The sequence below is a fragment of the Lysobacter sp. CA196 genome, from assembly GCF_052078695.1.
In the GTDB taxonomy this organism is placed as follows: Bacteria; Pseudomonadota; Gammaproteobacteria; order Xanthomonadales; family Xanthomonadaceae; genus Lysobacter.
The window spans coordinates 287884-331351 of sequence record NZ_JBQJIN010000003.1 but is presented as its reverse complement, the minus strand read 5'-3'; the positions used below and the strand labels follow the sequence as shown (position 1 = coordinate 331351).

The 43468-nt window shown below is 66.8% G+C and carries 30 protein-coding genes (1 of these 30 cut by a window edge); 16 read left to right on the top strand and 14 right to left on the bottom strand.

The genetic code is table 11. The annotated features are described in order from the left end of the window. From ACTOWK_RS05160 to ACTOWK_RS05120, 9 genes are all read left to right on the top strand, one after another. On the top strand, positions 1-311 hold a 311-nt coding region (locus ACTOWK_RS05160; RefSeq protein WP_441329116.1), incomplete at its 5' end, for an IS30 family transposase. A gap of 576 nt (positions 312-887) precedes the next feature. Continuing rightward, positions 888-3266, top strand: coding sequence for an NAD-dependent DNA ligase LigA (gene ligA / locus ACTOWK_RS05155; RefSeq protein ID WP_441329115.1), 2379 nt, complete (start codon positions 888-890; stop codon positions 3264-3266). Then, the gene (gene epmA / locus ACTOWK_RS05150; RefSeq protein ID WP_441329114.1) at positions 3263-4252 is read left to right on the top strand and encodes an EF-P lysine aminoacylase EpmA; all 990 of its coding nucleotides are present in this window, start codon (positions 3263-3265) and stop codon (positions 4250-4252) included. Before ligA ends, epmA begins: the two co-directional genes overlap by 4 nt. A 116-nt stretch (positions 4253-4368) precedes the next feature. Next, entirely contained in the window at positions 4369-5085 is a 717-nt protein-coding gene (locus ACTOWK_RS05145; protein ID WP_441329113.1) for a DUF3011 domain-containing protein, read from the top strand. A 180-nt stretch (positions 5086-5265) separates the two neighbouring features. Continuing rightward, positions 5266-6051, top strand: a complete 786-nt coding sequence (locus ACTOWK_RS05140) for a DUF3011 domain-containing protein (RefSeq protein WP_441329112.1) — start codon at positions 5266-5268, stop codon at positions 6049-6051. A 107-nt stretch (positions 6052-6158) separates the two neighbouring features. Beyond that, positions 6159-7217 carry an S-methyl-5-thioribose-1-phosphate isomerase gene (mtnA, locus tag ACTOWK_RS05135; RefSeq protein ID WP_441329111.1) on the top strand — a complete coding sequence of 353 codons (1059 nt, stop codon included), beginning with the start codon at positions 6159-6161 and terminating at the stop codon, positions 7215-7217. Between the two features lie 517 nt (positions 7218-7734). Further along, positions 7735-10389, top strand: coding sequence for a DNA gyrase subunit A (gyrA, locus tag ACTOWK_RS05130; protein ID WP_441329110.1), 2655 nt, complete (start codon positions 7735-7737; stop codon positions 10387-10389). 287 nt (positions 10390-10676) lie between these two features. Continuing rightward, positions 10677-11270 carry a YceI family protein gene (locus tag ACTOWK_RS05125; protein WP_441329109.1) on the top strand — a complete coding sequence of 198 codons (594 nt, stop codon included), beginning with the start codon at positions 10677-10679 and terminating at the stop codon, positions 11268-11270. 463 nt (positions 11271-11733) lie between these two features. Further along, complete coding sequence (locus ACTOWK_RS05120; protein WP_441329108.1) at positions 11734-12093, top strand: DUF1428 domain-containing protein; 360 nt, start codon at positions 11734-11736, stop codon at positions 12091-12093. A 118-nt stretch (positions 12094-12211) separates the two neighbouring features. Here the strand turns inward: ACTOWK_RS05120 and ACTOWK_RS05115 are convergent, their stop codons facing one another. Further along, positions 12212-14128, bottom strand: coding sequence for a M4 family metallopeptidase (locus ACTOWK_RS05115; RefSeq protein WP_441329107.1), 1917 nt, complete (start codon positions 14126-14128; stop codon positions 12212-12214). Between the two features lie 909 nt (positions 14129-15037). Next, complete coding sequence (locus ACTOWK_RS05110) at positions 15038-16588, bottom strand: M4 family metallopeptidase (protein ID WP_441329106.1); 1551 nt, start codon at positions 16586-16588, stop codon at positions 15038-15040. Positions 16589-17398: 810 nt separating this feature from the next. On the opposite strand from ACTOWK_RS05110, the gene ACTOWK_RS05105 reads away from it, so the two are divergent. The 6 genes from ACTOWK_RS05105 to ACTOWK_RS05080 all read left to right on the top strand — a co-directional run bounded on the left by ACTOWK_RS05105 (position 17399) and on the right by ACTOWK_RS05080 (position 27815). Further along, positions 17399-22390: an alpha-2-macroglobulin family protein gene (locus ACTOWK_RS05105; protein ID WP_441329105.1), complete on the top strand. Its 4992-nt coding sequence runs from the start codon at positions 17399-17401 to the stop codon at positions 22388-22390. 26 nt (positions 22391-22416) lie between these two features. After that, complete coding sequence (locus ACTOWK_RS05100) at positions 22417-23202, top strand: hypothetical protein (RefSeq protein ID WP_441329104.1); 786 nt, start codon at positions 22417-22419, stop codon at positions 23200-23202. 39 nt (positions 23203-23241) lie between these two features. Further along, complete coding sequence (locus ACTOWK_RS05095) at positions 23242-23427, top strand: hypothetical protein (protein ID WP_441329103.1); 186 nt, start codon at positions 23242-23244, stop codon at positions 23425-23427. 98 nt (positions 23428-23525) lie between these two features. Then, positions 23526-24596, top strand: a complete 1071-nt coding sequence (locus tag ACTOWK_RS05090) for a hypothetical protein (RefSeq protein ID WP_441329102.1) — start codon at positions 23526-23528, stop codon at positions 24594-24596. 108 nt (positions 24597-24704) lie between these two features. Next, on the top strand, positions 24705-27110 hold the full coding sequence (gene pbpC / locus ACTOWK_RS05085; RefSeq protein ID WP_441329101.1) for a penicillin-binding protein 1C: 2406 nt from the start codon (positions 24705-24707) through the stop codon (positions 27108-27110). A 102-nt stretch (positions 27111-27212) separates the two neighbouring features. Further along, on the top strand, positions 27213-27815 hold the full coding sequence (locus ACTOWK_RS05080) for an NAD(P)H-dependent oxidoreductase (protein WP_441329100.1): 603 nt from the start codon (positions 27213-27215) through the stop codon (positions 27813-27815). 129 nt (positions 27816-27944) lie between these two features. Here ACTOWK_RS05080 and ACTOWK_RS05075 read toward each other — a convergent pair whose 3' ends face one another. The 3 genes from ACTOWK_RS05075 to ACTOWK_RS05065 form a co-directional block, all read right to left on the bottom strand. Further along, positions 27945-28721, bottom strand: coding sequence for a hypothetical protein (locus tag ACTOWK_RS05075; RefSeq protein ID WP_441329099.1), 777 nt, complete (start codon positions 28719-28721; stop codon positions 27945-27947). Positions 28722-28829: 108 nt separating this feature from the next. Then, positions 28830-29432 (bottom strand): ferritin-like domain-containing protein, encoded by a 603-nt coding sequence (locus ACTOWK_RS05070; protein ID WP_441329098.1) that lies wholly within the window; start codon positions 29430-29432, stop codon positions 28830-28832. Positions 29433-29558: 126 nt separating this feature from the next. Continuing rightward, a complete protein-coding gene (locus ACTOWK_RS05065) occupies positions 29559-30035 on the bottom strand; it encodes a peroxiredoxin (RefSeq protein WP_441329097.1) in 477 nt (158 codons plus the stop codon). 161 nt (positions 30036-30196) lie between these two features. Between ACTOWK_RS05065 and ACTOWK_RS05060 the strand changes: the two genes are divergently transcribed. Further along, entirely contained in the window at positions 30197-31090 is an 894-nt protein-coding gene (locus ACTOWK_RS05060) for a DnaJ C-terminal domain-containing protein (protein WP_441329096.1), read from the top strand. A 170-nt stretch (positions 31091-31260) separates the two neighbouring features. Here the strand turns inward: ACTOWK_RS05060 and pilH are convergent, their stop codons facing one another. From pilH to ACTOWK_RS05015, 9 genes are all read right to left on the bottom strand, one after another. After that, entirely contained in the window at positions 31261-31632 is a 372-nt protein-coding gene (gene pilH / locus ACTOWK_RS05055) for a twitching motility response regulator PilH (protein ID WP_441329123.1), read from the bottom strand. Between the two features lie 60 nt (positions 31633-31692). Continuing rightward, entirely contained in the window at positions 31693-32685 is a 993-nt protein-coding gene (locus ACTOWK_RS05050) for a YhdH/YhfP family quinone oxidoreductase (protein WP_441329095.1), read from the bottom strand. Between the two features lie 1708 nt (positions 32686-34393). Beyond that, positions 34394-35032, bottom strand: a complete 639-nt coding sequence (locus tag ACTOWK_RS05045; RefSeq protein WP_441329094.1) for a DUF6438 domain-containing protein — start codon at positions 35030-35032, stop codon at positions 34394-34396. Positions 35033-35108: 76 nt separating this feature from the next. Next, complete coding sequence (locus tag ACTOWK_RS05040; protein WP_441329093.1) at positions 35109-35702, bottom strand: TIGR00730 family Rossman fold protein; 594 nt, start codon at positions 35700-35702, stop codon at positions 35109-35111. Positions 35703-35928: 226 nt separating this feature from the next. Continuing rightward, complete coding sequence (lpdA, locus tag ACTOWK_RS05035) at positions 35929-37353, bottom strand: dihydrolipoyl dehydrogenase (RefSeq protein ID WP_441329092.1); 1425 nt, start codon at positions 37351-37353, stop codon at positions 35929-35931. Positions 37354-37486: 133 nt separating this feature from the next. Next, entirely contained in the window at positions 37487-38680 is a 1194-nt protein-coding gene (gene sucB, locus ACTOWK_RS05030) for a dihydrolipoyllysine-residue succinyltransferase (protein ID WP_441329091.1), read from the bottom strand. A 69-nt stretch (positions 38681-38749) separates the two neighbouring features. Continuing rightward, on the bottom strand, positions 38750-41584 hold the full coding sequence (locus ACTOWK_RS05025) for a 2-oxoglutarate dehydrogenase E1 component (protein WP_441329090.1): 2835 nt from the start codon (positions 41582-41584) through the stop codon (positions 38750-38752). Positions 41585-41830: 246 nt separating this feature from the next. Continuing rightward, positions 41831-42733, bottom strand: coding sequence for a GNAT family N-acetyltransferase (locus tag ACTOWK_RS05020; RefSeq protein WP_441329089.1), 903 nt, complete (start codon positions 42731-42733; stop codon positions 41831-41833). Continuing rightward, a protein-coding gene (locus tag ACTOWK_RS05015) for a JmjC domain-containing protein (RefSeq protein ID WP_441329088.1) crosses the window boundary here: on the bottom strand, positions 42730-43468 show its 3' portion. The gene runs 503 nt beyond the window's last position; 739 of the gene's 1242 nt are visible here — the last part of the coding sequence; its start codon lies off the right edge, out of view; its stop codon occupies positions 42730-42732. Before ACTOWK_RS05015 ends, ACTOWK_RS05020 begins: the two co-directional genes overlap by 4 nt.

Below are 43468 nucleotides of genomic sequence, written 5' to 3'. Positions count from 1 at the left end.
ATCAAGGCAAGGAAATGGCCTTGCATCGCGAATTGAGCAAAGGGCTGGGATTGAAGGTCTATTTCGCCGACCCGCACAGTCCTTGGCAACGCGGCATTTGCGAGAACACCAATGGCCTGCTGCGCCAATACCTGCCCAAGGGTACGGACTTGTCGGTGCATAGCCAGCAGGCGTTGGATCGCATCGCCTGGCGCTTGAACATGAGGCCGCGGGTAAGCCTGGACATCCGTATGCCGGCGGAGGTGTTTCTGGAGAAGCTTTACAGGCGGCCGGTGAACTTCTCTATTGAGGACGTGCTTGCGGTGGGGTGATGCACTTGGATGTTGACTCCGCCTAACCAAAGAAGTTGCTTTGTTTTGAATCACAGGCCCGCACGTTCGATGCCGACGCAGGGATCTACATACGGGACATCCCTGTCCCGATGAAAAACGGCCCGCATCCATGCGGGCCGCCCTACGGGTCTTCTATGGCCTTCGCGAGTGCTCGGCTACGCACAGCAACGGCAACATCAACAGCAAAATCTTTACGGCAACGGCAGGCAACGGCAGGCAACGGCAACGGCAACGGCAACGGCAAGGGCAAGGGCAATTCTGGTCGAGGCGTAGGGCATGGGATGCCTCTGGAACCGGCGCGGCAGCATCGCCGTAATCACTCGTACTCCTCCGTGCCGAATCCGGCGACAGTCGAAGATCGAATCCACCGGCACGGTCAATCCGACCAGAAGGGTTCCCCCCTTTGGCAAAGGGGGGCTAGGGGGGATTTGCTCCTGCGCTCGCCGGCACCGTCCGCCGGTCGCGTCCCTGGCGACGCCGATCGTCCACAATCGCGCGAATCCCGTTCAAAATGCCATCCGCCCCGCCGCATCGGCAGCGCCAGGACTCCCGCCCGTGACGAACGCATCCAAACAAGACGCCGCCCAGGCCGCGAAGCGCGCCGCCGAGCTGCACCGCCAGCTCGAAGACGCCAATTATCGTTATTACGTGCTCGACGACCCGACCCTGGCCGACGCCGACTACGACCGTCTGCTGCGAGAACTTGAGGCGCTGGAAGCCGCGCATCCGGGCCTCGCCACGCCCGATTCGCCGACCCAGCGCGTCGGCACGGCGCCCTCGGGCGCCTTCGACGAGGTCCGCCACGCGGTGCCGATGCTCTCGCTCGGCAACGCCTTCGCCGACGAGGAAGTGGCCGATTTCGTGCGCCGCATCGAGGAGCGCCTGGAGCGCAGCGCGCCGGCGTTCTCGGTGGAACCCAAGCTGGACGGCCTGGCGATCAGCCTGCGCTACGAGGGCGGTCGTTTCGTCCAGGGCGCGACCCGCGGCGACGGCGCCACCGGCGAGGACGTCACCCAGAACCTGCGCACGATCAACGCCATTCCGATGCGCCTGCGCGGCGAACACTGGCCGCCGGTGCTGGAAGTCCGCGGCGAGATATACATGCCGCTGGCCGCGTTCAAGGCCTATAACGAAAAAGCCCTGAGCGAGGGCGGCAAGGTCCTGGCCAACCCGCGCAACGGCGCCGCCGGCTCGCTGCGCCAGCTCGACCCGCGCATCACCAAGCAGCGGCCGTTGGCGTTCTATGCCTATGCCGTCGGCCTGGTCGAAGGCTACGAATTGCCTCCGACCCATTCGGCGACCTTGAAGCAGTTGCGCGACTGGGGCTTCCCGGTCAGCACCGAGAGCGGCGTCGTCGCCGGCACCGACGGCCTGCTCGGTTATTACCAACAGATGGGTGCCAAGCGCGACGCGCTGCCGTTCGACATCGACGGTGTGGTCTACAAGCTCGACGATTACGCCGGCCAGCGCGAGATGGGCTTCGTCTCGCGCGCGCCGCGCTGGGCGATCGCGCACAAGTTTCCGGCCCAGGAACAATCGACGGTGCTGGAAGGCATCGACATCCAGATCGGCCGCACCGGCGCGGCGACCCCGGTCGCGCGGCTGAAGCCGGTGCAGGTCGCCGGCGTGGTGGTGACCAACGCCACCCTGCACAACGCCGACCAGATCGCCCGCCTCGACGTGCGTATCGGCGACACCGTGATCGTGCGCCGTGCCGGCGACGTGATCCCGGAAATCGTGCGGGTAGTGCCGGAGTACCGCGACCCGAACGCGCCGGAATGGCAGATGCCCGGCGAGTGCCCGGTGTGCGGTTCGGAAATCGTGCGCGAAGAGGACGGCGTGGTGTGGCGCTGCTCGGGGGAGCTGACTTGCGCCGCGCAGCGCAAGGAGGCGATCCGTCATTTCGCTTCGCGCCGGGCGATGGACATCGAAGGCCTCGGTGATCGCTATATCGAGGATCTATCCGACCTGGGTTATCTGCAGTCGGTCGCCGATCTGTACAAACTCGAACTCGACGACCTGCTGCAGATGAAGCGCCGCGCCGAGGAACGCGACGGCACCACGCCCGAAACCGTAAAGGCCGGCAAGGTCGCGACCAAGTGGGCCGACAATCTGATCGAGGCGATCGACCACAGTCGCAACACCACCCTCGAACGCTTTTTGTTCGCGCTCGGCATCCAGCACGTCGGCGAGAGCACGGCCAAGGCCTTGTCGGCGTGGTTCGGCGATCTCGAGCTGATCCGCCGCCTGCCGTGGCCGATGTTCAAGCGCGTGCCCGACGTCGGCGGCGAAGTCGCGCGTTCGCTCGGTCATTTCTTCGACCAGCCCGGCAACCAGCAGGTGATCGACGACTTGCTCGCGCGCAAGGTGAAAATCGGCGACACCCACGCGCCGTCGCCGAAACTGCGCGAAAGCCTGAACCTGGCGACCTTGATGGTCGACATGGAGATCCCCAAGGTCACGCGCATCCGCGCCGATCAGCTTGCGGCCGCGTTCGGCAGCGCCGAGAAGCTGCGCGATGCGCCGGAACACGCCTACATCACCGCAGGTTTGCCGGCCGACAGTGCCCAGGCTTTGACCGCGTGGTTGAAGGTGGACGAGAACGCCCGCTTGCTGACCGGCGTCGGCGAAGCGCTGGCGCGGCTGGATGCATTGACACCGGCGGCGTCGGCCGCGGCGAGCGGCCCGCTCGACGGCCAGACCGCGGTGCTGACCGGCAGCCTGACCGCGTTGACCCGCGACGAAGCCAAGGTGCGTCTGGAGGCCCTCGGCGCCAAGGTCGCCGGCAGCGTGTCGAAAAAGACCAGCTTCGTCGTCGCCGGCGAGGCCGCCGGTTCCAAGCTCGACAAGGCGCAGGAACTCGGCGTCGAGATCTGGGACGAGGTCAAGTTGCTCGCGTATTTTGCCGAGCACGAGCTGGCCGAGCACGAATGAGCCGGGACGAACACTGGAAGCCGTCGGCGTCGTTCGAGTCGCTGCGCTTGCGCGCGCGGCTTAATGCCGCGATCCGCGCTTTCTTCGCCGAACGCGGAGTGATCGAGGTCGAAACCCCGGTGTTGTCGGTCGCCGGCAACACCGATCCGAACATCGCCTCGTTCTCGTTGCAGTTCAGCGGCCGCACCGACGGCGCGCCACGCACCCGGTGGTTGCGCACATCGCCGGAGTTCCCACTCAAGCGTTTGCTCGCGGCCGGCTTCGGCGATTGCTACGAACTCGGCCGGGTGTTCCGCGACGGCGAGGCTGGCGGCCGCCACAACCCCGAGTTCAGCATGCTCGAGTGGTATCGGGTCGGTTGGGATCATCGCCGCCTGATCGACGAAACCGCGGCCTTGGTGCGCACGGCCCTGGGCCTGGTCGGGCGCGACGCCGGTCTGCGATCGATCGCTTATCGCGAGTTGTACCGCCAGCGCCTCGGCCTGGACCCTTTCAGTGCCGACGAGTCGGTACTGCGCGCAGCGCTCGGCGAGGTGGTCATCGATCCGGAGGGGTTGAACCGCGACGATTGGCTCGACCTGCTGATGACCCATCGCTTGCAGCCGACCTTCGCCGCCGACGGCCTGCTGGCCGTGCACGATTACCCGGCCTCGCAATGTGCTTTGGCGCGTTTGCGCGACGACGGCGACGGTTGGCCGGTGGCCGAACGCTTCGAGCTTTATCTCGGCTCACTGGAATTGGCTAACGGCTATCACGAACTTGCCGACCCGGCCGAGCAGGGTGCCCGTTTCGATCGCGACCGCGCGCTCCGCGCCGAGCGCGGCGCACCGGCGCCGCCGCGCGATGAGGCCTTGCTGGCCGCACTCGGCAGCGGCAGTTTCCCGGCCTGCGCCGGTGTCGCCCTCGGCGTCGACCGCTTGCTGATGGCGATGCTCGGCAGCAGCTGCATCGCGAATGTGCTGAGCTTCGATTTCACGCGCGCGTGATCGCGATGAACCCCGCATGCGCTCGAGTGCGGCGCCGGCCGCGTTTTGATTGCAAGTTCATCGATCGCGGTTAGAGTGATCGGGTCGGGTGCGGGGGGACGTGCATGCGTGGTGTGATGATCGCGATCCAATGGCTGGCCTTCGCCGGTTTGACGTGCACGCAGGCTCGCGCAGAGCCGGTGGGCGAGCGCCTGTACGGTGGCCGCCTGCTGCGCTGCGCTTCCAGCGGCGAGGAGGTCGTGCGCTGTCCGGCCGACACCCGCGAAGGCGTGCGCTTGGTCCATCGCACTTCCGGAAAGCCCTGCGTCGAGGGCACCAGCTGGGGCGCCGACCGCGGTGGCGTGTGGGTGTCGCAAGGCTGCGCGGCGGATTTCGTGCTCGGTAAAGGCGGCAGCGGCCGCGACAGCACGACCGGTGCGCGGGTGATCAAGTGCGAGTCGCGCGGCGGCCGCTGGAACCACTGTCCGGCCACGATCGGCGAGGGCGTGGTGCTGGCCCAGCAACTGTCCAAACAACCGTGCCTGCGCAACCAGAGTTGGGGCGCCGACAAACAAGGTATCTGGGTCTCCGGCGGTTGCCGCGCCGAGTTCCGTCTGCTCGGTGTCGAGGAACAGGCCGCACAGCCGCGCAAGCCCTTGTTGCGTTGCGAGTCGCAGGACCGGCGGGCGCGCCGTTGCGACGGCGAAACCGGGCTGGGCGTACGCATGGTCAAGCAACTGTCGAAGACCGAATGCGTCGAAGGCCGCAGTTGGGGTTACGACGCGCACGGGGTCTGGGTCGAGGACGGCTGCCGTGCCGATTTCGAGCTCGATTACCGCCGCAACGGCGGATGATCCTCGCCCGTCGTCGTGTTGCGCGGTTTGCCGACCGAGGCCTGACGCTGCACTGCAACAACAGCGCAAACTAAGCGACTCATGAACGTTTTTGGCTCTCCGCCGCGAAGGGCGAAAATCTTGAGCTGGCGTTAAGCGGGTTCAGATAGAGTCCTTGGCACATTGACAAGGAGCACGAACATGTCCGCACGCATTCTTTCCGGTCTGGGTTTGATGGTCGGCCTCGGCATGGCCGCGGGCGCCGCCCAGGCCGCGCCGCAATACGACGATTACGGTTACAACAACGTGATCCGTTGCGAATCCAACGACAACCGCGAGCGCCGTTGCGACGCCGATACGCGCGGCGGCGTGCAGCTCAGCCGGCAGTTGTCGAAGTCTTCGTGCAGCCAGGGCCGCACCTGGGGTTACGACCGCTCGGGTATCTGGGTCCGAGAGGGTTGCCGCGCCGAATTCGCTCTGGGCCGCGGTGGCGGCTGGAATGGCGGCGGCGGTGGCGGTGGCGGTGGCTGGAACGGCGGCGGCAGCGGCGAAGTCGTGCGTTGCGATTCCAACGACAATCGCCCGCGCACCTGTCGCATCGACGGCAATCGCGCACGCCTGCAGCGGCAGATTTCCAGCTCGCCCTGCATCGAGGGCCGCAGTTGGGGTTCGCGCCCCGGTGAGGTCTGGGTCAGCGACGGCTGTCGCGCGGAGTTCGTCGCCTCGCGCGGCGGCGGCGGTGGCTGGAACGGCGGTGGCGGCGGCTGGAACGGCGGCGGCAACGGTGGCGGTTGGGGCGGTGGCCAGGAGATCAGCTGCGAGTCGCGCAACAATCGCCAGAACCGCTGCAACGTGTCGGTGCGCCGCGACGTGCGCCTGATCAAGCAGAACTCCGGTTCGGCCTGCATCGAAGGCCAGAGCTGGGGTTGGGACCGCAACGGCGTGTGGGTCGCCGGCGGTTGCCGCGGCGTGTTCCGGGTCAACTGATCGCTGATCGGGATAAGCCCTGGTTCGGCAGGCAACGACGCCCCCGGCCGCAAGGCCGGGGGCGTCGTCGTTTCGGAGCCGACACGCGCATCCGTTAAACTTCGCGCATGAACGACGCCATCGATTTCGACCGCTACGACCGCATCCGCCCGATCCGCTGGACCGGAGACGCACTGGAACTGCTCGACCAGCGCAAGCTGCCTTTCGCCGTGGAATACGTGCGCTGCGACGACAGCGATGCGGTGGCCGCGGCGATCCATGCCCTGACCGTGCGAGGCGCCCCGGCAATCGGCATCGCCGCGGCCTGGGGCGTGGTCCTGGCCGCGCGCGAGGTCGAGGCCGGCAGCGGTGTCGACGCCTTGCCGGCGATCGAACCGGCGCTGCAGCGCCTCAACGCGGCGCGCCCGACCGCGGTCAACCTGGCCTGGGCCCTGGCGCGGATGCGCCGGGTACTGGCCGGCGCCGGCAGCGACTGGCGCGAGGTCCTCGCGCGCGAAGCGCAGGCGATCGCCGACGAGGATCTGGCCGCGAACCGGCGCATGGGCGCGCTCGGCGCGGCCCTGATCGAGCCCGGCAGCGGCGTGCTGACCCATTGCAACACCGGCTCGCTCGCGACCGCCGGCTTCGGCACCGCGCTCGGCGTGATCCGCGCCGGCGTGGCCCAGGGCCGCATCGATGCGGTGTTCGCCGGCGAGACCCGGCCCTGGCTGCAGGGCGCGCGCTTGACCGTATGGGAGCTGGAACAGGACGGCATCGCGCCGACCTTGATCGCCGACTCGGCGGCCTCGTACCTGATGAAGACCGGCAAGGTGCGCTGGGTCATCGTCGGCGCCGATCGCATCTGCGCCAACGGCGACACCGCCAACAAGATCGGCACCTACCAGCTCGCCATCGCCGCGCGGCACCACGGCGTGCATTTCATGGTCGCCGCGCCGTCGTCGACGGTCGACATGGACACCTTGACCGGCGACGCGATCGAGATCGAAGAGCGCGACCCGGGCGAGCTGTTCGCGGTCGGCGGCACGCGCACCGCCGCCGAACGGGTCGGTGCCTGGAACCCGGTGTTCGACGTGACCCCGCACGAACTGATCGACGCTATCGTCACCGAGCGCGGCGTGATCGAGCGCCCCGACGAGGCAGCGATGCGGGCGGCGTTCGGCGGCTGAGCGAACCGCGCGGCGCCGGCTATGTCCGGAGCCGTAGAAGACGGGCAGGGCGCGAGGCCGCGCCAAATCCCTGCAAGCGCTTCCTGGCCGCTGTCGCGGACTCGGTGCCAGCGTGCACGGGGAGGTCGCGCCCAGGCCTGCGTGGAGGGCTGGCCGACGAGGTCTGCTCAAGCATTACGGCCGCTTTCGCGCCGGGCCTCCTCAGGTAGCGGCAGGCCGGTTTGGCGGTCTGCGCGAGCGCCTTTCCGGCCGCTCGCAAACCGTCCTGGCCGAGCGCGCGGCGAGAACCCCGCGACCGATGCTGCAGCGCAGCTGAAAATCACATCCAAGTGATTGTTTCTGCGTGGGAATCAGGTCCCCGTGAAACCGCGTTTCATGGTATGATTTCAAGTCACTTTTATGCCGCCCCGAGCGAGCTGCAGGACAGGCCCGCTGGGACCCTGTTTGCGGCATTCCGACTGGAATGCCGATGCCGTTCGTCCGGGGCGTCCGAATCACCGCACGCAACGGAACCCTGATGGCCGAACTCGCCAAGGAAATCATCCAGGTCAATCTCGAAGACGAGATGCGCCGCAGCTATCTCGATTACGCCATGAGCGTGATCGTCGGGCGCGCGCTTCCTGACGTTCGAGACGGCCTCAAGCCTGTGCACCGCCGCGTCCTTTACGCCATGAGCGAGCTGGGCGCTCACAGCAACAAGCCGCATTTCAAGTCGGCGCGTATCGTCGGTGACGTGATCGGTAAGTACCACCCGCACGGCGATCAGTCGGTCTACGACACGCTGGTGCGCATGGCCCAGCCGTTCTCGCTGCGCTACATGCTGGTCGACGGCCAGGGCAACTTCGGCTCGGTCGACGGCGACTCCGCCGCGGCGATGCGTTACACCGAATCGCGCATGGCTAAGCTCACCCACGAGCTGATGGCCGACATCGACAAGGAAACCGTCGATTTCCAGCCCAACTACGACGAGAAAGAGCTCGAACCCACGGTCATGCCGACCCGGGTGCCGAACCTGCTCGTCAACGGCTCGGCCGGTATCGCCGTGGGCATGGCGACCAACATCCCGCCGCACAACCTGTCGGAAGTGATCGAGGCGACCATCGCCCTGATCAACGATCCGGAGTTGGACGTCGACGCGCTGATGGAATACATCCCCGGCCCCGATTTCCCGACCGCCGGCATCATCAACGGCACCGCCGGCATCATCAACGCCTACCGCACCGGCCGCGGCCGCGTGCGCATGCGCGCGCGCGCCGAGATCGAGGTCAACGAGAGCACCGGCCGCGAGGCGATCGCGGTCACCGAGATCCCGTACCAGGTCAACAAGGCCCGCTTGATCGAGAAGATCGCCGAGCTGGTCAAGGAAAAAAGGCTCGAAGGCATCAGCGAGCTGCGCGACGAGTCCGACAAGGACGGCATGCGCATCTTCATCGAGGTCAAGCGCGGCGAGTCGGCCGAAGTGGTGCTCAACAACCTCTATCAGCAGACGCAGATGGAGTCGGTGTTCGGCATCAACATGGTGGCGCTGGTCGACGGCCGCCCGCAGCTGCTGAACCTCAAGCAGATCATCGAAGCCTTCATCCGTCACCGCCGCGAAGTGGTGACCCGCCGCACCATCTTCGAACTGCGCAAGGCGCGCCAGCGCGCGCACATCCTCGAAGGCCTGACGGTCGCGCTCGCCAACATCGACGAGATGATCGAGCTGATCAAGACCTCGGCGAACCCGAACGAAGCGCGCGAGCGCATGCTCGAGAAGACCTGGGAACCGGGCCTGGTCGGCGCGCTGCTCGGCGCCGCAGGCGCCGAAGCCTCGCGTCCGGAAGACCTGCCGGCCGGCGTCGGCCTGGCCGACGGCCGTTACCAGCTGACCGAGGTCCAGGCGATCCAGATCCTGGAAATGCGCCTGCACCGCCTGACCGGCCTGGAGCAGGAAAAGCTCACCGAGGAATACAAGATCCTGTTGGAAGCGATCCGTGGCCTGATCGAGATCCTCGAGAACCCCGACGTGCTGCTGGAAGTCATCCGCACCGAACTGCGCAACCTCAAGGAAGAGTTCGGCGATGCGCGCCGCAGCGAAATCCGCGCCAGCGAAGAGGATCTCGACATCCTCGACCTGATCGCGCCGGAAGACGTGGTCGTGACCCTGTCGCATTCGGGCTACGCCAAGCGCCAGCCGGTCAGCGCCTATCGCGCGCAGAAGCGCGGCGGCAAGGGCCGCAATGCGGCTTCGACCAAGGACGAGGATTTCATCGACAAGCTGTGGTTGGTCAACACCCACGACACCTTGCTGACCTTCACCAGCGCCGGCCGGGTGTTCTGGCTGTCCGTGCACCAGTTGCCGGATGCCGGCCCGAACGCGCGCGGCCGTCCGATCATCAACTGGCTGGCGCTGGAAGCCGGCGAGCAAGTGCAGGCGGTGTTGCCGGTGCGCGCCTACGACGACGATCACTTCGTGTTCTTCGCCACCCGCAACGGCACGGTCAAGAAGACCCCGCTCAGCGAGTTCGCCTTCCGTCTGGCGCGCGGCAAGATCGCGATCAACCTCGACGACGGCGACGCCCTGGTCGATGTGGCCCTGACCGACGGCCAGCGCGACGTGATGCTGTTCGCCAGCAACGGCAAGGCCGTGCGCTTCTCCGAGAGTTCGGTGCGCGCGATGGGCCGTACCGCGACCGGCGTGCGCGGCATCCGCCTGGCCGAAGGCGAGGAGGGCGAGAGCAACGCCTTCGTCGTCAGCATGGTGGTGATCGACGGCGACGGCGACATCCTGACCGCCAGCCAGCGCGGTTTCGGCAAGCGCACCGCGGTCGACGAATACCCCTGCAAGGGACGCGGCACCCAGGGCGTGATCGCGCTCAAGACCACCGATCGCAACGGCGCCCTGGTGGGCGCGATCCAGCTCAGCGATCACCACGAAGTGCTGATGATCTCCGACGGCGGCACCCTGGTGCGCACGCGCGCCGACGGTATTTCGCAGGTCGGCCGCAACACCCAGGGCGTGACCCTGATGCGCTTGGCCGAAAACGAAAACCTGCAGACCATCGAACGCCTCGACGCATCGCTGGACGATGTCGAAGAGGGCGGCGAGACCGGTTTGCCGGCCGTGCCGGCAGGCGCGATCGAGGCCGCCCCGGCCGCGGATGCGCAGGAGCCTTCGTCGCCGGAAGCTTGATTCCAGCGATTCGGGAACCACGAAAACGCCGCCTTCGGGCGGCGTTTTTTTGGCGCGGATCGGTTGCGCTGCGATCCGGGGTGTCGCCCGTTGCAGCTCGGTCTTCGCCGGCCGCATTCGAACCGAGCCGTCTTCCGCCGTACGCTGGAATGAACAGGCAGAAACTGACGCCGAGATGACGCCGGGATGACGAGTTTGAGCATAAACGCTCAGTTCGCGCGCTCGCGGTTGCGGCCCGCGAAACGACGGTGCTAGTTTGCCGGCACCTTCAGCCTCGGATTTCCGCGATGAACAAAGTCACCCTATCGGCTCTGGCTACGTTGGCGCTGCTGGCCGGTTCGTCCCTCGCAGGCGGTGCCCAGGCGGCACCGGTCACCTACAAGATCGATCCCTCGCATACCTATCCGAGTTTCGAGGCCGATCACATGGGCGTGTCGGTGTGGCGCGGCAAATTCAACAAGTCCGAAGGCACGGTCGTGCTCGACAAGAAGGCCGGCAGCGGCACGGTCGAGGTCGTCATCGACGCCAAGAGCATCGATTTCGGCCTCGATGCGATGAACGAGCATGCCAACAAGGCGGAACTGTTCGATACCGAGAAATTTCCGACCGCGACCTATAAGGGCAAGCTTGCCGGCTTCGTCGACGGCGCGCCGACCAAGGTCGACGGCACTCTGACCCTGCACGGCGTGACCAAGCCGCTGAGCCTGAAGATCAACAAGTTCAAGTGCATGCCGCACCCGATGTTCAAGCGCGAGTTGTGCGGCGCCGACGCCAGCGCGAGCTTCCAGCGCGACCAGTTCGGCATGGCCGCCGGCAAAGACTACGGCTTCAGCATGAACGTCGATCTGCGCATTCAGGTCGAGGCGATCGCCGCCGAGTAAGCGACCGCGCAGGCCGAGCCGCCGCCTAGCCCGCGCATGCGGGTCCAATGCCGCCGACCCTGGGCGTGGCGCCCTGCGAGTCGTGCATCGGCGTCGATGCATACATACGCCGCAACGCGCCGCCCTCGAGGCGGCGCGTCCGTTTGCCGCTGGCGCTGGGCGGAGGTGGGGAGCTGCGGCCTGCGCCGCGAAACCCTGGCCTGTGCACTGGCTCGCCGATCAGATCCACGCAATGATCACGCGGCGTTTCCGTCGGCTGGGTTACTGCTGCACGGCCCCGTCACGACGGGCGCGGCTATCGCTGCTTCCCTGCGCAGCGTCGCTGCCGGTCGTCGCCATGGCGACGACGGGATACGGCACCCAGGCGTAGTGCGGTTGTGCGGATGCAGCTTCCGAGTGGACCCGGGTCGCTATCGGCCCGGTCCGCCCCTGAAACCGGGGACTGTCCCCGCTAGGAGGAGGTATGAGTTACGTCGATGGTTTCGTATTGGCGGTACCGAAGAAGAATCTCGCCGCTTATCGCCGGCTCGCCAGCAAGGCCGGCAAGATCTGGATGGAATTCGGCGCCTTGCAATACGTCGAATCGGTCGCCGACGACGTCAAGCCGGGCAAATCCACTTCGTTCCCGCAGGCGGTGAAACTCAAGCCGGACGAGGTCGTGGTGTTCTCGTGGATCGTGTACAAGTCGCGCGCGCAGCGCGACCGCATCAACAAGAAAGTCATGGCCGATCCGCGCCTGGCCGACATGATGGACCCGAAGGCCTTGCCGTTCGACGGCAAGCGGATGATCTTCGGCGGCTTCAAGTACGTGGTGTCTTACTGAACGCTAAAGCGAACTCCCGCGATCGGATGCGGGGCCTCGCGCAGAACAGAAAACCCCGGCCGTAGCCGGGGTTTTCCTTGTCCTCAACCGGACGTGTCCTTCATCGGAGCGATCCGAATCAGAACGTGATGCTCCAGGTGTCGATACGGCCGACGTCCGCATTGGCGTTGTCGTTCACGCGCAGCTTCCAGGTACCGTTGAGCGGTTCGCTGGACAGGTTGAAGGTGAAGGTGCCGCTGAGGTTGTCGGCGCTGCCGCCGGCGCGGTTGCTGATGTTGTACAGCGAGCCATCCGGAGCCACCAGGTCGACCTTCAGGTCGCCGCGGTAGGTGTGGATGATGTTGACCGACACCGAGGCGCTGGTCGGGGCGTTGCCGGTACGGCCGGACACGGTGATCGGGCTGTCGACGGTGGAGTTGTCGTTGATCGCGTAGTCGGTGCCGTTGGTGTACGTCGTGCCCGGACCCGGGCCCGGGCCGCCGGGGCAGTCGACGCCGACGGTCAGGAACGCGGCCGAAACGTCGGCGACGGTATAGCCCAGATCCGTGGCGGCCTTCTCGACGCCGCAGGCGCCGTTGATGAAGTCGGTGCTCGGGGTCCAGTAGTCCTTGTTCGCCTTTGCGAAGGCCTTGAACGCCTTCGGCGTATCCCAGCCGGCCTTGGTGGCGAGCAGGTAGAACGCCTTGTTGAACACGCCGGACGAGTAGTGCACGTCCATGCCCGAGGTGTAGTTGCTGGCGTGACCGATCGAACGGCCGTCCTGCGGCGGGTTGGCCATGTAACGCAGCGCGCCGGTGCCCTTGAAGATCTGCGCGCCGACCAGGAAGTCGTTGCTGCCCTTCATGAAGAACTCGGCGGCTTCGCCGGCGATGTCGGAATAGGCTTCGTTGATGCCGCCGGACTGACCCGAATAGACCAGGCCCGACTGCTGTTCGGTGAAGCCGTGCGAGACTTCGTGCGCCGACACGTCCAGGCTCACCAGCGGATAGAACGTGGTGGCGCCGTCGCCGAAGGTCATCGCCGAGCCGTCCCAGAACGCGTTCTCGTAGCTGTTGCTGTAGTGCACGCGCATGCTCAGCTGGAACGTCAGCGGCGGGAGGCCGACGTAGCTGTTGTACATGTCGAACACGACCTTGCCGAAGTAGTGAGCGTCGTTCAGCGGCGAGTACGCGCCGTTGATCGTCTTCACCGTGTTGCGCGGGCAGGTGTACGAGAACGCCGTGGTGCCGCTGGTACCGTGATTGAGGTTCACGGTCTTCACGTTGGTGTTGTTCATCGTGCAGGTGCTGCCGCTCTGCGCGACGTCGTTGAAGCCGTAGGTGGTGCCGTACTCGTACTGGCCGGTCTTCTGATTGCCGCCGGGGCCGGTGCCGATCAGGGCATGGTTCAGGCCTTCCCACTGCTTCAGGACCTTGCCGCTGTTGGCGTCGACGATCACGAACGGACGGGTCGGCTCGCCGCCCTGGGCGGCATCGGCGACGTAGTTGACGACATAGGCCATGTGGGCGCGGCCGTTGTCGTCGATGTAGATCATCTGACGGCTGCTTTCGTTGCGCGTCTGCAGCGCGCCGACGCGCTTGCCGAGGCCGGCGCTCTTGGCCACGCTCAGGGCCTGGGCCTGGCTCAGCTTCGGTGCGGTCGCCGGCAGTTCGGCGGCGAGGCCTTCGACCGAACGGCCGAACAGCGTGCTGACGTTGCCGCTGGCATCTTCGCTGACGACGACGTGTTCGCCGAAGATCGGCACGCCGCGGAAGCTCTGCTGGTAGCGATAGTTGCGGTTGCCGTTGTCGTCCTGGCTGCTCTTGAGCACGGTCAGGCCGGAGTTGGAGTCCAGCGCGATCAGTTCGGCATGGCGGACGTTGGCCTTGGCGGCGGCGCCGGACTTGGCGACGGCGGCCTGGTACTGCTTGTTGAGCTGAGCGACGTCCTTCTGATGCAGGTCGACGCGCTGAGCGGCGCCTGCTGCCCCCGAGATGAGCGCGAACGACATGGCGATGGACAGGGCATGCAGGGTCGGTGATACGTTGCGATTCACTGGTATTACCCCCGAAACGAGTGTGGATGATGGCCGCGGGCGCGGCCGGCTCATTGCTCGTGCATCCGTTCCCCCGTAGCCCGACACCCCAGCCACCGATGCGATCGTGGTTTCGGCGAGTGGGTGGGCAAGCTCCGTGCGGATACCGCGTTGACGTGCAACGCGGCGGAGGGACGCTATGGGCGGGTCAAAAATGACGTCAAACCTGGCTACGGAAGTCACACATCGAATGCGACTTGTGCATGAGCATCGGCAAAATGATTTCGTCTGAAAGTGTTCTGCCGCCTCACTTACGGCGATTCGCGCCGCAAACGCGCTCACGAAACTGTCCGTAATAATGTTTCACTTATGTTGCTGCAATGCAGCAGGATATTGCGGACCTGGTAGGGCATGCATGACCTTTCTGCGTTTCATTAATGTGACCGCGGTCGTCCACAGGCGGGGAATCGTGGCGCAATGCCCACCTCGTGGAGTGCCTGCGTTGACGTCGAAATGCGCAGTTCGTTGCCGGATCGATTATGTCCATGACCCGCTGTGATCCTTGCACGCATGGTTCTGCAAGTTCCATTGCAGTATTCGGTCATTATGTTTGCTCATAAGGCGAAGCGGTTTTGCGGAAACCGGAACGGTGCCGCAAATCGGCGCCGGCATGTTGCCGCGGATGGACGCTGCGCCTGCCGCGTCGATAGCGTCCGGTGGCTTGGGCGGGCATGGGTAGAGCGGGCAGGGGCAGGGCGCGTCGGGCCCTAGGGACAAAGAACCCCCCGGCCATGGCCGGGGGGTCGGTGTTTCATCCGGGGTGCGTGCCGGGCCAGGGGCACCCCAGGGCAGCGCCGGAGCATCCGGCGGTGCCCTGCGGCGATGCCGCCCGCCCGGGCCGCGTTGCCGACGTGGGGTCTGCGTACGGACTTATTGAGCGGTCACGCCGACCTGAGCGAACGCGTCGACGACGTCGGCGGCGTTATAGCCCAGGTCGGTCGCAGCCTGCCTGACCCCGACGCCGCCCTGATTGAAGTTGGTGCTCGGCGTCCAGTAATCCTTGTTGGCCTTGGCGAAGGCCTTGAACGCTTTGACCGTACCCCAGTTCGGCTTGTTCGCCAGCAGGTAGAAGGCCTTGTTGAAGACGCCGGACGAGTAATGCACGTCCAGGCCATTGGTGTAATCGCGGGCGTGGCCGATGGAACGGCCGTCCTGCGGCGGATTGGCGAAATAGCGCAGCGCGCGGCCGCTGGCCTTGAAGATGTCGGCACCGACCAGGAAGTCGTTGCGGCCGCGCGAATAGAACTCGGCCGCTTCGCCGGCGATGTCGGAGAACGACTCGTTGATGCCGCCGGACTGGCCGGAATAGATCAGGCCCGACTGCTGTTCGGTGAAGCCGTGCGAGGCCTCGTGCGCGACCACGTCGAGCGAAACCAGCGGATAGAAGGTGGTGCGGCCGTCGCCGAAGGTCAACGCGCGACCGTCCCAGAATGCGTTCTCGTAGTTGTTGCTGTAGTGCACGCGCAGGCTCAGCTGGAAGGTCAGCGGCGACACGCCGACGTAGGACTTGTAGGTGTCGAACACGACCTTGCCGAAATAGTGCGCGTCGTTGAGCGGCGAGTAGGCGCCGTTGATGGTCTTGACCGTATTGCGCGGGCCGGTATACGAGTACGCGGTCGTACCGCTGGTGCCGTGGTTGAGATTGACCGTCTTCACGTTCGGCGTGCTGAAGGTGTATCGGCTGCCGCTGCGGGTAACATCGAGAAACGCGCGGCCGCCGCTGCCGTATTCGTACTGGCCGATCTTCTGGTTGCCGCCGGGGCCGGTGCCGATCTCGGCATGGTTCAGGCCTTCCCACTGCTTGAGCACCTGGCCGGTGTCGGCGTCGACGATCGCGAACGGACGGCTCGGCTCGCCGCCGTTCGGCGCGTCGGCGAAGTAATCGACCGCGTAGGCCAGGCGGGCGCGGTCGGCGTCGTCGAGGTAGATCACCTTGCGGCTGTTTTCGTCGCTGACCCGGAGCGTGGCGGCGCGCTTGCCGAGGGTGGCGCCCTTGGCCAAGCTCAGTGCTTGCGCATTGCTGAGCTTGGCGCTGAGGTCGGGCAGGTCGGCGGCCAAGCCGGCGACCGAGCGGCCGAACAGGGCGCGCACGTTGCCCTGGGCGTCTTCGCGAACCACGACGTGCTCGCCGAATACGGGAACGCCGCGGAAGCTTTGTTGGTATCGATGGTTGATCGAGCCGTCGGCATCGCGGTTGCTCTTGAGCGGGTTCAGGCTGGAGTCGGCATCGAGCGCGATCAACTCGGCGTGGCGCAGGCTGGCCTTGGCGGCGGCCCCGGACTTGGCGGTCGCGAGCCGGTATTGCTGGTTGAGCTTGGCGACGTCGACGCGGTGCAGGTCCACGCGCTGGGCGGCACCGGCGGCACCGGTGGCGAGAACGAGCGAAACGGCGAAGGACAATACCGATACGTTGCGGTTCATTGAATAAGCCCCGAGATTGAGTGATTAAGTGACGGCCGCGCCAGCGGCCGCTTGCAAGGTTTTCACTGTTGCCTCCGGTCGCGGTGGAATCCCCCTGAAAACCCGGGTTTTCCGCTCGGCGATCGCGGCGGCGGCAGTGGCCGCGCGATTGATTCGTGCGGCGGAATCGACGCTAGTGAGCGATCGCCGGAAGCGTCAAATCGCATCGCCGTCGATGCCGGCCCGGTCGTAGTTCTATTTACCCGGGGTATCCGGAAATTGGGCCGAAAGCCTTGCCTGTAGCGGGGTTCGCTATTTTCCTGTAATCGCTACCGAATATTATTCAGGCCGTGGCGATAGATAATTGATGTTGCAGTGCAACATGAATTGTCGATAGAAATTATAGGATTTCGCTGGCCGGGCGAAAATATTATGTGACCGCGATGGGGTTTGGTCGAGGGGCCGCACGAATCGGCACGGCGTCGGGCGGTCGGGATTGAGGGCGACTTGCATTTTCTTCAAACAATCAATCGCACGATGTGACTGCTGCAACCCGGATTCTGTGAGGCTGTCCGGCACTATCCGTAGATAATCTCGGCCATAACGTTTCGTCATGGCCCGGGGTATATGGCGGAAACCGGCGCTTCGCCACAGATCGGCGCGCAGGAACGGCGGCGACGATTGCGCGCTGGCGACGTCCGATGGACGAGTGCCGCGCGTCGGGTTCACATCGCCTGCGCGCCCGCGTCCTGCATCCATGACATGAAGCACAGCGATTACCGCTTGCGTGCGCTCGCTCTATACTCGGTCGCAGTTTCCTGAGAGATACGCATGATGCGCGCCACACCGTTGGACGGACCCACGAACACCCCCCCTCTCTCGAACCACGCGCCACGGCGCGGCCCGAGCCGCTTCGGCGGCCTGGCCCGTGTTGCCGCGGCTTTGTTGATCGCCGCGACGGTGTTGCTCGCCGGCTGCAAGCGCGATACCAGCGGGCAGTTGCCGGAGATCACCGGCGAAGCGATCCAGGCCAAGCGCGACGCGATCAAGGGCTTCGCTCTGGTCGCCGCCTACCCGGACCAGAAGCGCGACGAACTCGCCATCGCGCTCGAATTCAGTCAGCCCCTGGTGGGCACCCAGAGTTTCGACGAGCTGCTGGCCGTCGCCGACAAGAACGGCGCGGCGGTGCAGGGCAGTTGGGTGCTGGACGAGGACGGCAAGGTGCTGCGCTTCCCGCACGTCGAAGCCGGCAAGGACTACGTGGTCACGATCAAGGCCGGACTGACCGCCGCGGCCGGCGACCGCATCGGCCAGGACCTCAGCAAGCCGGTGCATACCGGCCCGCTCGATCCGGTGGTCGGTTTCGCCTCGCAGGGCAGCGTGCTGCCGGCGCGCGACAGCCGCGGCCTGCCGGTGGTGTCGATCAACGTGCCCGAGGTCGATGTCGAGTTCCTGCGGGTCAAGGAAAAGGAACTGCCGAAGTTCTTCTCCGAGTACCAGCGCGGCGGTCGCCGCGGCAGCTGGGACCTGGAACGCGACTGGGACGAGAAGAAGCCGCTGTCGAAGCTGGCCGAACCGGTCTACGTCAATCGTTTCGTGCTCGGCGGCAAGCCCAACGAGCGGGTGCTGACCTATCTGCCCTTGCAGGACATCAAGGAGCTGCAGGAGCCGGGTCTGTATTTCGCGGTGATGAAGCGCGCCGGCCAGTTCAAGGACGAGTTCGAGACCGCGTTTTTCACCGTCAGCGACCTCGGCCTGCATGCGCGCGTCTATAAGGACAAGCTGTTCGTCCATGTCGCCTCGTTGCAGGCCGGCGAGGCGGTCAGCGGCGTCGAATTGAAGGTGCTCAACGCCGAAGGCGAGCCGGTGCTGAAAGGCGAGACCGACGGCAACGGCAATGCCATGCTCGGCTACAAGCTCGATGCCGGTCATGTGCTGATCGCCAAGCGCGGCAGCGACGTGTCGATGCTGCCGTTCAACCAACCGGCGCTGGACCTGTCCGAATTCGCCGTGGCCGGTCGCGAACAGGCCTGGTTCGACGTATTCGCCTGGTCGGGCCGCGACTTGTATCGCCCCGGCGAAACCGTGCGCTTGTCGGCGCTGTTGCGCGACCAGGACGGCAAGCCGGTCGACAGCAAGGGCAAGGCGCTGCAACCGCTGTTCCTGCGCTATGTGCAGCCGGACGGCAAGACCTTCCTGGAAACCCGTCTGCAGCCCGACGCGCAGGGTTATGTGCGGCATGCGCAGCTGATCCCCGCCGATGCCGCCACCGGCCGTTGGCGGGTCGAATTCCGCACCGACCCGAGCAGCAAGGAAGCGGTGCAGGGCATGACCCTGCGCATCGAAGAATTCCTGCCCGAGCGCCTCAAGCTCGAACTCGACGCACCGGCCGTGCTCAAGCCGGGCCAGCCGTTCAAGCTCGGCGTCGACGCCGCCTATCTGTACGGCGCACCGGCCGCAGGCAATCGTTTCACCGCCAAGCTCGCGGTGATGATCGAACAACACCCGCTGGAACAGTGGCCGGGCTATTTCTTCGGCGACCCGACCATCACCCTGCCGAAGGAAGCCAAGGACGTCGTCGATACCAGCCTCGGCGCCGACGGCAAGCTGCAGCAGGACATCGCCTTGCCCGACGAGGCCAAGCCGGTCAGCACCATCGCCGCGATCGTCACCGGCAGCGTCTACGAGACCGGCGGCCGCAGCGTCAACCGCAGCGTCAAGCGGGTGCTGTGGCCGGCCGATGCGCTGGTCGGCGTGCGCCCCCTGTTCGACGACAAGGAAGGCGCAGGAGCCGACAGCAATGCCGGTTTCGAGATCGCCCGCGTCGGCAGCGACGGCAAGCCGCGCCCGGCCACCGGCCTGCGCGTGACCCTGATCCGCGAACACCGCGACTACCACTGGAATTACGGCGACGAAGGCGGTTGGGACTACGACTTCACCCGCCGTTACGAAGACGTCGAAGTGCGCAACGTCGACGTCGGTGCGGCGCCGGTCAAGCTGAACTTCCCGGTCAAGTGGGGCGAGTACCGGGTCGACGTCTACGACCCGGCGACCAAGCTGACCTCGCGTTATCCGTTCCGCGCCGGCTGGAGCTGGGACGACCAGAACCGCGGCCTCGACGCGCGTCCCGACAAGGTCAAGCTCGCGCTCGACAAGACCGCCTACAAGGCCGGCGACACGCTCGAAGTCACCCTGACCCCGCCGCACGCCGGCCCGGGTCTGCTGATGGTCGAGAGCGACCGCATGCTGTACGTGCAGTCGATCGAGGCCAAGGCCGGCAGCAAGTTCAAGATCCCGGTGACCGCCGACTGGGAACGCCACGACGTCTACGTGACCGCCCTGGTGTTCCGCGGCGGCAGCGCGCCGAGCAAGATCACCCCGGCACGCGCGGTCGGCGTGGCCCACGTCAAGATGGACCGGCGCGAGCGCAAGGTCGCGGTCGGCCTCAACGTGCCCAAGCTGATGCGCCCCGAGCAGGACCTGCCGGTCACCATCAGCGCGCCGCAGCTCGCCGGCAAGGACGCCTACGTGACCGTGTCCGCGGTCGATCTGGGCATCATCAACATCACCCGCTTCCCGGTGCCGGACGCGGCCGCGCATTTCTTCGCCCAGCGCCGTCTCGGCGTCGACGGCTACGACGTCTACGGCCGGGTGATCGAAAGCTACGAAGGCGAGACCGCCAAGATTCGCTTCGGCGGCGACATGGCCTTGCAGGCGCTGCCGCAGGCGCGGCGACCGACTGCGCGGGTGCAGACCGTCGATCTGTTCGCCGGGCCGGTCAAGCTCGACGCCCAGGGCATCGCCCGGATCAAGCTGGCGGTGCCGGACTTCAACGGCACCCTGCGCGTATCGGCCCTGGTCTATGCCGGCGGCAGCTACGGCAACCGCGACGCTGAAACCGTGGTGCGCGCGCCGGTGCTCGCCGAGGCCAGCACGCCGCGCGTGCTCGCGCCCGGCGACAAGAGCAACGTGACCCTGGACGTGCAGAACTTCACCGGCAAGCCGGGCGAGTTCGAGGTACGGGTGGAAGGCATCGGCCCGCTCGGCCTGTCCGACGGCCAGCACAAGCTCTCGCTCGGCGTCGAAGCCAAGCGGACCCTGACCTTCCCGATCGTCGCACGCGAGGGCTATACGACCGCGCAGGTGCGGGTGCGGGTGGACGGCAACGGCTACAAGGTCGATCGCCGCTACGACGTGCCGGTGCGTCCGGCCTGGCCGTCGGTGCTGCGTTCGCGCACGCGCGTGCTCGACGAGCTCGGCACGGTCCAGCTCGGCGCCGATTTCGCCGACGGGCTGATGCCCGATTCGGTCAACGCGCGCATGGTGATCAGCGCCTTGCCGCCGATCCCGTTCGCCAGCGCCTTGCAGGGCGCGCTGGAATACCCGTACGGCTGCGCCGAACAGACCACCAGCAAGGGCTATGCCGCGCTCGAACTCGACGACGCCACCGCCAAGATGCTCGGCGCCAAGGGCCTCGACGCCAAGCAGCGGCGCGCGCGCATGGAAGGCGCGTTCGGCCGCCTGGCGGCGATGCAGATCGGCTCGGGCCACTTCTCGATGTGGGGCGACGGCGATTACGTCAACCCGGCGATCACCCCGTACGTGGTCGAGTTCCTGCTCGACGCGCGCGACGGCGGTTTCGCCGTGCCCGAGGCAATGTTGCAGAAGGCGTTGAAGGTGCTCAACGAGGATCTGTTGTCGGGCAATGCCTCGTTCTACGGTTACGACCGCCGCGAACACCTCAAGTTCGCCTACCAGGCCCATGCCGGCTACGTGCTCGCCCGCGTCAACCGCGCGCCGCTCGGCACCTTGCGCGCGCTCTACGACAACGACCGCAAGCAAAGCCTGACCGGACTGCCGCTGGTGCACCTCGGCCTGGCGCTGTCGCTGCAGGGCGACAAGGGCCGCGGCGCCAAGGCGATCAAGGAAGGCTTCGCGCGCGATCCGGCCGACCGTCCCGAGTACCTCGGCGACTACGGCAGCCGCTTGCGCGACGACGCCCTGATGATCGCCCTGGTGCACGAGCACAAGCTGTCCAAGCCCGAGTACGAGGCCCGCGTGGTCGGCATGGGCCGCGAACTCGATGCGCGCCGCAACAGCGGTTGGCTGTGGCTCAGCACCCAGGAGCAGGTCGCGCTGGCGCGGCTCGGCAAGGCCTTGATGGCCGACCAAGCCAAGCAGATCTCCGGCCGGTGGACGGTCGGCGACAGCGCCTCGGATGCCGACCCGGCCAAGCTGATCGGTCGCGTGTTCGACTACGCCGCGCTGGCCCGCGGAGTGAGCTTCAGCCCGAGCGGCCAGCCGCCGCTGTACGCCAGCATGGAAATCGCCGGCGTGCCGCGCACCGCGCCGGCCGCGGACAGCTCGATGATCGAAGTCGGGCGCAAGTACTACACGACCGAGGGCAAGGAATGGTCGGGCGGCGGCCTGGTCGAAGGCGAAGCACTGATCGTGCAGGTCACGATCAAGGCCCACCGCGCGATGCCGGATGCGCTGCTTACCGATTTGTTGCCGGCCGGCCTGGAGATCGAAAACTTCAACCTCGGCGACGCCAAGCAGTGGGCCGGCGTGGTCGTCGACGGGATCGAGATCTCCGAACGCAGCAGCGCCGCCGAAGTCCGTCACGAAGAGTTCCGCGACGACCGTTACATCGCCGCGCTCAAGCTCGAGCAGAACCAGACCGCGCGGGTGTTCTACCTGGTGCGTGCGGTCACGCCCGGCACGTATACGGTGCCGCCGTCGCTGGTCGAGGACATGTACCGGCCCGACCTGCGCGGCGTCGGCAAGGCCTCGCCGGCCTCGCTGACGGTGCGTCAACCTTGACCGGAAGCAAGGCGGCGGGAAGCGCGATGCTTTCCGCCGCGCTGGCTTCGCTGCTGGCGGCCTGTACGGCGCCGGCAGCGCCGGCCGCATCTGACTCATCGCAGGCGACGACCGCCGATGCCACCGCTGTCGCCGTGGCCGAGGCCGTGGTCAGCCCCGCCCAGCCGGTCGTCGAGGCGCCGGCGCCGGCCCATCCCTTGCAGGTCGCCGCCGAAGTCTTGCTGCGCAAGGACACGCCGGACTTCGACCGCTATTACGCCGACTATACGATCGGCGACCTCGACCGCGACGGTCGCGACGACATCGCGGTCGAGTACGGCCTCGGCGAAGAGGGCGCGATGCGTCATGTCGCCAATCATGTGCGCATGCTGATGTCGCGCGATGGCGGGCTGCAGTTGGTGCCCGACGACGGCGAGAATCTGTTCGGTTACTGCGCGGCCGTGCGCGACATCGTCGACGGCGTATTGCGGGTGGATGCGCTGGAGGCGTGCATGGTGCCGTTCCCGAAGGCCATCGCGCATCACCGTTACGAATGGTCGGGGCAGGGTCTGCGCCAGCTCGATGAGGAAACGCCCGAGCAGCGCATCCTGTCGCAGTTGGCCGAAATCGAAACCGCGCTGCGCGAGGAGCGCGACGAGGTGTTGGTCCGCCATCTGCGCAAGCATCCCTTGTCGATCGGCCCCGGCGCGGCGCCGGCCGAGCGGGGCGTCGACCGCTCCTTGTTCGCCGATGCGCCGCGGCGCAAGGACTTCGCCGCCGCGGTCGAACTGTTGCGCAAGGCCGAGCTGCAGTCGCTCGGCAGCGACGAATGACAGGCCTCGGTACGTGGCCGCGCCGCCAGCAGCAGTGGCGTGCATCGGCTGCAGATCGATCTGAGCCCGGACCAGGGCCTGATCGAGACCGACGACGCCAGCTATGTGGTGGATGCCGACGTCATGCTGGAATGGCCGCAACGCGACGGCAGCCACTACCAGGCCCGGTTCCGCCTGATCGAGGGCGAGCTGTACCTGCTCGACCACAATTCCGATGAAGTCTGACGCCTGAGACCACGCGACCGGCTCCTTGCGAGCCGGCGCGTCCGTACTGCCCCAAGGTCCGGCTCGAGGCCGCGACCGTCACCACGCAAGGAGCGAACATGCGCAAGATCGCAGCACTGTCCCTGATGCTCGGCCTGGCGGCTTGCCAGTCGGGCACCGACGCCGCACCGGCCGATGCGGCCGCTTCGAAAGACCCATCCGTTGCGGCACCGGCGGCGCCGGCGGCCACCGCCGAGGCGCAAAAGGCCATCGCCGAGCGCGCCTTCGTGGCCCTGCGCAAACTCGACCCGGGCTTCGAACGGCTCGGCTTCGAACACTTGGTCGGCGACCTCGACCGCGACGGCCAGGACGATGTGGTGGTCCTGTTCGGCCAGGGCACGCCGGACGCGACCATGGCCGCGTCGAAGAAACTCATGGTGTTGATGAACCGCGGCAACGACTTCCAGGCGCTGCCGCAGGCGGACATGCCCGAGTTCTGCCCCGAGCTCGACAAGATCTCCTCGGGCCGTTTGTATCTGCGCGCGATCGACATCTGTTCGGCGGCGCGGCCCAAGACCACCGATTATTACGTCTACGCCTGGAACGGCAAGACCGTACTCGAAGCCGAGCACCAGAGCCGCCAACAGCGGGTCGTGGCCGAACTCGCCGAGCTGGGTCGGGCCTTGCGCATGCGCGACAAGAACCTCGTGCTCGGCCGCATGAACTTCCCGCTCGAAGCCATCGGCCTGCCGATCTACGAAACCGCGCTGGAAAAAGCCGCTGCGGCCGCCGGCGGCAAGATCGACCGCGCCCTGGCCGAGAAGCACTACACCGACTTGTTCCCCGATTCGCGCGCCGACACCTATGCCGAGACCATCGAACAGGCGCTCGGGCAGAGCTTCGCGAGCGAGCCGGATGGAACCCTGGTGGCGAGCCGCTCGCAACAGCGCGGCAAGAGCGAAGAAACCTATTCGATCAGCATCCAGCCCGATCCGGACGCCGACCGCGAGGAGGGCAACGACGAGCTCATCGACGCCCAGGTCTCGGTGATCGCGGCGGTCGCCGAAGAGGTCGAGGTGAGCGACGGCGAAGGCGGCAAGAGCGTCGAACGCCAGGAGGGCGCGGAAAGCCTGATCCTGCACTTGATCGACGGCCGCCTGCGCCTGGCCGCGTTCAACGTCGCCGGTTGAACGGTTGCCGGTCGAGCGCCTGCCGCGCCGTTGTCTTGCTTTGTCGGCAACGGCGCGCCGCGCTGACGTAAGCTGATCATGGTCTCTGCCGCTCGTAGCCTGTCCTCCGTGTCCACCGAAACTCCCGCGCCGCCGTCACGCGATCGCTTCCGCCACGATCCGCGCCGGCGCCGTGTCGTCTTGAAAACGCTGTTGGCGCTGATGCTGACGGCGATCGTGGCGATGCTGCTCGATCTCGCGTTTCCGCTGCCGCTGCCGAAACCGCGTGACGCCGGCGCGGTGGTCACCGCTTCCGACGGCACCCCGCTGCGCGCCTTCGCCGACCGCGACGGCGTGTGGCGCTATCCGGTGCGTGCCAACGAGGTCTCGCCGCTGTACCTGCAGGCCTTGCTGAACTACGAAGACCGCTGGTTCTGGAAGCACCCGGGCATCAACCCAGTGGCGATGCTGCGCGCCGCCGGACAATGGCTGCGCAGCGGGCGGGTGGTTTCGGGCGGCTCGACCCTGACCATGCAGGTCGCACGCATCCTCGACGCCGCACCCGGACAGAACCGGCGCAGCCTGGGCTCGAAGGCCCGGCAGATGCTGCGCGCGCTGCAGCTCGAAGTGCATTTGTCCAAGCGCGAAATTCTCGCCTTGTATCTCAACCGCGCGCCGTTCGGCGGCACCGTCGAAGGCGTGGAAGCGGCGAGCTGGGCTTACCTGGGCAAGCCCTCGTCGCGTTTGTCGCATGCCGAGGCCGCGCTGCTGACGGTGCTGCCGCAATCGCCGAGCCGGCTGCGTCCGGACCGCGAACCCGAACGCGCACAGAAGGCGCGCGACAAAGTCCTGTTGCGCATGGCGGCGCTCAAGGTCTGGTCGAAGGCCGAGGTCGAGGATGCGCGGGTCGAGCCGGTGGTCGCGCGCTCGCTGCAACCGCCGCGTTACGCGCCGCTGCTCGCGCAGCGCCTGCGCGTCGAAAATCCGAAGGCCTTGCGGGTCGAGTCGACCATCGACCTGGAATTGCAGCGCACCTTGGAAGACCGCGTCTCGGCGTATTTTTCCAGCTTGCCCGAACGCACTTCGGCGGCCTTGCTGGTGGTCGACAACGCCAGCCTGGAAGCGCGCGCCTATGTCGGTTCGGTGACCTTCGGCGACGCCGCGCGGCTCGGCCACGTCGACATGGTCAAGGCCTGGCGTTCGCCGGGTTCGACCCTGAAGCCGTTCCTGTACGGGCTGGCGCTCGACGACGGCCTGATCCATTCCGAAAGCCTGTTCGTCGATGCGCCGCAATCCTTCGGCGGTTATCGGCCGGGCAATTTCGACACCGCCTTCAACGGCCCGGTCAGCGCGGCGACGGCCTTGCGTTTGTCCTTGAATATTCCGGCGGTCGATCTGCTCGACCGGGTCGGCCCCTCGCGTTTCTCCGCGCGCCTGGCCCATGCCGGCATCGACCTGCAATGGCCGAGCGGCGCGACCCCGAACCTGGCGATGATCCTCGGCGGCACCGGCGCGCGCCTGGAAGACCTGGTCGGCGCCTATTCGGCGTTCAACCGCGACGGCATCGCCGGGCGCGTGCGTTATCAACGCGATGCGCCGCGGCTGGAACGGCGCTTGCTGTCGCCCGGCGCGGCCTGGATCGTGCGCGAGATCCTCGAAGCCAACCCGCGCCCCGGCAGCGTCGAGCAAACCTTCGACAGCCGCGGCCGGCCGCGGGTGGCATGGAAGACCGGCACCAGCTACGGCTTCCGCGACGCCTGGGCGCTCGGCAGCACACGCGGCTATACGGTCGGGGTCTGGGTCGGGCGCCCGGACGGCACGCCCTTGCCGGGCCAGTACGGCGCGGTGACCGCCTTGCCTTTGTTGTTCGAGGTGATCGACAGCCTGCCGCGCCAGAACGGCGACGCTGCGCTGCGGCCGCCGCCGAAGAACGTCGAGCAGATCGAGATCTGCTGGCCGCTCGGCATCCCGCCCGATCCGCAGGCGCCGGAGCTGTGTCATCGGCGCTTGCAGGCGTGGACGCTCGACGGTTCGGTGCCGCCGACCTTCGCCGAACGCGATGCGCGCCTGTGGAATGCCGGGCTCGAACGCTTTGAGGCCGATGCGAACAGCGGCCTGCGCCTGTCGGGCGAATGCAGCCAGCCGCACGAACGCCGTGCGCGCGAACTCGCGCGTTGGCCGGCGCTGGCGTCGCCGTGGCTGGCCGCCGAAACCCGCAAGGCCGCGCGCCTGCCGCCGTTGGCGGCGGACTGCAGCGACGACGGTCGCGATGCGGTCGAAGAGCTGCGCATCGAAGGCATCGACGATCAGGCCACGCTTGCACGCGCGCCCGGCAATGCGACGCCGCTGCGCTTGTCGATCCGCGCGCTCGGCAGCGATGCACGGGTGCGTTGGCTGCTCGACGGTCGCTTGATCGGTGAGTCGCAGGGGCGCGCGCGCTTCGACCACGACTTCGGCGAAGTCGGCGAGCACACCCTGACCGCGTTGGCCGATACCGGCGCCTGGTCGCGGGTGAGGTTCCGGGTGCTGCGCTGACCACGCTCGGCGCTACTGGCGAGGCTTGACGAGGGTAGATACTGAAAGTAACTTACACATGGTAAGTTACCTTTAGTAGCAATCCTTTCCAGCGGACCTCCCATGAACGCACTGATCGTCGTCGCCCATCCCGACCCGCAATCGCTGACCCATGCCGTCGCCGCGCACTTTGCGGACGGGCTGTCCCAGTCGGGCCATGCCTTTGAGATCGCCGACCTCGCCGCCGAAGGCTTCGACCCACGCTTCAACAACGACGACGTCGCCGGCTTCTACCTGCGCACACCGGCGCCAGCGGACGTGCGCGCCGAGCAGGCGCGGATCGACCGCGCCGATGCGCTGACCTTGGTATTCCCGGTGTACTGGTGGTCGATGCCGGGCCTGCTCAAGGGCTGGATCGACCGCGTCTTCGCCAACGGCTGGGCCTATGAAGAGGGGGACGGGCGCATCGTCAAGAAGCTGCGCCATCTGCGCGTGCATTTGCTCGGCGTGGGCGGCGCCGGCGCGGGTACCTACCGCAAGCATGGGTACGACGTGGCAATGAACACCCAGATCGATCACGGCATCTTCGATTACTGCGGCGCCCGGGTGCTGACCTCGGAGTTGCTGCTGCATACCCACCCCGACGAAGCCGCCGCGCACCTGCAGACGGCCTTCGCGCTCGGCCGCGGCCTGTTCGCCGAGGCCGAGCACGGCGAAGCGGCCTGAGCGATCGACGTCATTGGCGAGCACGATCGCGATCGCGTCAGCCAAACCGGCGTCTGGTCGCAAGTAAGGTTCCGGTGTTGCGCCGATCGAGCGCCGCGAATGCGGCGAAGCGCTTGCGTACCGCCCCGGCTAAGGGGCGCTTTCAGCCTGGCGCGCCGCGATGACATCGCCGAAGGAGCTCGCACCTGGCGCATAACGCGCTCCGGCGTAGCCGGCCGCGGTCGCCATCAGAGCGACGATCAGGAACGGTATGGCGGTGCGGCGCAATGCGGTTTGCAGCCAATGCTGCGATTCGATGCGGCGCAGACGGCGGTACAGGCCGCCGGCGAGCGCGACATCGAGGACCAACTCGGCCATCAGGCCGGGTGCGATCCACACCACCCAGATCGCGGCGAAGGCGGCGCCCAGCGCGATGGCGATCGCCACCAGCACCCAAGCGAAGTCGTCGCCGGCATCGGCGAGCGGCAGATCGAAGTCGGAATCGCTATTGGAATTCTCCAGTCTGACCGGTGATGCGGACGCAGCAGGCGCGTCGAACGAGGCCGAAGCGCCACCAGCACCTTCGTCACCGCGGCCGCCTTGCCAGCCGCCGCCCGGGTTCGCGTACGACTCTGAGCTAGCGCCGGACCCGGCGCCGAGATCCGGCAGATCGAGGTTTTCCCAAGCGTCGTGTCCTTGGGTACGTGCCCACGTCCACAGCAAAGCGAGGAAGCTCAGGTACGCGCAACAGGCGGCCAGCGGGTAACGCAGCGACATGCTGTGAAGGCCGGCAAATTCGAGCATGGCGAAGGAAGCGAGGAAGCCAACCGCGCCGGTCAGCAACACGATCAGGCTCATTTGCACGCGGGGCCAATGCTCCCGTTCGAGGCGGGCGCGCAGGCGGGAGATTTGGAGGTGTCGGCTCATGCCCTGAGTCTAGCCGGCCCACGTCGTCGCGGCCGCCATGCAGCGGCGCGAAGCGAGAGGCCGCGCATTGCGCGGCCTCGGCCGAATCGTCGGCGGGGGCCGGTACGCCTATCCGCCAGTCCAGCCATCGAGCAGGTCGGCCAACTCGTCGGCGTGTTCTTCTTCCTGCGCCAGGATGTCTTCCATCAGGCGCTTGGTGGTGGTATCCCGGTCGCCGATGTAATCGATGATCTGCCGATAGCTGTCGATCGCGATGCGTTCGGCGACCAGATCTTCCTTGACCATGTCGCGCAGGTCGGTGCCTTCGACGTATTCGGCGTGGGCGCGCTTGGACAGCACGTCGGGGTTGAGATCGGGGGCGCCGCCGAGCTGCACGATGCGTTCGGCGATGCGGTCGGCATGCGCCTGTTCTTCGTTGGCGTGTTCGAGGAATTCGGCCTTGACCGCGTCGGCCATCAGGCCGCTGGCCATGTAGTAGTGGCGCTTGTAGCGCAGCACGCAGACGATCTCGGTCGCCAGGGCTTCGTTGAGCAACTTGATCACCGCCTCGCGATCGGCGCGGTAGCTGTCGGTGATCGCGCCGTCCTCGATGTGCCTGCGGGCGCGGGCACGGATGGTCGCGAGGTCGGCGACGAACGCCGAGGGTTTGCCGGTGGTCGGCTGCGCGGACGCCGAACGGGCGGCGGTCTTGCTGACGGGCTTGGCAGGCATGGTGCCTCCTGGCTGGTCGGGGGAAGAGAGCGGGGAAACCTCGTGCAGTCTGGCGAGAGAACGTTGAAAGGCGCGTATCGGTGGAGCGAACGGCCCGGACCTGTGGCGATCCGGGCCGGCCGTGGCTCAGACCTGTTGCAGCATGTATTCGGCCGAGGACACCCGGTACTCGCCGGGTTCTTCGACGTGCAGTTGCTTGACCACGCCATCGTCGGCGTACAGAGCGAAGCGCTTTGCGCGCGTGCCCATGCCGTAGGCGCTGGCGTCGAGTTCCAGGCCGAGCGCGCGGGTGAAGTCGCCGTTGCCGTCGGCCAGCATGATCATGCCGTCCGGCGCGTGCTGGCTCTGGGCCCAGGCCTGCATCACGAACGGGTCGTTGACGGCCAGGCACAGCACTTCGATGCCCTTGTCGCGGAACGCCTGGAAATGCTCGACGAAGCCAGGCAGGTGCTTCTCCGAGCAGGTCGGGGTGAAGGCGCCCGGCACCGCGAACAGCACGGCCTTGCGGCCGTCGAATAGGGCCCGGGTATCGACGCTCTCGATGCCTTCGTTGATGCGCTTGAGTACGACTTCGGGAAGGCGTTCGCCGACCTGGATGCTCATGGAAATCTCCTGTGGGGGTTCGAGTCTAGGCAGCAGGTTCTAAATACCGCGTCAACGCGACTTGAAATCGCGGTCGTCGCCGCCATGCTGTCAGGCTAATGATGCGTCAAGACGGCGTGAGTGGGCTGCGCCGCGTATGGCGCTTGCGAGCGGGAGCAACGATGCAGTTCAAGGATTACTACGAAACCCTCGGTCTGGAACCGAGCGCGGGCGAGGCCGAGATCAAGACGGCCTATCGTCGCCTGGCGCGCAAGTATCACCCCGACGTCAGCAAGGAGGCCGGCGCGGAGGAGAAGTTCAAGGCCGTCAACGAGGCCTACGAGGCGCTGCGCGACCCGCAGAAGCGCACCGCCTACGATCAGCTGCGCGCGCGCGGCTATCGGCCCGGCGACGAAGTACAGCCCTCAGCGGGCGGCTACGGCGGCGGAGGCCCGGACTTCGAGGAGATCTTCGCCGGCGGTGGCGCCGGCGGGGGCTTCAGCGATTTCTTCGAGACCCTGTTCGGGCGCGGCCGTTCGGCCGGCGGAGGTTTCGGCCAACAGGGCGCCCGCAGCGCGCCGCCGCGCGGCGACACCCGGGCCAAGCTCGCGGTGTCGCTGGAAACGGTCTACGAAGGCGGCAGCATTCGCATTTCGGTCAACAACAAGACCCTCGATGTGCGCGTGCCGAAGGGCGTGCGTCCCGGGCAGCTGATCCGCCTGGCCGGGCAGGGCGCGCATGGCGACCTGCTGCTCGAGATCGAGTACGCCGCGCATCCGCATTTCGAGGTCGACGGCCGCAACGTGATCTACATGTTGCCGTTGGCGCCGTGGGAAGCCGCGCTCGGCGCGACCATCAGCGTGCCGACCCTCGGCGGCCCGGTCGAGCTCAAGATCCCGGCCAATTCCGAGGCCGGACGCAAGCTGCGCCTGCGTGGCCGCGGCCTGCCGGGCACCCAGGCCGGCGACCAGATCGTCGAACTGGAAGTGTTGGCGCCGCGTGCGGAAACGCCGGAGCAGCACGACGCCTACGAGGCGATGCGGGTGGCGTTCGGCGAGGAGTGGCGGCGAGTGTGATCGCCGCCGCGGCCATCCGCCGCGCCAGGCTGGGCCGGCGATCGCGCATGGCTGGCGGGCCGCTGCGGCGAGGGCGGTAGACGGCACCGATAAAAGAAAAACCCGGCTCGCGCCGGGTTCGTCGGTTTGCTGCGTGGGTCCGGCCGGTATCAGCCTTCCACGCCGCGCATTCAGGCGGCCGAAGGCAGCAACTGCGCGATGATCTCGGACAGATCGGTCTCGCTGAACGGCTTGGTGATGTAGGCCTTGGCGCCCTGGCGCATGCCCCAGACGCGGTCGGTGTCCTGATCCTTGGTCGTGACCAGGACGATCGGGATGTGCTTCGTCGTCGGTTCGCGGCAAATCGAGCGCGTCGCCTGGAACCCGTTGAGGTTCGGCATTACTACGTCCATCAGGATCATATCGGGCAGTTCGCGCTTGGCCGCTTCGACGCCGGCGGCGCCGTCCTCTGCGGTCAAGGCTTCATGCCCCAGTTTTTCGACGATGCGACGAATGCCCATCAGCTGGGACGGCGAATCGTCGACGATCAGAATACGCGCCATGTGTTTCCCCCAAGAACCTGCGGCCGATTGTAGCGACGCGCCGCGCCGCTGCAATGCCAACTAGATCACGACGAGGGTCCGGCCGACCGAACCGCCGGCCAGCATGCCCGGAAATACCTGCGGCAGCTCGGCCAGACCGACTTCGCGCGTGCAGATCCGGTCCAGATGCGCGGGCTTCCAGTCGCTGCCCAGGCGCTGCCAGATCTCGTCGCGGATGCCGCGCGCGGTGCCGGCCGAGGCGACGCCGAGCAGGGATACACCGCGGATGATGAATGGCATGACCGTGGTCGCCAGCTCGTGGGTCGCGGCGAGGCCGGCGGTGGCGACGTTGCCGTAGGGCGCGGTTTGAGCCAACAGACTGGCCAGCATCGGCCCGCCGACGTTGTCCAGGCCACCGCCGAAGCGCGCCGACTCCATCGGCCGCGCGGTCTGCAGGGCGTCGCGGCCGAGCACCTCGCGGGCGCCGATCGAGCGCAGGTAATCGCCTTGTTCGGGCTTGCCGCTGATCGCGTGCACCTCGAAGCCGGCGCGGCTGAAGATGTCCAGCGCGAGCGAGCCGACCCCGCCGGTGGCGCCGGTGACCGCGAGCGGCCCCTGCGCCGGCGTCTGCCGGTTGTCGAGCATGCGGTGCAGGGCGAGCGCAGCGGTGAAGCCGGCGGTGCCGAGGATCATGCTCTCGCGCAGGCTCAGCCCGGCCGGCAGCGGAATCGTCCATTGCGCCTGCAGGCGCGCGTACTGGCCGTAGCCGCCATCGCGCACTTCGCTGAGGCCGCAACCGGTGACCAGCACCGCATCGCCTTCCTTGAACGCCGGGTCGCTCGAGGCGACCACGTGGCCGGCGACGTCGATGCCGCCGACCAGCGGGAACCGGCGCAGGATCTTGCCTTCGCCGGTACCGGCCAGCGCGTCCTTGAAGTTGACCGACGAGTACGCGGTCTTGATCACCACCTCGCCGGGCGCGAGATCGTCCAGCGAGACCGACTCGATGCCGCTGCGGTAGCCGCTGGCGTCGTTGTGGATGCGGAAGGCGTCGAAGGAGGTGGGTAGGCTCATTGCGTGCTCGGCTGCGGTACGGCCCTGGTGGGTGCTTGAGGGCGATGGTGGAGATGATAGCCGAGTAGGGATTGGGCGATTTCGGGTGGAGCCGGTCGCCTGCTTACGTAATTCAAACGGGCTGCTACTTGGATGTCGGTGGTCGGAGGCTTGGCTTCAAGAGTAGGAGCGGCGCAAGTCGCGACCGCGTCCTGTCGTGTTCCGGTGCCTCCGGCCATAGGAAAGCGAAGCAACATCAGGAGCAGAGCTTCCGTCCGCTGACGCGGCCGGGTTACTTTCTTTTGCTGGCCCAAAAGAAAGCTAACCAAAGAAAAGGGCTTTCCTTGACGGAGCTCCCCTGCGAGTTCGCAGCTGTCGCCGGGATTTTCCGATAGGACATCCTTGTCCTATCGAGTCATTCGGTCTAAACGCTGGGCGCACGTCCTGTGCGCCGCCCTCCGGGTCTACGATCGCATCGCGAGTTCGGCACTGCCCAAGCTCATCACGGCAACGGCAACGGCAACGGCAACGATCGGCGGGTCGCGCCTGCTCTTGGGTAGGAGCGGCGCAAGCCGCGACCGCGTTGTGCCCGGTTGCGGCGTTTCTTGCCGCAGAGCTTGATGGGCAACAGCCAAAGCAGAGCTTCCGTCCGCTAACGCGGCCGGGTTACTTTCTTTTGCTGGCCCAAAAGAAAGCTAACCAAAGAAAAGGCCTTCCTTGACGAAGCTCCCCTGCGAGTTCGCAGCTGTCGCCGGGATTTTCCGATAAGACGTCCCTGTCTTATCGGAAAACGGCGCACGTCCTGTGCGCCGCCCTCCGGGTCTACGATCGCATCGCGAGTTCGGCACTGCGCCAAGCTCATCACGGCAACGGCAACGGCAACGGCAACGGCAACGGCAACGGCAACGGCAACGATCGACGGCTTCGCGGTTGTTCTGGGGTAGGAGCGGCGCAAGCCGCGACCACGCAACCGCGATTGCCCGCGCCGGCGGCCGCAGATTCGCGGTCGCGGCTCACGCCGCTCCTACAGGGAATGGTGTCGCCGCACTCTGATTTCCTGATTTTTGGCTTTGGCTTTGGCTTTAGCTTTGGCTGTTCGTCGCCGAGCACTAGCGAAGGCAATGGAAGACCCGGAGGGCGGCGCGCAAGGATGCGCGCCGTTTTTCATCGGGACAGGGATGTCCCGTATGAAAAATCCTCGCGGAGGCACCGAGCGTGCGGGCCCGTGATTCAAAACGAAGCATTTTTCTTTGGTTTGCACTGACCAGGACCAAGTGCATCACTCTTCATCTGATGACCCGCTTTTTCCTAGGCGGACGGCAAATCAGAAATTCTCGACTGATCAAAGGCTTACTCTGAATCAAGGCCGGTTTACCAGGGAGGAGGTTTAAGCCTTTGATCCGCTTGGGTGATGCACTTGTACCTTGAGAGTGCAGTTACCTTTCTTTTGTTGCCTTAGACAAAAGAAAGTAACCCGCCGCTTTAGTGGCGGAAGCTTTTAGCGTTTGATCTGGATTTTGCTTGAAGGATGCGCCGCAAGACTGCTGCAGCGCGGTCGCGGCTTGCGCCGCTCCTACCCCTGCGGAAGCACGCCGCTTCGATAAACGGAGTCGGCAATGCGGTCTCCGCGCGTTCCGCGGTCGCGGCTCACGCCGCTCCTACAAGGGGCGATTCGCAACGAGGGCGCGATTCGTGTCGGAGCGGTTCGCACCGGAGTGGTTCGCAGCCTTCATGGCTGCACCGAACCCGCATTCGCGCCCCTGCCGAACGACGGCAGGCGGCAGCGCTCCGGCGGCGACAGCCGGGGATCGTTGGGGTCCAGCGGGGGACGGGTTTGCGCGGACCAGTAGCCGGCGCAGCTGGCGGTTTCGATCAGGGCGACGGTCTCGCAAAACACGTCGGGTACGAAACGCGCCCGCGGGTCGATCGAGGTGGACGACAAGGCGCGCGGTTTCTTGCTGTCGCGCAAGCAGGCGACGGCGTACTGGGTGACGCGGCGCACGCCGGAGGGTGTGCTGACGGTGATGGTCGTGGTCGGGCCGTCGGAGACGTTGGCGGAGTAGTCCGGCAGCAGTTCGGCGAAGGCCTTGGAGTTCACCCGTTCGAACAGGGCACGACGGTCCTTGTCGGCGACTTCGTGCGGAATCACCAGGTCGCCGTCGGCGTTGCGCAATGGGTGGCGGCCGGTGAAGTCGCGGGCGCTGAAGATCGCCACGCCGTCGGAGCCGATGCGCAGCTTGTAGACCGGACAACCGCCGAGGCAACCGCTGCGCTCGATCTCGACCGTGGTGCGGTCGATGTCGCTGGCGGGAGGCCGGGCCGGTGTGCAGGCCACCACCGCGAGCAAGGGCAATACGATCCAGCGCATGGTCCGACCTCCTGTCTGCAGTGCTTACAGCTTATCGGGACTTGCCACTGACGTCCGGCCGCTTACAGCCTGCCACTCAGCGCAGGGCGTTGCGGCGCTTTTCGTCCAGCCACTTCGATGCGGCGGCCGGCTGGTACTCGCGCATCCAGGCCAGCATCGCGTCGAGGTCGTCGCCGTGCCACAGGTCGCGGCGTTGGTCGGCATGCAGGAAGCGTTCTTCGACCATGCGGTCGAGCATCGACATCAACGGCGTGTAGAAGCCGTCGATGTCGAGAAACGCGCAAGGCTTGTTGCCGATGCCGAGCTGGCGCCAGGTCAGCATCTCGAACATTTCGTCGAGGGTGCCGAAGCCGCCGGGCAGGGCGACGAAGCCGTCGGCGAGGTCGAACATGCGCGCCTTGCGCTCATGCATCGAGCCGACGATCTCCAGCTTGGTCAGGCCGCGATGGGCGACTTCCCAATTGACCAACTGCTCGGGAATCACCCCGATCGCTTCTCCGCCGGCTTCGAGCACCGCATCGGCGACCGTGCCCATCAGGCCGACGTTGCCGCCGCCGTAGACCAGGGCGACGCCGTCCCTGGCCATACGCGTGCCGAGCGCCATCGCGCGCTCGGTATAGATCGGCTTGGAGCCGGAGTTGGAGCCGCAGTAGACGCAGAGGGTTTTCATGTTTGAACTCTTGGGACTCGGGACTCGGGACTCGGGACTCGTAAAAGCAAAACGCCAGGCGGACCTGGCGTTTGCGATGGGACTCGCGAGGAGGGGCCGATCTCGCGTGCGAGTCCCCAGTCCCGAGCACTGAGTCCCGGCTTCAATGCGTCTGCATTGGGATTCGGGTTGGGGCGGAACCGCTTTACGAGTCCCGAGTCCCGAACCCCGAGTCCCGAGTCCCGGCTCAATTAGCCTTATGAATCGCCCGCTTGTCGACCGCCATCGCCGCATCGTGGATCGCTTCCGACAGGGTCGGGTGAGCGTGGCAGATACGGGCGAGGTCGTCGGCGGAGCCCTTGAACTCCATGGTCAGCACGCCTTCGTGCACGAGTTCCGACACGCCGACGCCGACCAGGTGCAGGCCGAGGACGCGATCGGTTTCGGCATGGGCGATGACCTTGACGAAGCCCGCCGGCTCGCCCATGGCCACCGCACGGCCGATCGCCGCGAACGGGAAGCTGCCGGTCTTGTACGGCACGCCTTCGGCCTTGAGCTGCTGCTCGGTCTGGCCGACCCAGGCGATTTCCGGCTCGGTGTAGATGACCCAGGGGATGGTGTCGAAGTTGACGTGGCCCGGCAGGCCGGCGATGAGCTCGGCCACGGCGATGCCTTCCTCGAAGCCCTTGTGCGCGAGCATCGGGCCGCGCACGCAGTCGCCGACCGCCCAGACGCCGTCGACGCCGGTGTGGCAATGCTCGTCGACTTCGATCTGGCCGCGCTCGTTGAGCTTGACCCCGGTGCCTTCGGCGAGCAGACCCTTGCTGGCGGCGCGGCGGCCGACGGCGACGAGCAGCTTGTCGACCACGAGCTGCTGGTCGGCCTTGCCGTCGTTATAGGTCAGGTGCACGCCGTCCTTCTGGATTTCGGCCTTGCTGACCTTGGCGCCGAGTTTGATCTCCAGGCCCTGCTTCTTGAATTCCTTGGCCGCGGTCTTGGCCACTTCGGCGTCGGCCACGGCGAGGAAGTCGGGCAGCGCTTCGAGGATGGTGACCTCGGCGCCGAGACGCTTCCACACGCTGCCGAGTTCCAGGCCGATCACGCCGGCGCCGATCACGCCGAGGCGCTTGGGCACTTCGGTGAAGTCGAGCGCGCCGACGTTGTCGACGATCTTGTCGCCGTCGAACTTGGCGAACGGCAGTTCGATCGAATCCGAACCGGCGGCGATGATGACGTTGGTGCCCTTGAGCTCGACTTCCGAACCGTCGTGCTGCTTGACCTTGACGACGTTGCCCGGGTGCAGGGTGCCGAAGCCGTAGTACGGGGTGACCTTGTTGGCCTTGAACAGCATCGCGATGCCGCCGGTGAACTGCTTCACGATCTTGTCTTTGCGGCCGACCATGGTGCCGACGTCGATCTTGGCGTTGTCGGCGCTGATGCCGTGCTCGCCGAACAGATGCTGCAGGTTCCAGAACTGGCGCGAGCTGTCGAGCAGCGCCTTGGACGGGATGCAGCCCACGCGCAGGCAGGTGCCGCCGAGGGCGGGCTTGCCGTCCTTGCCGAGTGCGGCGTCGATGCAGGCGGTCTTGAGGCCCAACTGGGCGGCGCGGATGGCGGCGTGATAACCGGCCGGACCGGCGCCGATGACGACTACGTCGAATTGTTCAGACATTGCGGAGTCCTTGGGGGTGCGGGACTCGGGACTCGGGACCAGGGACTCGCACGGCGAAGCGTGCGAGTCCCGGGTCCGCTGTTTTTGTTCTTAGCCGAGTCCCGAATCCCGAGTCCCGAGTCCCGGCGAGGCATTACATGCCGAGCAGCATGCGATGCGGATTTTCCAGCTGGTTCTTGATGTCGACCAGGAACAGCACCGCGTCCTTGCCGTCGATGATGCGGTGATCGTAGGACAGCGCGATGTACATCATCGGCGCGGCGACCACGGCGCCGTTCTCGACGATGGCGCGTTCCTTGATCGCGTGCATGCCGAGGATGGCCGACTGCGGCGGATTGACGATCGGGGTCGACATCAGCGAGCCGAAGGTGCCGCCGTTGGTGATGGTGAAGGTGCCGCCCTGCAGGTCTTCCAGCGCCAGCTTGCCGTCGCGCGCCTTCTTGGCGTAGTCGCCGATGGCCTTCTCGACGTCGGCGAAGCCCATGCGCTCGACGTTGCGCAGGACCGGCGTGACCAGGCCCTTGTCGGTCGACACGGCGATCGAGATGTCGGCATAGCCGTGATAGACGACGTCGTTGCCGTCGACCGAAGCGTTGACCACCGGGTGGCGCTGCAGCGCATTGGCGGCGGCCTTGGCGAAGAAGCTCATGAAGCCGAGCTTGACGCCGTTGGCCTTCTCGAAGGACTCGCCCAGCTCCTTGCGCATCGCCATGACCTTGCCGAGGTTGACTTCGTTGAACGAGGTCAGCATGGCGATCGAGTTCTTCGACTGCATCAGGCGCTCGGCGATGCGGGCGCGCATGCGGGTCATCGGCACGCGCTCTTCCGGGCGCGCGCCCGAGGCGCTGCCGACGCCGCCGGACTTGGCGTAGTTGAGGATGTCTTCCTTGGTCACCGCGCCCTTGCGGCCGGTGCCTTCGACCTGCGCAGCGTCGATGCCTTCCTTGTTCGCGGTGAAACGCGCGCCCGGCGGCAACTGGTCGTTGGATGCGGCGGCCTTGGGCGCTTCTGCCTTGGCGGTGATCGGCTGGGCGCCGGCAGCCGGCAGGGCTTCGGCCTTGGCGGCGGCCGGAGCGGCAGCGGCGGCGGCGCCGGCTTCCACGATCGCGAGCAGCTGCTGGCTGGTCACGGTCGCGCCTTCCTCGAACTTGATTTCCTTGAGCACGCCGTCGACCGGCGAGGGCACTTCGAGCACGACCTTGTCGGTTTCCAGATCGACCAGGTTCTCGTCGCGCTTGACCGCATCGCCCGGCTTCTTGTGCCACGTGGCGATCGTGGCGTCGGAGACCGACTCGGGAAGGACGGGGACTTTGATCTCGGTGCTCATGGGGCAGGCATCCTGGAGTGCTTGAAAGGGTATGAGTCGTTCTTGGATGTAGGGTCGGCAGGCCAGCGCTTATTCAGCGCTGGACTCGCCTTGCAGCGAATTGACCAGCGCGTCGGCGACCAGCTTGGTCTGCTCGGCGACGTGGTCGGCCAGATGGCCGGCCGCCGGCGACGGCGAACGCGCGCGGCCGGCATAGTGCAGGCTCTGCTTCGGCGCCAGGCAGGCGGACAGGTGGTGGCGGATCTGGTACCAGGCGCCCTGGTTCTGCGGCTCTTCCTGGCACCACACCACGTCCTTGGCCGCGCTGTAGCGCTTGAGTTCGGCCGCCAGCAGTTCGCGCGGGAACGGATACAGCTGTTCGATGCGCAGCAGAGCGACGTCGTCCAGGCCTTCCTTCTGCGCCTGCTCGAACAGGTCGTAATAGACCTTGCCCGAGCACAGCACGACGCGCTTGACCTTCTTGGCGTTGGCCTGGGCGTCGGGGATCAGGTGCTGGAACTCGCCGTTGGCCAGGTCGTCCAGGGTCGAAACCGCGAGCTTGTGGCGCAGCAGCGACTTGGGCGTCATCACCACCAGCGGCTTGCGCGTGCTCATGCGCATCTGCCGGCGGATCATGTGGTACGCCTGCGCCGGTGTGGTCGGCGCGCAGACCAGCATGTTGTCGAGCGCGCACAACTGCAGGAAGCGTTCCAGGCGCGCCGAGCTGTGCTCGGGGCCCTGGCCTTCGTAGCCGTGCGGCAGGAACAGCGCCAGGCCGCACAGACGGCCCCACTTGGCTTCGCCCGAGGACAGGAACTGGTCGATCACCACCTGGGCGCCGTTGGCGAAGTCGCCGAACTGGGCTTCCCAGATGTCCAGGGTCATGGGGTCGGCGGTCGAATAGCCGTACTCGAACGCCATCACCGCTTCTTCGCTGAGCAGCGAGTCGATGATGGTCATGTCCGACGGCGTGCGCACCAGCTCGCGCAGCGGCATGACGTAGGCGTCGGTGCTCTGCTCGTGCAGGATCGCGTGGCGGTGGAAGAAGGTGCCGCGGCCGCTGTCCTGGCCGACCAGGCGCAACTTGTAGCCTTCGCTGAGCAGGGTGGCGTAGGCCAGGTTTTCGGCGAAGCCCCAGTCGCCGCCGAGCTCGCCGGCGGCCATCTTGCGGCGGTCTTCGTAGATCTTGGCGACGCGCGCGTGCAGCTTGACGTTGTCGGCGACCGCGTTGATCTGGGTGGCCAGGGCGTCGAGCTTGCTGCGTTCGAACTTGGTGTCGACCGGGTCGCCGAGCTTGCCCGACAGGTACTTGGACCAGTCGATGGTGAACTCGTCCGGCTTGACCTCGACCAGCTCGGTGGTGACCGCGCCCTGGTCGAGCTTGTCGCGGTAGTTGTCGACCAGCGCCTGCGCGTCTTCGGCCTTGAGCACGCCTTCGGCGACGAGGCGCTCGGCGTACAGCTCGCGCGGGGTCTTGTGCTTGCGGATCACCTGGTACATCAGCGGCTGGGTCGCGGCCGGCTCGTCGGCCTCGTTATGGCCGTGGCGGCGGTAGCAGACCAGGTCGATGACCACGTCGCGGCCGAAGCGCTGACGGAAGTCCAGCGCCAGTTCGGCGCAGAACACCACCGCTTCCGGGTCGTCGCCGTTCACGTGCAGGATCGGCGCGCCGACCATCTTGGCCACGTCGGTGCAGTACAGCGTGGAACGCGCGTCCTGGCGCTCGCTGGTGGTGAAGCCGACCTGGTTGTTGATGACGATGTGGACCGTGCCGCCGACCGCGAAACCGCGCGCCTGCGACATCTGGAACAGCTCCATGCCGACGCCCTGGCCGGCGAACGCGGCGTCGCCGTGCAGCAGCACCGGCAACACCTGCGCGCGGCCGTTGTCGCCGCGGCGGGTCTGGCGCGAACGCACGCTGCCGGCGACCACCGGGTTGACGATTTCCAGGTGCGAGGGGTTGAACGCCAGCGCCAGGTGGACCGGGCCGCCGGGGGTGGCGACGTCGGCGCTGAAGCCCATGTGGTACTTCACGTCGCCGGTATGGGCGTGCTCGTCGTGGTCGAACTTGCCTTCGAACTCGTCGAACAGCTTGCGCGGCGGCTTGCCGAGGGTGTTGACCAGAACGTTGAGGCGGCCGCGGTGGGCCATGCCGATCACCACGTCCTGCACGCCCTGATCGCCGGCACGGCGGATGGTCACGTCCATCAGCGGGATCAGCGCGTCGCCGCCTTCCAGCGAGAAGCGCTTCTGGCCGACGTACTTGGTGCCGAGGTAGCGCTCCAGGCCGTCGGCCGCGGTCAGGCGCTCGAGGATGCGCTTCTTGTCGTCGGCGCTGCGGGCGAACTTGCCGCCGGCGCCTTCCAGGCGTTCGTACATCCAGCGGCGCTGTTCGGCGTCGGCGATGTGCATGAACTCCGCGCCGATCGGGCCGGTGTAGGTGGCCTTGAGCAGGGCGAGCAGGTCGCCGAGCTTCATGCGTTCCTTGCCGGCGACGCCGCCGGTGCTGAACTCGCCGGTCAGGTCGCTCTCGGAGAGGCGGTGGAAGCCCAGCGCCAGGTCCGGCGCTTCCGGCTTCTCGAGCAGGCCGAGCGGATCGATGTTGGCGGCGAGGTGGCCGCGCGAACGGTAGGCGGTGATCACCTTGCCGACCGAGCGCTCGCGCTCGTCGCTGGCCTGGGAGCCGCCCGCGGCGGCGGTGACGACGCCCCGGGAGGCGGCGCGGCTCGCGGCGGCGATGCTTTCAATGGCGGCCGAATGCGGGATGTCCCCGGCTTCGCGGCCCTTGAACCCGTCGAAATAGGCTTTCCATTTGCCCCCGACGCTTTCGGGGTCGACCAGGTACTGCTCGTACAGGTCTTCGATGAAGGCGGCGTTGGCGCCGAGTTGCGAGGATTGCGAGAACTGCTTCAGGAGACTGTCCACGATGGCTATCGGGAAACTCTAGGTGGGCGGATTGGGGTCGCGCATACGCCAGGGGCGCGCGGACAAGGCCCGGAATTATAGCGGTAGTGTTAAGGCCAGCGGCATAACTACTTATGTCTAAGCGGCCGATTTTGTTCGATATCCGATACCGGAGCGGATACGGACCGTTCCGGCAATGCCGCCGGGCGCGAGCCGGACGTCGGGTTCGGGGCCTCGGGGCCCGGCAAGACGCGGTTTAGCGTGGCCTCAGATTCCGAGCGCGCGGTACTCGCTGCAGGGGCGGGCGCGCTCCCACACCGGGTCGAAATGCGCGTGCAGCTGGCGCGCGCGCGCGCCACCGTCGAGCCGGGTCTCGCCGTCGTAGCGATGGCCGAGCGGGCGGTAGTACCAGCCGTCGAGGTCGTTGACCAGGTAGGCCGAGGGGTATTTGAGGTCGACCGGCTCTTCGATGGCGCGGAACTCGAACACGCTCGACAGGCGCTGGCTCAGCCCGATCAAGGGGGCGAGCGCGCGTTGCGGTGCGCCGGGGTCGTGCAGCAGCACCCGGATCGCGCCGCCGGAGGTGGCGAGGCGGCGCATCGCGGCGACCACTTCGGGCCGGTCGAGCAGGCCCGGGTCGAGATCGCGGCTATAGATCGACAGACCGCGGCGGGCATTGGCGATGACCCCGGCCAGGGCGGCGAGGGCGGCGGCGCGAGTCTCGACCGGGTTGGCGGCGTCGAGCAACAGGCGCATCGACTGGTGCTCGATGCCGGCCTCGACGAAACGCTCGCCGAACGGCAGAAAGCCGCGACGGGCATAGAAACCGATCGCCGAGGCCTGGGCGTGCAGGGACAGCTCGCGCCAGCCGAGCTGGCGGGCGCGTTCGATCAGAGCCTCCAGCAAAGCCTCGCCGACGCCGCGGCCGCGCCAGGCAGCCAGCACGGCCATGCGGCCGATGCGCCGGTCCGGGGTCAACCGGCCGGTGCCGATCGGGCGTTCTTCGGCGTCCAGGGCCAGCACGTGTTGGCACAGCGGGTCGTGCGGGTCGAGCTCGATCTCGACCGGGACCTGCTGCTCCTGCACGAATACCGCTTCGCGCACCGAGCGCAGCGCCGCCAGCGCCGCGGCGTAGTCGGCGACGGCGACGACCCGGAAGCCGGCGCTCACTCCTCTTCTCCGCCGTCCTCGTCGTCGAGGCCGAGGCGGTAATGGCCGGCGGCGATGAGTTCGTGGACGCAGTCGCGGCCGGCGTCGGACAGCGCCGAATACACGGCGGCGTCGATTTCGGCGGCGGCGGCGATGGCCTGGGCATCAGCGGCCGGCAACACGAATTCCTGGCCGCTGACGTAGAGCCGGGCGACCGTGGCCTGGGCCTGCTTGGCCTGCTTGGCCGGCTGTGCATGGGTTTTGCGCCAGGCCATGCGCGACCAGGGATGGCGCCACAGGCTGGCGCCGCGCTCCAGGTCCCATTCGATCTCGATGCGCGAGCGCGGCTCTTCATGGCCGGACGAGACTTCGCCGGCGGCGCGGTAGACGGTGATGAAGCGACCGAACCAATCGCCGAGGCGGTCGGGGTCGTTCATGCGCAAGACGTTCAAGGCCTCGACCACCCGGCCCATCGCTGCGGCGTCAATCTCGTTGGGATCGGCCGGCGGGCTCAGGTCGGGGTCGTGATAACGCAGACTCTCGTCGGCTTCGGCGGCCAGGGTGTCGATGAAGTCGCCCATCAGCTCGGCGGCCGACGGCGCGCGCATACCGACCGAGAAGGTCAGGCAGGCATCCTCGGCGACGCCGTGATGCGGCACGCCGGGCGGCAGGTACAGCATGTCGCCGGGGCCGAGCACCCAGTCGTGGCTGGGCTCGAACTCGCGCAGCAGTTTCAGCTCGGCGTCCGGGCGGAAA

Coding starts and splice junctions, on each gene's coding strand:
- epmA (WP_441329114.1), top strand. CDS start 3,263: ATGAGCCGGGACGAACACTGGAAGCCGTCGGCGTCGTTCGAGTCGCTG.
- ACTOWK_RS05145 (WP_441329113.1), top strand. CDS start 4,369: ATGATCGCGATCCAATGGCTGGCCTTCGCCGGTTTGACGTGCACGCAG.
- ACTOWK_RS05140 (WP_441329112.1), top strand. CDS start 5,266: ATGTCCGCACGCATTCTTTCCGGTCTGGGTTTGATGGTCGGCCTCGGC.
- mtnA (WP_441329111.1), top strand. CDS start 6,159: ATGAACGACGCCATCGATTTCGACCGCTACGACCGCATCCGCCCGATC.
- gyrA (WP_441329110.1), top strand. CDS start 7,735: ATGGCCGAACTCGCCAAGGAAATCATCCAGGTCAATCTCGAAGACGAG.
- ACTOWK_RS05125 (WP_441329109.1), top strand. CDS start 10,677: ATGAACAAAGTCACCCTATCGGCTCTGGCTACGTTGGCGCTGCTGGCC.
- ACTOWK_RS05120 (WP_441329108.1), top strand. CDS start 11,734: ATGAGTTACGTCGATGGTTTCGTATTGGCGGTACCGAAGAAGAATCTC.
- ACTOWK_RS05110 (WP_441329106.1), bottom strand. CDS start 16,588: ATGAACCGCAACGTATCGGTATTGTCCTTCGCCGTTTCGCTCGTTCTC.
- ACTOWK_RS05105 (WP_441329105.1), top strand. CDS start 17,399: ATGATGCGCGCCACACCGTTGGACGGACCCACGAACACCCCCCCTCTC.
- ACTOWK_RS05100 (WP_441329104.1), top strand. CDS start 22,417: ATGCTTTCCGCCGCGCTGGCTTCGCTGCTGGCGGCCTGTACGGCGCCG.
- ACTOWK_RS05090 (WP_441329102.1), top strand. CDS start 23,526: ATGCGCAAGATCGCAGCACTGTCCCTGATGCTCGGCCTGGCGGCTTGC.
- ACTOWK_RS05080 (WP_441329100.1), top strand. CDS start 27,213: ATGAACGCACTGATCGTCGTCGCCCATCCCGACCCGCAATCGCTGACC.
- ACTOWK_RS05075 (WP_441329099.1), bottom strand. CDS start 28,721: ATGAGCCGACACCTCCAAATCTCCCGCCTGCGCGCCCGCCTCGAACGG.
- ACTOWK_RS05070 (WP_441329098.1), bottom strand. CDS start 29,432: ATGCCTGCCAAGCCCGTCAGCAAGACCGCCGCCCGTTCGGCGTCCGCG.
- ACTOWK_RS05065 (WP_441329097.1), bottom strand. CDS start 30,035: ATGAGCATCCAGGTCGGCGAACGCCTTCCCGAAGTCGTACTCAAGCGC.
- ACTOWK_RS05060 (WP_441329096.1), top strand. CDS start 30,197: ATGCAGTTCAAGGATTACTACGAAACCCTCGGTCTGGAACCGAGCGCG.
- pilH (WP_441329123.1), bottom strand. CDS start 31,632: ATGGCGCGTATTCTGATCGTCGACGATTCGCCGTCCCAGCTGATGGGC.
- ACTOWK_RS05050 (WP_441329095.1), bottom strand. CDS start 32,685: ATGAGCCTACCCACCTCCTTCGACGCCTTCCGCATCCACAACGACGCC.
- ACTOWK_RS05045 (WP_441329094.1), bottom strand. CDS start 35,032: ATGCGCTGGATCGTATTGCCCTTGCTCGCGGTGGTGGCCTGCACACCG.
- ACTOWK_RS05040 (WP_441329093.1), bottom strand. CDS start 35,702: ATGAAAACCCTCTGCGTCTACTGCGGCTCCAACTCCGGCTCCAAGCCG.
- lpdA (WP_441329092.1), bottom strand. CDS start 37,353: ATGTCTGAACAATTCGACGTAGTCGTCATCGGCGCCGGTCCGGCCGGT.
- sucB (WP_441329091.1), bottom strand. CDS start 38,680: ATGAGCACCGAGATCAAAGTCCCCGTCCTTCCCGAGTCGGTCTCCGAC.